We start from the raw sequence: 57671 nt of genomic DNA on the forward strand, positions 1-57671 counted from the left end.
TACCGTCACGGTCACCCTCTGGACCGTCGCCCGCCACACCGTCGTCCCGAGACCGTCACGGTCACCCTCTGGACCGTCGCCCGCCACACCGTCGTCCCGAGACCGTCACGGTCACCCTCTGGACCGTCGCCCGCCACACCGTCGTCACCGCGACCACTTCCCCGCCATGTGCTGGAGGCGATCGGCGCCGGGTCGGCGGGTCGGGGATACGGCGAAGCCGGCGCCGATCTACGTCGCCCGGCCCGGTGAGCGTCCGCGGCGCACCAGGCACATAGTGGCCTTATCCGCCGTGCCGGTCCTGTTCTGACCGGCACGCGCGGCGGGCCGGTGGCGCGTCAGCGGACGACGCCGGCCTCCCAGGCCCAGGCGGCGATCTCGACGCGGTTGCGGGCGCCCAGCTTGGCGAAGATGCTCGCCAGGTGCGTCTTCACCGTCGACAGGGAGATGAACAGCTCCCCGCCCACCTCCTGGTTGGTGCGGCCCCGGGCGATCAGGCGGACGACGTCCATCTCGCGGTCGGTGAGCGGCTCGCGCGGCGGGCGCGTCACGACCGGGATCGGCCGGGCCAGGTGGGACAGCAGCCGCACGGTGATCGACGGCGAGACCAGGGCGTCGCCGTTGGCGGCGGCCCGCACCGCCTCGATGAGCAGCGTGGGGCCGCTGTCCTTCAGCAGGAACCCGCAGGCGCCCGCGCGCAGCGCGCCGTACACGTACTCGTCGAGGTCGAAGGTGGTCACGATGACCACGCGCAGCGGGTCGGGCACCCCCGGGCCGGCCAGGATCCTGGTGACCTCCAGGCCGTCCAGCCGGGGCATCCGGATGTCCAGCAGGCACACCTCCGGACGCAGGCGGCGGGCCTGCTCGACCGCGGCGACGCCGTCGGCCACGGCCGCGACCACCTCGATGTCGGGCTGGGCGTCGAGAATCATCTGGAAGCCGGTGCGCACCAGTTCCTGGTCATCCGCGACGAGTACCCTCACCCGCCCGATTCTGCCAGCAAGCGCGCGCCCGCACGCCACGAAGCGAGAGCGTCCGCACGCTGGGAGGGGCGGGCGCTATCGGCCTTTCGGCCGATGGGCCGTCCGGCGGATCGGGCGGGCGGCCGATCCGCGGGCCGCCGCCCGCGGGAGAGGCTCTGCTCATGCCGTCGCAAATCGTTCTCCACGGGCTCGGCCTGAGGAAGAGTTTCGGGTCCACCGTCGCCCTGGCCGGTGTCGACCTGATGGTCCACCAGGGTGAGGCCGTCGCCATCATGGGGCCGAGCGGCTCCGGGAAGTCCACCCTGCTCCACTGCCTCGCGGGGATCATGAAGCCGGACGCCGGCGAGGTCCACCTGCTCGGCGAGCGCATCGACAACCTGGGGGAGCGCAGGCGCAGCGCGCTGCGGCGCACCCGCTTCGGGTTCGTCTTCCAGTTCGGCCAGCTCCTGCCCGAGCTGCCGGTGGACGAGAACGTCGCGCTGCCGCTCATGCTCGGCGACGTCCCGCGCGCGCAGGCCGTCCGCCAGGCCCGCTCCTGGTTCGGGCCGCTGGGCCTGGCCGGCATGGAAGGGCGCCGCCCGGGCGAGCTGTCCGGCGGGCAGGCCCAGCGGGTCGCCATCGCCCGCGCGCTCGTGACCCGGCCCGCCGTCGTGTTCGCCGACGAGCCCACCGGCGCGCTGGACCAGGCCACCGGGCACGACACGATGCGCCTGCTGGTGGAGGCGACCAGGCACAACGACGCGTCCCTGGTCGTCGTCACCCACGACCCGCACGTGGCCCGCTGGTGCGACCGCGTGGTCGAGGTCAGAGACGGCCACATCCTCCCCACGTCCGGCGTCGGTCTCGCAGGGACGCCGGCCCCGATCCCGTCCATCTCGGACGGCCCGCACACCCAGGTACCCGGCCATACGCCGCCCGTTCCGTACCCGCAGGTGCCGGCCGGTCCGTACAGCCAGGCACCGGGCCAGGCGCCGCCCGGCTCGCATACCCAGGTGCTCGGGCAGATGCCGCCGACTCCGCACACGCAGGTGTTCGGCCAGGTGCCGTCCGCCTCGCACGCTCCCGTCCACGGGGCCGAGGGGAGCGGACGATGAGGAACCTGCTCGACCTCACCTGGCGGCTGCTACGCGGTGGCGGGCGGCGGGGGCTGCTCGGGTCGTCGCTGACGCTGGCGGCGGTGGGCGTGTCCACCGCGCTGCTGCTGTTCGCGGTCGCGATCAACTTCGCCTTCGCCGGACGGGCCGAGCGAGGCGCCTGGCGTAACCCCGAGCCGCCACCCGGTGCTACGGCCGGCGGGCCGCCACGGGCGGTCGAAGCCGTCCGCAGCGAGTTCTCGGGCGATCGGCGGATCACCGTGGTCCACGTGGCGGTCCTGTCGCCGGGCGTCTCCCCGCCTCGCGGCCTCTCCCGCCTGCCCGCGCCCGGCGAGGTCGTGATGTCGCCCGCGCTCGCCGAGCTGGCCCGGGACGACGGCTCGGTGGGCCGCCGATTCCCGCAGAAGAGGGCCGGGACGATCGGGGACGAGGCGTTGGTCCACCCCGGCGAGCTGGTCGCCGTCGTCGGCCACGCGCCCGGCGAGGACATCATGACGGCCAAGTACAAGGGGGACTACCGCCTCGGCGTGTCCGCGACGAAGGTCCCCGACCTCACCGGAAGCCCGTCACCTGACGCGGGTGCCTACCAGGCGCTGGCGGCGGTCGCGAGCGTGCTGATGGTCGTGCCGCTGCTGGTGTTCGGGGGCGCGGCGGCCCGGCTGACGGTGGCGCGCCGGGACCGGCGTCTGGCCGCGCTCCGCCTGGTCGGGGCGACCCCCGGCCAGGTCGTGGCGATGACCGTGGCCGAGGCGGTGATCACGGCGTTCGCGGGGGCGGTGCTGGGGTTGCTGCTGTACACGGTCGCCATCCCGCCGCTCACCCAGGTGCGGATCGCCGGGGGCGCCTGGTTCGCCTCCGACATCTGGCCCGGGCCGCTGCCCATCGCGGCCGTGCTGCTCGCGGTGCCACTGCTGGTCGGGCTGTCGGCCGTGGTGGGCCTGCGGCGGGTCGTGGTCAGCCCGCTCGGCGTGGCCAGGCGCGAGACGCCACCCGCGATGCGGTTCGTGCGCGTGGTGGCCCTGCTGGCGTGCCTGGCGGCGGTGCCGGCCTTCGGCGCCGGGGCGAGCGTGACGGTCGTCGTGGTCGTGCTGAGCCTGTCGTTCCTCGCGGTCAACCTCGTGGGGCCGTGGGTGGTGGCGATGATCGGCCGGATCACGGCCCGCACGGCCAAGCGGCCCGCGCGGTTGCTGGCCGGGCGGCGCCTGGTGGACGACCCCCGTTCCGCCTGGCGCACGGTGAGCGGGGTGGCGCTGACCGGGTTCGTCGCCGGGTTCATCGGGCTGCTCACTCCGAGCGCGTCGATCTCCGTCGAGAACGACCCGGTGACGGCCTGGCTTCTACAGGACATCAGAACGGGCACGCTGATCGTTCTGCTGGTGTCCTTCCTGGTGGCGATCGTCAGCGCGGGCATCACCGCCGCGTCCGCGGTCCTGGACCGTCGTCAGACCTACGCGCTGCTGCGCCTGGCCGGCACCGACCTTTCGGTGCTCGACCGCGCCCGGCGGCTGGAGACGCTGATCCCGCTGACCGTCATGGGCGGCGGCTCCATCGCCACCGGCATGTTCTGCGCGGCTCCGTTCGCCCGTCTGGCGATGAGCGCGACCGGCGGGCTGACCCTGCTGGTCTGCGCCGCCGCCGGCTTCGCGGGCGTCATCGGCGCCGGCGCCCTCAGCCGCCCCCTCCTCCGCTCCGTCACCACCGACCCGGCCCCCCGCCCCGACTAGTGGGTGACCCCACCTGAGTGGTCATCGCGCTACTTCGGTCCGAGCGCGACGGTGAGTCCTTCCTCGGCCGCCAGCACCTCACCGCCGAACTCCCGCCGCGCGGCCGCCACGGAGACGGCCCGATCGTTGCCCGGCCAGAAATGGGTGAGCATCAGTCGTCGGGCACCCACGCGGCCGGCCCATCGGCCGGCCTCCGCAGAGGTCAGCAGATTGCGGGAAGGGCGGTCGGTCTCGCCGACGTGATCGGTGGCCTCGACGATGAACAGATCGGCGTCGCGACCCAGATCGGCGTCGCGACCCAGATCGGCGTCGCGACCCAGGTCGGCGAGCGCGGAGGCCGGGCCGGTGTCACCGGTGTAGGCCAGCGCGACTCCGTCGGCCTCGACACGGATGCCGGCGTTGGGCACATAGTGCGGCAGCGGCAGTCCGGTGAGGGCGAATGGCCCCACCGGGTGGCTGCCAGGCAGCTCCCCATCCGACCGACCGATTCCGGTTATGTCGGGTCGAGTAGAACAAGGTACGGTTCCTCGGGTGGATCACGGTGATGGCGCCGGCGTCCTGCGGACGGCGGCGGAGGTCGAGGCGTTCCTGTCGGACCGGCTGGAGGACTCCTCCCGGGTGACCCTGCGGGCGCTCACCCGGGACGACCAGGACGAGTTCGTCGCGCTCGTCCGGGACAGCGCGGAGCTGCACGGACCCTACATGTCATTGCCGGCCACGCCGGAGGACTACCAGGCGTACCTCGCGAGATTCGACCACGTGACGGCGCAGGGCCTGCTGGTCTGCCTGCGCGACACCGGGACGATCGCCGGCACGGTGTTCCTCAACAGCATCATCCGGGGGCGCTTCCAGAACGCCTCCCTGGCCTACGGGGCCTTCGCCCCGACGGCGGGCAAGGGCTACATGTCCGAGGGCCTACGCCTGGTGCTGCGGTACGCGTTCGAGCGGGCGCGGCTGCACCGGGTGGACGCCCAGATCCAGCCCGGCAACCACGCCTCGATCAACCTGGTGCGGCGGCTCGGCTTCCGCTACGAGGGCATCTCGCCTGAGTTGCTCTTCATCGACGGCACCTGGGCGGACCACGAACGCTGGGCACTCACCAACACCATGTTCGCCCCCGGCCCCTGGCCCACCCACCCGACCCAGCCCACCCGCTGAACCGCCGTCACCGCGGTGGTCCGGCATCAGCGGTCCCGCGTCCGGGAAATGACGTCAACGCGTTGAGGTCGCCGGGGTTCCGCGTCACTGTTGGAGGGTGCACGTCACCGTCCAGTTACCGATCGTGGACCTGCGTCCGCTGTTGCCCGCCGAGACCCGGCGCCGCGAGCCACCGCGCTGGCCGCGTCCCGACCGGGCCTTCCCGGGCCGTTCACCAGAGCACCATCGCTCCGATCATGTGCGAGGCCTGGGCGCGGTACGACCCCGGCTGCGCGGCGGGGTGGCGCCCTGGATCTCCGAGTCGTACTACGTCGACGTCGGCAACCTGGTCCGGCTCACCCGGCAGCGGCACAGTGAGGGGTTCCGCAGGTCGGTGACGGTCACGCCGGTGCTGCGCAACTTCTACGCCGACCGCGTCGTCAACCGGCTGGAGGTGGGGTTCCAGCGACGATGGCTCGACCCCAACGACATTTGGGACGGCCAGGAGAACGCCGTACGGCTGGCCATGTCGGCGCCGGCCTGGCTGCGAGGCGAGCGCGGGGCGCACGTTCCGCTGGTGGCGTTCGGGCCGCGTTTCGCGCGGCACCTGCTCGACAGCACCTCGGCGGTGGCGGAGCCGGAGGAGTGGTGGGTGCGCGCGGGCGCGCCGTCGGTGGTCGTGGAGGACTACTGGTGGCGCCACAAGGCCGTCCACCAGGCCTGGGTGCGCGAGGCGGGGCAGCGGGTGTCGATGTGGCACGTCACCCCCTCCCACGAGCAGGACAGGCCGGACGAGGAACTGCGGCGGATGCGGATGCTGCTGTCGCGGTTGCACTCCGAGTACGCCGCCGTCGAACAGGTGCTGGCGCTGTGCGAGGACGGCAGGCTGGACGTAGGGCGGCCCGAGGTCGAGCGCTACCTGATGCGGGCACTCGATCTGCTGCTGCGGCCCTCGTGGCACGGGTTCGCCGCCGCCGAGATGCTGGCCCAGATGCTCGCCCGCACCCGCGAGGTCTACGCCGACACCGTGCAGACTCTCGACTTCCTCGCCGGCTCCTCGGCCAACCCGGTCATCGCCGCCCGCGTCGAACAATTACGCGTGCTCATGGCCGCCGCCGATTCCGACCGGCCGTTCCACTACTCCTCGGAGGTCAACGTGACCACGTTCGACCGCAACACCTTCAACAACAGCGCGATCAGCACCGGCAGCGGTGACGCCACCGTGAACAACATGGCCGACGACGCGGCCGACCTGCGCGCCCTGGTGGAGGAACTGCTCGACGCCGTCTACGTGCTGCGCGACCAGTTGCCCGAGGAGCAGGCGGTGGCGGTGGAGGACGCGGCCGGCGGTGTGGAGCGCGAACTGGACAAGGAGCCGGGCAAGCGCAGCGAGGGCGGTCTGAAGGCCAGGCTGAAGACGATCTTCGAGATCGCCACCGACGCGGGCGCGGCCGGCACCGCGCTGGTGGGCGTGGTCACCGCCATTCAAGGCATGCTCGGCGGCTGAGGCGGCCTATCGGAAACGCATGCCGGCCGAAGCGAGGCGGCCTCCGGGGGTTGCCGCCCCCGGAGGGTGACGCTTCACCCGGAACGACCCGCGATCCGAGCAGGCTGTGACGCCTGGAAAGGACCTACACACAGTCGAGGCCGTGACTCCCAGGTGGCCATCGGCCCCGGGGCGGCCTGCCCTTCACTCTAATGTCCGGTGACGAGGCCGGCCAGGCGTGCCGGGCCGAAGGATCGCCGTCACTGACGAGCCGACGCTCAAGGAGCGGTTCCGGACGAAGTCGTCGCGGATGCGCGCGCGGTCATGAGGGTGGCGGTCGTGGGTCCGGGGTGGTGAGGTAGGCCCATACTCGGTGGCCGCCGGTGGGGGTGCCCGAGTAGCCGACGCGAGCGGCGAGCGCGGTCACGATCGCCAAACCCCGTCCGTTCTCCTCGTACGAGCCGTGCTGGTCGCCGTCGTCGAACCAGGGACGCCGTCGCCGCCGAGGTCGTATCACCGACAAGACAATGAAAGAGGCTTACAGAAGTAAGGGATTGTAGGCCCCCGATCATCCTCTAAGATGAGAAAGGTTCATTCGCTACCTGTAGTAGCTGTGACCGAGCATTTCGGCTTGATGGAGCGCCGGACCGGATAGGGGCGTCCGCAATTGGCCATTAAGAAATTCCGAACCGAAGATCTGGCCCCTGAGGATCGCTTTCCGTCATGGCTCGAGATGGCGTCGTCGACTCACGTGCCATCTTGGATCCGAAGTGACAGCGGAACCGATTTCCAGGCGTCCGTGAGGGTGTTGGACTGTGCCAGGGTGCAGATATCGGCACTGACTCACCCGACGGTGCGGGCTGAGCGGACCGCGAGGCTCGATCGGCAATGCGATCCCGAGGTCTACCTGTTCCAGCTCATGGTGCGCGGCGGCGGGGGGTGACTCAGAACGGCCGAAACGCTGTCTTCGGTGCGAACCATTTCGTCGTCATCGACTCTTCGCGGCCATACCAAGGGTGGCGATCAGCGAATGACGGCGTGAACGAGGCCGTGGTCGTCCAGGTTTCTCAAGCGTCGCTGGGGCTGCGCTCCACCACCCTCGCACGGCTTGCCGCGGCACCGTTCTCCGCCGAAGAGGGCATCGGCCCCGTGCTGGGCGGCCACCTCATTGAGGTGATCAGAAACGCCGGCGACTACACCAGAGCCGACACCGTGGCCCTCGGCGCCGTCACGGTGGACCTGATCGCGGCGGCCTGCGCCCACCAACTCGACGCGACGGCCTGCCTGTCGCCGCAGACACGGCAGCGGGCTCTGCTCGCCCAGATCCACCGCTTCACCCAGGACCGGCTCCCCGACCCCCACCTGACGGCGGACCTCATCGCGGCCGCCCATCAGATTTCCACACGGCACCTGTACCAACTGTTCCAGGGTGAGGGCATGACCGTCGCAGCCTGGATACGCCACACACGACTGGAACGTTGCCGCCACGACCTGGCCGACCCCGCCCTGCGCGGCCGTCCGATCCACAGCATCGCGACCCGCTGGGGCTTCCTCGACGGCGCACATTTCAGCAGGGTCTTCCGCGCCGCATACGGCATGTCGCCCAACGACTACCGTCATCAAAGCAGCACGACGGGCCCGTGAACGTTCTCTCATCCTGGCCGCTCGGCTCGCGCGGCGTCGTGCCACCTGGACGCACGGCGGCCGGCGGCCGGACCTGAACGTGCAGGACCTCGCGGCCGGGTCCGACTGAATGGACCCGGCCGCACTCGAACCGGCAGCAGCCGCAGCGGCGGTTGACACCGATACCAGATGAGCGCCCGCTGAGGTGGGCTTCAGTTTCGAGGCGGAGCCCAGGCCTGGGTCTCACAGGCCGTCTTCGTACCGATGTTCCCTCCGTTGACCTCGCCGGTGACCACGCTGCACCATGTCTGGTTGCCTGAATGGTTGTTCGCCTTGGCGACGTCCGACATGCTGCTGACGTAGAAGTCGGTCCAGCCGGTGCTGCCGACGTTGGTCCCATTTTCTGTGAGCTTCACGTAGACCGACATCTCGGCAACGGTGCCGGTACAGGAAACGGTTCCCTTCGCCGAGACGCTCGGACTGGAGTAGGTCGGCGCATAGGCGGTGACCTTACAGGTGATATCGCTGGTCGAAGCAGAAGCCGCGCCGGCGACACCGATGGAGCTCGCCACCACCGCTATCCCGATAAGGGCTTTCATTGTGCGCGAAACAGTGCTCATTGGATGACCTTTCCCTTCTTCTTTCGATTTTCTGGCGTGCAGGGCAGTCGTACGGGTGACAGTGGGATGCTGAGTGATGTCACAAAAACCGTGGGCCGCGGCCTTCGAGGAATATCCCGCCGGCAGCCGCTGGTGTCGGTGCCCTTGTTGTATGAGCATGCCGGGAACAGGCCAGGAAGTTATTGGCGATCTCTGTATAACTTTTGTTCATCTGTGCATGGAAGCGGCGCGACGGATCATCGACCTGGTCGGAGGGCCGGGGCGGTGAGGTAGGCCCATACTCGGTGGCCGCCGGTGGGGGTGCCCTGGTAGCCGACGCGGGCGGCGAGCGCGGTCACGATCGCCAGGCCGCGTCCGTTCTCCTCGTACGAGCCGTGCCGGTCGTCGCTGAACCGGGGGACGCCGCCACCGCCGAGGTCGTACACGGTGACCAGGACGCTGACCGCCGATGCCGGAGCGGTGAGAGCCTCGTGGCGGGCGGAGGTCAGCGTGATCTCCACAGTGAAGTGGCCGCCGGGCGGCCCGCTGCGGGTGTGGCGGATCGCGTTGCCCGCCAGCTCGCCGACGATCAACTCGGCGTCGTCGGCGAAGACGGTGCTGCCGAGAAGAAAGCGGACGAACCTCCTGGCCTCGGCCGCCTGATCCGGCCTGGCGGAGAAGGCGCGCCGCCAGATGAGGACCTCGGGGCCGAGCCGCACGGCCTCGGTGATCGGTTCCGACCGTGACGGATGGCCGTCCGCGAGCGGTTCGGGGAGTGCCATCGCAGACGGATGGCCGTCCGCGAGCAGGTCGAGGAGCGTGACCGGATCGGCGGCCACGCGGGCCTCCTCGTCACGGGAATCGAAGGGCGGGTGCACAAGCCAGAACCATGGCCGGTGCCACGCGGCTCGCTGATCCCCGCCTCGCCCGGCCGGACCACTCTCCTGCGACGGGCCGGTGAACTGCCCGGACGAAGATGATCGCCCGGATCGCCGCCTCTCGGGGGCGACGGCCAGCATCACAATCTCCGTCGCTCAAGGTAATCGAATGGGCACGGTGTGTGTAAGATTTCCTCTACCGCGTCGTACCCGGGGAGGCGTTGCGTGATGTCAGGTGAAGCCGTCCACACCTTGCTCGAATGCCGGCGGCGCAGTGAGGCGTTGCGGGCCAAGGGCTACGGTTTCGAGCAGATCGCCGACCTGTTCTCGGTGTACCACGATGTGAGCCCGCTTCGCCTGTACCGGTACGCCCACGGGCGCACCGCCGCCGAGGCCGTGGCGCTGTACAACGACCTCGACCCCGCCGGCACCGCCGCGCTGCGGGAGTCACGGCTGTACGACTTCGAGCACTGGCCCAGGCGCGGCAAGCGGCCGACCGCGCGTACGGTGGCGCTGTTCGCGCAGGTCTACCGGACCGCCGCCCGCCACCTGATCACCGACGAGGTGTACGCCTCCTACAGCGTCCGCGACCGGCAGCTCATCGACCGGACGGACCACCGGCACCTCCCGGCACAGCGGCCTTCTCGCGTCCCGAGCCCGATTCCCTGTCATGTCACCATGAGTCTGGAAGCGGCACGCGACACGGTTCCTGTCCCCACGCCGCAGGACTGCGCCTCGCTGCTGCGTGCCCTCGGAGCCGAGGAGGCCGATGTGAAGCGCCGCGATCTGCTGTTCGAGCTGGCCCTGGCGCTCGGCGGAGCCCCCGCTGTGATCCTGCTCCGCCATCTGTCCCCGCCGGAGAAGGACCGTCTGGCCGCGGCCGTCCGCGCCTCCGCCCGCGTGGACGCCGCGACCGTGGAGGTGATCGAGAAGCTCACCGCCCGATGCCGCCGCCTGGACGACGACTTCGGCCCGCAGACCGTCCTGCCCATCGTCGACGGCCAACGCCGCCTCGTCACCGACCTGCTGAGCCGCACTACTTTGCTCCCGGACCTGCGTGACCGCCTCACCTACGCCTACGCCGAGCTCAGTCAATTCGCCGGTTGGCTCCACCACGACCTGATGGATCACGAAGGCGCACGTCTGCGCTATCAGGAGGGGCTCACCGCCGCCCACGAGATCCGCGACGGCACGATGATCGCCTACCTGCACACCTGCCTCAGTTACGTGGCCGTCTATCGAGGCCAGATAGGGCAGGCGCTCGACCACGTCTACGCCGCCCAAGGTTGGGCGCGGCACAGCCCCAGCAATCTGATGCGCTCAGTTCACGCGATGGAACTCGCCCGAGTGCTGGCTCGCCGTGGCGAGACGAACGAGAGTGAGCGAGCGCTGGCCTATGCGAGCGGCATGGTCGAGCAGCCGAGAACCGAGGCCGACCCCGCCTATCTGTACTGGTGGACGGTCGGCCAAGTGCAGGCCAGCACCGCCGATTGCCAACTCCACTGGGGGCGGCCCGATGAAGCGATCGGGTCCGTCCTTCGCACACTGGCGGCGCCGACGACCCTCAGCCTCGCGCGCGGGCATGCCCTGCTCCACTACGCCGAGGCGCTCACCCGGAAACGGGAGATCCCCGGCGCGGTCGACAAGATCCGTGGCGCGGCGCGGACCACCGTCAGGCACAGCTCGACCCGGCTCGCCGACTCCGTACGACAGGCTCGCGCCCGCCTCCAGCCCTGGGCGGGGAACAAGCACGTCCGCACCCTCGACGAGGAACTCCGCTCCCTCGGCATCCTCGCCACAGCCCAGGGCACGCTCCTGACGTGATCCTGGTGCCTCAGCTCAGGGTGAGGATGTCGTAGTGGTCGAGGCGGTCGACGGTGATGGTCAGTTGGCCCTGGTGGCAGGAGGAGGCGGGGGTCTTCGATCCGGCGAAGTCGGGGGAGATCAGGGAGACCTTTCGCGGGCACTGCGGGAGCCGCGTCTGCACGCTGAGTTGGCTCTGCGGGACGATGCCCAGGGCGTAGTTGTGGTTGACGAGGTGGATGGACCGTGCTCCGGTGCCGCGCTGCTGGAGCAGGCTCGCCGACACGCCTGCCGTCCCGACGGTCACGGCCTGCGCCCCGATGTCGTTGCGCTGGAAGAGCGACCGGTGATCCTTGTAGAACCGGGTGTAGGTCCGGAAGAAGTCGAGCATGCCGTACTGTTCGGCGGTCGGGCTGCCGACCGTGTCCTTCAGGTGGAAGGCCGGGAAGATGCCGTTGGCGTAGGCCTCGGCGCCGAAAATCTTCCAGTAGTCCTGCTTCTCGGCGAGCGGCAGGTTCAGGTAGTTGGTCATCATGTCGTTCGGCCAGTCGATGAAGACGGTCACCGGGACGTCGCCGGCGATCCGGCGGCTCTGGTCCTTCAGGTACCGGTAGTTGGCCTGCAGCGACTTGGCGCCGTTCAGGTGGCCGCCGATGACCGGGACGTAGTCGGCGCCCCGGTAGTCGGGCGTCTGCTCGTCAGGATTCCAGGGATACATCCCGACGCTGTTGAAGTCCACATACGGCAGGAGCCCGTTGGAGGAGATCAGGATCCGGCGGTGCGCCGTCCGCAGCGCGTAGGCGCGCAGCTCGTCCACCATCTGCTTCCAGTAGCGCCGCAGGTAGGTCCCGGTGAACGAGGTGTCCTCGGCGTACATCCGGTTGGCGGTCACCCGCCCCCACTCGCCGGCCAGCGGATTGGCGGAGGCGAGGGGGTCTGCGTTCCAGCCGTTCGCCTTGAGGTAGGTGCGGTAGTTGAAGTTGTGCGTCAGGTCTCCGGCGGGGACGTCGCGCCTTGGAACGTTGCCGTCGGTCATCCCGAAACGGCCCTTCCAGTCGGCGGCCGTGAAAGCGGGGTACTTGTTCAGCAGGTATCGGGTGAAGTCGGCGATGGCGTAGTCGTCGAATCCCTCGTTGCCATTGAAGCCGTACTTCTGCCCGCCGCTGAACCCGGCGTTCACCTCGTCGAAGGTGACCCCGTCCACGCCGCCGTCGACCTGGATCTCGGCCCAGTCCAGCAGGTACCGGCGATATTTCGGGTTGAACAGGTTGCCCCGGCGTGCGGGCTCGGGGAACCCGAACTCGTCGTGGGGGACCGGATCGCCGTTCGCGTCACGCGTCGACATGTCGTCGAACACTTCGGCACTGGGGAAGTCCTGCGGGAAGATGACGCTGGACGTCCCGCTGCCCATGAACGTGATGCCCTTGTCGTGGTAACGCCTGATCTGGCCGAAGTTGTAGTCGGCCGGCTCATCACCGTTGGTGGATCATTTCCCGATGGCCCTGATGTTGACGTCCGGGACCAGCTTGTACACCTGCGGGTCTTCCTGCTCCACGTCGGATTGGCTGAAGGCGAAGACCGTGAAATCGGCCGCCCGGTTCGCAGTCGTGCCGGTGGCGGCGGCCGTGCCGCCGGCCGGGCGTACGGGCTCGTTCGCGGCGGCCGAAGCGGGTTGCCCCTGAGCCAGGAGCGTCAGCCCGAGTGCGCATAGCGACCATTTCACTGCTCCGGAACGCCGTGACATCGTGTTCCTCCTCTGAGCCGCTTCCCGGGCGGGTATCGCTGGAGAATATGCCGGGAGGATCAGCTGAGGAAGTCATCTGCCGCCTATATCGGGAACAGGGTGGTACGCGCGGGTGTTCTGGACCGCCATGACGACGACTTGGACCGCCGCGTTCCGCTCAGCCGTTCTCAGCCCGGGTGAAAGCTTCAGCTTCAAGGAGCCCCGCGGCTTCGCCGGCCAGACCCTCCGGCAGATCCTCCACCTCGACGGCGGGGGAGAGGCGCTTCGCGTGCTGCTCACCAACCGCTTCGGCGACCGGCCGCTCGTGGTGGCCGCCGCCCGGGTGGCCTTACGGAAGTCCGGTGACGAGATCCTTCCCGGCACCGACGCGCCGCTCACGTTCGGCGGCGCCGCCGAACTGACCCTCGCCCCCGGCGCCGAGGTGACCTCCGACACCGTGCCTCTGGCCGTCAGCGCGGGGACCGACCTGGTTGTGAGCCTGTACCTGCCGGAGGAGACCGGCCCGGCGACCTACTCCCACACCCCGCTGGAGACCGGCTACGTGGCCGAGGGCGACGCGGTGTCGGCGTCCTCGCTTCCGGCCGCCGAGGAGGTCGACTCCCGCTTCTTCATCACCGGCGTGGACGTCCTGGCCCCCGAGGGGACCGCCGTGGCCGTGGCCTTCGGGGACTCCTGGTTCGAGGGGGCCGGCACCACCCACGGCGCCAACCGCCGCTTCCCCAACCTCCTCAACGCCCGGCTGGAGCGCGGCTGGGTGGTGAACCAGGGGCTCGGCGGCAACCGCCTGCTGACCGACGAGGTGGGCCTGCACGGGCTCGCGCGCTTCGACCGGGACGTCCTGTCGGTGCCGGGCGCGACCCACGTCCTGCTGCACTTCGGGCTGAACGACATCGGCCTCGGCTCCGCGAACGGCGACCGGCCGCCGTCCGCCGACGATCTCACGGCCGGTTTCGCCGAGCTGGCCCGGCGGGCCCGCGACGCGGGCCTGACCGTCATCGGCGGGACCATGGGACCGTACCTGGGCACGATCTACCCGGGTGTGGACACCCCGGAGGGCCAGGTCGTGCGCAGAGCGGTCAACGACTGGATCCGCACCTCCGGGATCTTCGACGCGGTCGTGGACTACGCGCACGCCGTGGCCGACCCCAGCGAGCCGGACGCCATCCGCCCCGACCTCGACAGCGGCGACCACCTGCACCCCAACGACGCGGGCGCCCAAGCCATGGCCGACGCCGTGGACCTCGCCTTCCTCCGCCTCTGACCCTCGCGTCCGGATCGGCGGGTCCCCGCCGGTCCGGACGATGAAAAGGGATTCATGCCTGTTCCGGCGCCGGCGGGGTGAGCAGGAGGTCGCAGAGGGCTTCGGTGATGGGCATGGCGGTGATCTGCTCGATCAGCAGGAAGCCTCCCCCGGGGTTGACCTCCAGGAAGACGTAGCGGCCCTCGGGGGTCAGGGTCAGGTCGATCGTCCCGAACGACAGCCCGAGGTGCCGCATGAGGCGCAGGCAGCGCCGGTGCACGTCCTCGGGCAGCCGGTGCGGGCGCAGCCGCCGCGTGCTCCTGGGCGAGTGGATCTCGGCGGCGAACAGCCGCGCGCCGGTGACGACCACCCGCAGGGCCAGCCGGCGCAGCACGTGCGCCTGGGCCACCAGCGGGAACGGGCCCGTCCCGTGCGGGTCGGAGAGCGTGATGACCTCGTCCTCTGACGGGTTGCGCTCGGGGATGGCCCACGGCCGGTCGAGCACCCGGGTGACGATCTGCCCCTGGTGGGCGAGGTAGAAGTCGAGCAGTTCGTCGTGGTCGGTGCTGATCAGCGTGGAGGGCAGCTCGAAGCCGAGCCGGCCGGCCACCGAGAGCTGGTAGAGCTTGCGCTGGGCCCGCTGGATCACCGCACGGGACGCCGGGACGGCGGGGCAGGCCAGGGTGTCCCACACGTCCGAGGCGAACCCGTTCTGCTGGACGGCGCTTTCGACGGAACCGGCCCCGGCCGGAGGGCCGGGGCGCCGGAACCAGACGGAGGTGAGCCGGTCGAGGTCGAGGCGCCGGTCTCCGGTGACCAGTGTGCGCCGGGCCGATCCCGACGGGTCGAGGGTCACCGACAGCCGCGCGGAGCCGGGGAACCATTCCGGCACCAGGACCAGTGTGTCGGCTCCCCGTCCGGCGAGGGCGCGGGCGACGTGCCGCGCCTGGGGGTCGCCGTCCTCGGTGAGGACGAGCACCGTACCGCTCATGGCTGCTGTCTCCACACCGTCGCCGCGGCCTTCCTAGGACGCTTCCCACGATGCCGTGGATCACTTGCCCGATGCTTGTCGGCCGGTCCGCCGACTCGCGGATGGCTTGCGGGGAGGCGCGGGCTGAACCATGTAAAGCTAGTAGGAATAGTTGCAAATCTGCGCCCGGACGCTTACCGTTGAAGGTGTGATTCACGGGTGACAAGCCCGGGTGCGGTGAGAGGAGTGGGGCGCACTCTTCGAGAATGGCCACCGTACCCGCGAGCACCGGAGGGGGAGGGCGTACCGGGGCTGGCCGCCCTCCCTCCCGGTGCTCAGACCTGCGCGATCCGGTGCAGGGCCTCGTCGTCGAATCCTTGACGAGGTGGAGGAGGCGTTACCGCGCCCCGGAGAAGCCGACGGGAACCGGCACGCCCCGAGGGAGGATCGCCGCGGGAACGGGCGCATCGAGTGGCCGCTCCCGAAGCGCCCTCGGCAATGGCCGTCGAACCGATTCGAGTACGGGCGCGACCGGACCGGCCTCGCCGCGTACCCGAAGACGGGCGCGGCCATGGTGTCGATGATGGCTACTGTCGGAAAAGCCCGGCGTTTCTCCATCGGCGGTTGGATGTGACGCCAGGTCCAGAGAGCACACATGGCCGCACGGCACCTGTCAAGCCTCCGGTCGGTTCCCTGCACCTGCCTGAGGCGCCAACCGGTACCTCGTCAGCGACGCTCGCCCGCCTCGGAGTGCGCGAGGAATGAAACATTCATGCGCCTTGCGGGTCGGCGGGTGTGATGAGGACGGTCCGCGGCGTCGACGACCCTGGACGAGCCCAAGACATCCCATCTCATGTGTATGAATCATTTCGGCGGAGCGGGATCGAGACAGTAGGTGTCCAGGGTGCCACTCGCGGCCGTTCGGGCTGGTGAGCAGCGAAATGACGCCGGCCGCACCGGAGGCCGGACCGCCGATCCCGGAAAATAGGCATGCCTAAGGTCTTGACGCGCCCGAGGCGATCCAACGTAATTGGTAGCCAAGACCTCGGGTCACACATCCTTCGAGGACTTGTACGGCTGGGCCACATCTCGGCGGGTGTGGAGGCGCCTCACGGCTCCTTCACAACGTGGTCGGCCACGTCGGCTTCCATTGCCGGCTTCGGAGACATCCCATGTCATGCCTCGCGAGGCCATGCCAACCTGGAGAAGCACGTGACCGATCGGAACAAGCTTCGCGGACGAGGCGACCCCCGGAGGGACGCACCGGCTACACCCGGTCGCGCACGGTGGTCGCGGAACACCTGACCCCGGCCACCCTGCCGGGCCGGACGGAGAGTGCCCTGTCCGCCGCCTTCATCGCAGCCGGTGGAGGGGTGCGCCCGTCCGGCCGCGTGGCAGCCAGGTAGGGCCCCGCACACCACAGGTGGAGACCGCCGGGACCGGCGGCTCCCGACCTGTGCGCGCAGGTTCCGGCGCGACGCCTGCCGGATCGCCCGGCAGACCGCGCCGGACGCCGGCCACGCCGCACCCATACCCGCATCCGCACAGGACACGCCGCACCCGCGCCCCACACCCATACCCGCATCCGCACAAAGATCCGCCCGAAGGACCTCCACGCCGCGACGTGCGACCTTCGCCACGATGGCGCCGGCCGACCGCCACCACCACGGCCGTCGCCCTGGTCATCCGCCCACCCCCGCATCCTCGTTAGGAGCGCCCATGCGCGAAGCCGCGCCACACGCGGTACGCAGACTCGTCATGGCCGGGCTCACCGCCGTGACACCGCGCGCCGTTCCCGCCCCGGCCGGCGCCGGCGCATGCCCCGCAGGGCGGGTCGCGTGCTGAAGATGACCGGCATCGGCAAGAGCTTCCTGGGCGTCCGCGTCCTGCGGGACGTGGACCTGGAAGCGGCCGCCGGACAGGTGCACGCCGTAGTGGGGGAGAACGGCGCCGGCAAGTCCACGCTCATGAAGATCCTCGCAGGGGTGCACACCCCGGACGAGGGGACGATCGAGATCGACGGCCGGCGGGTGGCGTTCGGGCATCCGGTCGAGGCGCAGCGGTCCGGGGTGGCGATCATCCATCAGGAGTTCACTCTGCTGCCGGAGCGGACGGTCGCCGAGAACGTGTTCCTGGGCCGGGAACCGGGCCGGTGGGGGCTGGTCGACCGGGCCGCGATGGAGTCGGCGACCGGTGAGCTGCTGCGCTCGCTCGGTGAGGAGTCCTTCGGCCCGCGCGATCTCGTCCGGCGGCTGTCGGTCGCGCAGCAGCAGGTCGTCGAGATCGCCAAGGCGCTGTCGCTGAACGCGCGCATCGTGGTGATGGACGAGCCGACCGCCGCCCTGGCCGACCACGAGGTCGAGTTGCTCTACACCCTGGTGCGGCGGCTCACCGGGCGCGGGATCGCGGTCCTGTACATCTCGCACCGGCTGCGCGAGATCTTCGAGCTCGCGGACCGCATCACGGTGCTCAAGGACGGCGTCCGGGTCACCACCGCCGCCGCGTCCACGCTGACCACCGCCGCGCTGGTCGGTCTGATGGTCGGACGGGAGCTGGACTCCTATTTCCCGCCCCGGGCCGCGCAGCCGCCCGGGGAGGTGGTGCTGCGCGTGCGCGGCGGCGGCAACGCCAAGCTGCGCGGCATCGACCTCGACCTTCGGGCGGGCGAGATCGTCGGGCTGGGCGGACTGCAGGGCTCGGGCCGCACCGAACTCGCCAAGGCGCTGTTCGGCGCCGAGCCCTTCACCACCGGCGAGATGAGCCCATGCCGTCCCCGGACGCCCCGCGAGGGCATCGCGGCCGGAATCGGCCTGGTCACCGAGGACCGCAAGGCCGAGGGGCTGCTCCTGGACCAGCAGGTGCGCGACAACGCCCTGCTGGTCGCCCGGGCCACCGGGCGGCGCCCGGAGGGAGTGGACCGTTTGCTGGAGCGCGTGGGGCTCCGACCACCCCGGCCCGCGCAGGAGGTCCGGTTGCTGTCCGGAGGAAACCAGCAGAAGGTCGTGCTGGCCAAGTGGATGGCGGTCGCGCCGCGCGTTCTGCTGTTCGACGAACCCACCCGTGGCGTCGACGTCGGAGCCAAGGCCGCCATCCACGACCTGATGCGCGAACTGGCACGCGGTGGCATGGCGATCCTCATGATCTCCTCCGAGCTTCCCGAGCTCATCGGCATGAGCGACCGCATCGTGGTGCTCCGCGAAGGCCGCGTCACCGGTGTGCTGCCGGCCGGCCCGTCAGAGGAGGACGTCATGCGCCTGGCGGCCGCGTCATGACCGAGCACGTCAAACCGCGGCGGGTCTCCGCTCGCGTGGCCCATCTCGGGTGGATGTCGGCCGATCGGCCCGCGCGCGCGGTGTACCTGGCCCTGGTCCTGCTCATCGCGCTGGGCTGGGTGCTGTTCGAACTGGACGGCGGCGGGTTCCTGGGCCTTGAGAACGTCGTCGGGATCCAGCAGCGGTCGGCGGCGCTGGGAATCGTCGCCGTGGGGCAGACAGTCGCGATCCTGACCGGAAGCCTGGACCTGTCGGTGGCCTACCTGATCAGCCTGACCTCCCTGGTGGCGGCCGAGATCATGGCAGGCGGGGACGCCGGGGTGGTGCCCGCGGTCGCCGCGGCGCTCGCGGTGAGCGCGACGGTCGGGCTGGTGAACGGACTGGTGGTCACCCGGCTCAAGGTGCACCCCTTCATCGCCACACTCGGGGTCGCGCTGATCATCAGAGGAGTGCTGGACTGGCGGTACGACGGGCCGGCCGGGAGCGTGCCGCCCTCCTTCCAGCATCTCGGGTACGACCGCATCGGCCCGCTGCCGGTGTCGGCGCTGCTGTGGGCCGCCGTGGCGGCGGCGGTGTGGTTCCTGCTGAGCAGGACGCGCCTGGGCCACCGGATCTACGCCGTCGGCGGGGACGCCGAGGTCGCGCGGCTCTCGGGCGTGCGGACCGGGCGGGTCGTGGTCGTCGCCCACGTGCTGTGCTCGCTCTGCGCCGGGATCGCCGGGCTGCTGCTCGCCTCCAGGCTCGGGGCGGGCGCTCCGACGGTGGGCACCGACGGCGGTTACGACCTGGAGTCGATCGCCGCGGTCGTGCTCGGCGGGACGGCGCTGGCCGGTGGCCGCGGCGGGGTGGCCGGCACCGTCGGCGGAGTCCTGCTCCTCGCCGTCCTCGACAGCGTCTTCAACCAGCTTGAGATCAACTCCTTCGCCAAGGACGTCGTGCGCGGCGTGGTCCTGGTGGCCGCCCTGGCGATCTACGCGCGCGGGAGGCGTACGGCATGAGGCGAGCGCTGCCGATCTTCGTCGTGCTGGCCGGGCTGCTGGTGGCCATCGCGGTCATCAACCCGTACTTCCTGGAGCCGCCCGCCTTCCTCGCCTTCGTCAAGCGCGCCGCGCCGCTGGTGATCCTCGCGGCCGGGCAGTACTTCGTGATCGTGTCCGGCGAGTACGACCTGTCCGTCGGCTCGCTGGTCACCGCCGAGGTGGTGATCGCCGCCCGGCTCATCGACGGCTCGGCGGAGGCGACCTGGCCCGTGCTGGCCCTGCTGATCGCCCTGGGGCTGCTGGCCGGGCTGGTCAACGGAGTCGTCACCACCCTGCTGCGGGTGCCGTCGTTCATCACCACCCTCGGCATGCTGCTGATCCTGTCCGGGGCCGTCTTCCTGTGGACGGGCGGAGCGCCCCGCGGCGCCCTGTCCTCGCAGTTCCGCGAACTCGGCCGCGGGAGCCTCGGCCCGGTGCCCTGGTCGGTGCTGATCCTCGTGGTGGCCGGGGCCGTGGCGATGCTGGTCATGCGCGCCGACTTCGGCCGCACGCTGGTCGCGGCCGGCGACAACGACCGGGCCGCGGCCCTGTCCGGTGTCCGGGTCGCGCGGGTCCGCACGGTGGCGTTCATGATCTCCGGGCTCTCCGCGGCGGTCGCGGCGATCCTGCTCGGCGGTTTCGCCGGCGTCTCCGCGCAGGTCGGCGCCGGTCTCGAATTCCAGGCCATCACCGCGGTGGTGCTCGGCGGCGTGGCCCTCGGTGGCGGCCGCGGCTCCGTGGTCGCCGCGATGGCGGGCGCCTTCACCCTGGAGGCGCTGTTCACCCTGCTCAATCTGTACGGCATCTCGGGGGCACTGGAGCCGGCCGTGCAGGGGGTCATCATCATCGCCGCGGTGGCGCTGGGAGCCGTGAGCCTCCCGCGCAGAAGAGCCGCGGCGACCTGACCCGATACCGATCGAAAGGAACGACCTTGCGATATTCCTCGCGGCAAGCCCTCGCCGGCGTGGCGCTGGCCGGACTGGTGGCGTCGATGGCCGCCTGCACCACCGACAGGCCCACCGCCTCCGCCGCGCCGACGACGGCCGCGGCCTCGGCGGCGCCGTCGTCCGGCTCGAACACCGGAGAGCAGTCGAAGTTCTTCGTGCAGGGCGACTACGACGCCCAGATGGCGATGAGGTCGGCCCAGCCGGCCGGCCCGGACGGCAAGCCGTGGGAGCAGAGCATCGACCCCCAGTTGGTCGACACCGCCGAGCACAAGAAGGACGGGCCCTATCACCTGTGCTTCTCCAACGCCGCGGTCAACAACCCGTGGCGGCAGGTCGGGTTGAAGACCATGCAGGCGGAGGTGGGCCTGCACAAGGAGATCAAGAAGTTCACCATGCTCGACGCCGAGGGCAAGGACGACAAACAGATCTCCGACATCGCCGAGCTGCAGGGCAAGGGCTGCGACGCGCTGATCATCTCCCCGAACACCACCGCGACGCTGACCCCCGCGGTCTCCGGGGCGTGTCCGAAGCTGCCCGTGATCGTGTTCGACCGGGGAGTGCAGACCGACTGCCCGGTCACCTTCATCAAGCCGATCGGCGGCTACGCCTTCGGCGCCGAGGCCGCCGAGTTCCTCGTCGGCAAGGTGCCCGCCGGCGGGAAGATCCTCGCCCTGCGCATCCTTCCCGGTGTGGACGTCCTGGAGACCCGCTGGTCGGCGGCGAAGATCGCCTTCGACAAGAGCGACCTCGACGTCGTCGGGGTGGAGTTCACCGACGGCGACGCCGCCAAGACCAAGAGCATCGTCGGCGACTACATCCAGCGGCACGGCAAGATCGACGGCGTCTGGATGGACGCGGGCGCCACCGCCGTCGCGGCGGTCGAGGCCTTCGAGGACGCGGGGCAGCCCGTGCCGCCGATCAACGGCGAGGACCAGGAGGACTTCCTGCAGAAGTGGAGCGACGCGAAGCTGACCGCGATCGCCCCGACCTACCCGACCTACCAGTGGCGAACTCCGGTGATCGCCGCGCTCAAGATCCTCAAGGGCGAGCAGGTGCCGAAGGTGTGGAACCTGCCCCAGCCGACGGTCACCCAGGAGAACCTCGCCACCTACCTCAAGCCGGGCATGCCGCCGCTGCACTACGCGCTGTGCGGCTGCGAGGACCTGCCCGGCTACCCCGAGAAGTGGGGTGGCAAGCCTTGATCGGCGTCAACACCTGGGTATGGGTCTCGCCGCTCACCGACGACTCCTTGGCCGCCCTGGCGCCGCGCATCGCGGAGTGGGGGTTCGACGTCATCGAGCTGCCGGTCGAGCGGCCGGGCGAATGGGACCCCCGCAGGGCGGCGGACCTGCTGGCCGAGCTCGGGCTGGGCGCGTCGGTCGTGCTCACGATGCCTATAGGGCGCGAACTGGTCAGTGCGCCGAGCTGGACCATCGGGGAGACCCAGGACTATCTGCGGCACTGCGTGGACGTCGCGGTGGCCGTGGGCGCGCCCGCGGTGAGCGGGCCCGCCTACGCCTCCGTCGGCCGGGTCTGGCCGATGAGCCCGGACGAGCGCCGCGCCGTCTACGCCGAACTCGGGGAGAATCTCAAGCCCGTGCTCGCCCACGCGGGCGAGTGCGGGGTCCGGATCGGCGTCGAACCGCTCAACCGGTACGAGACCAGCCTGCTGAACACCGTCGAGCAGGCCCTCGAAGCCCTCCCGGACGACTGCGGCCTCGCCCTGGACACCTACCACATGAACATCGAGGAGAAGGACCCGGCGCGGGCGGTACGGCTGGCAGGCGACCGGATCGCGCACATCCAGGTGTGCGGGACCGACCGCGGCGCCCCGGGCGCCGACCACTTCGACTGGCCCGGCTTCGCCGCCGCCGTTCGCGACGCGGGCTACGCCGGTCCGCTGGTGATCGAGTCCTTCACCGCCGACAACACGACCATCGCCACCGCCGCGTCCATCTGGCGCCCGCTCGCCCCGACCCAGGACGCCCTCGCCACCGAGGGACTGTCCTTCCTGCGCACCCTCTGGAGGTGACCACCCCCGTCATCGAAATCCCGCTCCTCCTCCGCGGCGCCGGCCGAGAGCCGGCGTCGTCCGTCCCCTGGAGATCCCGAATGCGAAGACCACGCCTGCTCCTCATCCTGACCGCCGTGCTGCTGATGCTGCCGTTCGGCGCGGTGCCGGCGGCCAACGCGGCGGCGCCCCTGTACAGGGTGCTGCTGTTCAGCAAGACGGCGTCCGGCGCCTACCGGCACGACTCGATCAGCGCCGGCATCACGATGTTCCAGCAACTCGCCGCCGCCAACAACTTCCAGCTCGACCGGAGCGAAGACTCCAGCGTCTTCAACACGACCAACCTGAACAACTACGACGCGGTCATCATGCTCCAGACCTCCGGCATGGTCTGGGACAACGATTCGCAGCGCGCGGCCGCGCAGGCGTACGTGCGCAGTGGCCACGGCATCGTCGCGATCCACAACGCCGTCGACCAGAACATCGAGTCGCAGTTCCCCTGGTGGGACCAGGTCGTGCTGGGCGGCGCCCACATGACCCAGCACTCCTCCATCGTGCAGGGCACGGCCAAGGTCGCCGACAAGGTGCACCCGTCGACCGTGGGGCTGCCGGACCGGTGGACGCGCACCGAAGAGTGGTACAACTTCGACAAGAACATGCGCGGCAGCGTCCACGTGCTGGTCACCGCGGACGAGACGACCTACGACGCCGGTGCGAACAAGATGGGCGCCGACCACCCCATCTCCTGGTGTCACAACCCTGAGGGCGGCCGGGTGTGGGCCACCGCGATGGGCCACAACGCCTCCTCCTACTCCGAGACGTTGTTCAAGCAGCACCTGCTCGGCGGGGTCAAGTGGGCGGCGGGCTACGAACCCGGCGACTGCGGCGGCACGGTCTCGACCCGGTTCCAGAAGGTCACCCTGGACGGCGCGCCCGACCAGCCCATGGAGCTGGACGTGGCCGCCGACGGCACGCTCTACTACATCTCCCGGTCGGGCAAGGTCAACATGATCGCCCCCGGCGGCTCCCCCCGCACGATCGGCACCCTGTCGGTGTACGACGGCGGCGAGGACGGCGGCATCGGCCTGGCGCTCGACCCGAACTTCGCCACCAACCGCTGGGTCTACCTCAACTACTCGCCCAGCAACGGCGGCGAGGTGAACCGGGTGTCCCGGTTCACGATCAACGGCACCACGCTCGACCTGTCCAGCGAGAAGAAGATCATCGAGGTTCCCGCGTACCGCAACGTCGACGAGCCCGGCCACACCGGCGGCTACATGGCGTTCGGCCCGAACGGCAACCTCTACATCGCACCCGGGGACGACACCAACCCCAACGGCTCCAGCGGGTACGCCCCGATCGACGAGCGGTCCGGGCGCGAGCACTACGACGCCCAGCGGTCCGCGGCCAACACCAACGACCTGCGCGGCAAGATCCTGCGCATCCACCCCGAGTCCGACGGCACCTACACCGTCCCGAGCGGCAACCTCTTCGCGCCCGGGACCGCCAAGACGCGTCCCGAGATCTACGCGATGGGCTTCCGCAACGCGTTCCGCTTCTCGGTCGACAAGGAGACCGGCTGGATCTCGGCGGCCGACTACGGTCCCGACGCCGGGTCCGCGAACTCCAACCGGGGTCCCGAGGGCACCGTCGAGTGGAACCTGATCAAGGAGCCGGGCAACTACGGCTGGCCCTACTGCGTCGGCAACAACATCCCGTTCAACGACTTCAACTTCTCCACCAACACCTCCGGCTCGAAGTTCAACTGCTCGGCGCCGGTCAACAACTCGCCCAACAACACCGGGCTGACCAACCTGCCCGCGGCCAAGTCCGCCACCATCTGGTACAACTACCACGCCTCCGCGGAGTTCCCCGAGATCAACTGCTGCGGCGGCGCGGCCCCGATGGGCGGCCCGTTCTACCACTACGACGCGAGCAGCTCCTCCGACCGCAAGTTCCCGGAGTACTTCGACAAGACGCCGTTCTTCTACGAGTGGAGCCGCAACTTCGTCAAGGAACTGCGGCTGGACTCCTCAGGCAACCTGCTGAAGATCAACTCCTTCGTCCCGCAGCTCTCCCTGCACGCGCCGGTCGACATGAAGTTCGGCCCGGACGGGGCCCTGTACTACGCCGACTGGGGCAACGGCTTCGGCCACACCAACACCGACGACGGCATCTACCGGATCGACTACATCGGCGGCGGAGGCGGCAACCGCTCCCCGATCGCCAAGGCCGGCGCCACGCCGGACACCGGCAGCGCGCCGCTGACCGTCGCGTTCTCCTCCGCCGGCTCGTCGGACCCGGATGGCGACGCGATCACCTACGCCTGGGACTTCGGGGACGGCGCGACCTCCACCAGCGCGAACCCGTCCCACACCTACAGCTCCAACGGCACCTACACCGCCAGGCTGACCGTACGGGACTCCGGCGGGAAGACCGGCACCATCACCTTGACCATCGGGGTGGGCAACACCCGTCCCACGGTCGCCTTCAGCGCTCCGCCGGACGGCGGGTTCATCAACTTCGGTGACACCGTCAACTACAACGTGACCGTCACCGATCCCGAGGACGGCACCATCGACTGCTCGAAGGTGACGGTGATCCCCGCGCTCGGGCACGACACGCACAGCCACGACACCGGCCAGGTCACCGGTTGCTCCGGAACGATCACGACCACCGCGTCCGGGCACGACGAGGCCGCCAACGTCTACTACGTGCTGCTGGCCGAGTACACCGACAAGAGCGGCCTGAAGGGCAGCACAGGGATCACGCTGCAGCCCAAGCACAAGCAGGCCGAGTTCTTCACCGGCTCGTCGGGCGTCCAGGTCGTGGACCAGAGCGGAGCCGAGGGCGGCAGGCGCGTCGGCGAGATCTCGGGCGGCGACTGGGTCTCCTACACGCCGATGAACCTGTCCGGGATCGACTCGGTGTCCTTCCGCGTCTCGGCGGCGTCCAACACGGGCGGATCGATCGAGTTGCGCGCCGACTCGCCGACCGGGACGCTCGTCGCCTCCAGCTCGGTGCCGAGCACCGGCGGCTCGAACACCTACCAGTCCCTGACGGCGGCGACGGTCACCGACCCCGGTGGCACCCATAACTACTACCTGGTGTTCCGGGCGCCGACGGCGAACGCCTACGACCTCGACTCGATCACCTTCAACGGCAAGGGCGTCGGCCAGGGCGGCGGCAACACCGGTGGCCCGCAGAGCGGGCGCAACTACACGCTGACCGCCGGGCACAGCGGCAAGGTCGCCGACGTCAGAGGACAGTCGACCGCCGACGGCGCCGCCGTCATCCAGTGGACGGCCGGCGGAGGCACCAACCAGCAGTGGAAGGTGACCGACGCGGGAAGCGGGACCTACACCCTGGCCGCCGTGCACAGCAGTAAGTGCATGCAGGTCGCGAGCGCCTCCACCGCCGACGGCGCCCTGGTCCAGCAGTCGGCATGCTCGGGCGCCGCCAACCAGAGATGGCGCCTGGAATCCGTCGGGACGAACGTTTACCGGGTGATCTCGGCGAACGGCGGCAAGTGCCTGGACGTTCCCAACGCCTCCACGGCGAACGACGTCCAGCTCGTCCAGTGGACCTGTAACAGCGGCACCAACCAGCAGTGGAGGTTCACCCAGCTCAACTGACCCGACCCCCGGCGCCCGTCCCGCGGGCGCCGGGGCCTTCCCCAAGCCGCCTCGGCGGGATCGGGGTGGCGCGGCTCGTGCTCGCCGCCCCGGTGCCGCGCCGCCGCCTGATCAGCCGAGCACGAGGTCGCGGACGGTGCGCAGGGTCGGCTCGTCGCGGGGGCCCATGGCCAGCAGGGTGGTCACCGGGCTCGCGCGCCACGGCGCGAGGCGCTCGCGGATGCGGCCGGGCGGGCCGACCAGGGAGATGCCGTCGGCCAGTTCGTCGGGGATGGCGCGGAAGGCCTCGTCCTTGCGCCCGGCCAGGTACAACTCCTGGATCTTGTGGGCGGCGTCGGCGAAGCCCATGCGGCCGACGATGTCGGCGTGGAAGTTGCGCGCCTTGGCGCCCATGCCCCCGATGTACAGCGTGAGCATCATCTTCACTCCGTCCAGGGCGGCCTGGACGTCATCGGTGATCATGACGTAGACCATCGCGGCGACGTCGAAACCCGGTCGCGCGGCGGCCAGTGACGGGCCGTACATGCTCTCGATCTTCTCGGGGAAGGTGAACAGTGGCAGCCAGCCGTCGGTGATCTCCGCGGCCAGCGCGACGTTCTTCGGCCCCTCCGCGCCGAGGTAGATCGGGATCTCCCGCCGAAGCGGGTGGGTGATCGACTTCAGCGGCTTGCCGAGCCCGGCGCCGCCGGGGTAGGGGAGCGGATAGTGCGGGCCGTCGCTCGTGACCGGCTCCTCGCGGCGCCACACCTTGCGCATGATGTCGACGTACTCGCGGGTGCGGGCGAGCGGCTTGGGGAACGGGGCGCCGTACCAGCCCTCCACCACCTGCGGCCCCGAGGCCCCGATGCCGAGCAGCAGCCGGCCTCCGGTGAGGTGGTCGAGCGTCATGGCGGTCATGGCCGTGGTGACCGGGGCGCGCGCCGACATCTGCGCCACGCTCGTGCCGAGCTTGATCGTGCTGGTGCGCGCGCCGTACCAGGCCAGCGGGGTGAACACGTCCGACCCGTACGCCTCGGCGGTCCACACCGAGTCGTACCCGAGCCGCTCGGCCGTCTGGACGACCTCGGTGGCGTCGTCGGCGTCCCGCTGCCAGTAGCCCAGGTTCAACCCCAGCCTCAGCTCACCGCTCATGCCCATCCTCCAAGGTCCGCCCGCGCAATTAGAACACGTTCTATCCACAGGGTCGAGGGCTGCCCGCGGGGCCGGGGTGCGCCGAGTGCGGAACCCTACGCGGGTGGGGCCGGCTCGCCTGGCCGGACCTGCTGGACGGCGTGGTGCAGCGCGCTGACCAAGGCGGTGGTCGCCGGCGGGTCCGGCGGGTCGCCATAGGTGGCCAGGTAGACGTGCCGCCGGAAGTCGCGAAGGGCGCTGGCCTCGATTCCGGGCGCGCGGTGAGTGCGCAGTGCCAGCCCCGGCATGGTGGTCACGCCCATGCCCGCGGCGACCAGTGCCTGCTGGACGATGATGTCGTCGCTGGTGTAGGCGATGGGCGGGACGAAGCCCGCCCTATCGCAGGCCTCGAGGAACTCGCGGCGGCAGTTCTCGCAGCCCGCGATCCAGGCGGAGTCGCGGTTGCCCGCCAGTGTCTGGCCGGGTTCGAGGCTGAGCAGGTACATCGGGTCGTCGAAGAGGTGCGTGGCGCGGATGTCGTCCGGTGTCGTGTCGTCGTAGCGGAAGACGACCGCGACGTCGACCTGCCCGGCTCGCAGCAGATCGAATGCCACGCGCGGGTGGGCTTCGATCAGGCGCAGTTCGATGCCGGGGTGCTCGCGGCGCAGGGTGCCCGCGGCGTACGGCACCAGCGCGGCGAGCGCCGACTGGAAGCCGGCTACCCGGACCCGTCCGGTGCGCAGGCCCACCATCGCGGACAGTTCCGCGGCGGCGGTGTCGACCCGGCCCACGATCTCGGCGGCGCGGCGGGCCAAGTGCTCGCCCTCGGGGGTGAGCCGGATGCCCCGGCCGACCCGCTGGACGAGCTTGGCGCCGGTCTCGGCCTCCAGCCTGGCCAGATGATGGCTGACGGCGGGCTGGGAGTAGTTCAGGTGCTTGGCGGCCTTGGTGACCGAGCCGTGCGCGGCGATCGCCGCGAGGACCCGTAACCGCAGGATGTCCAGCATGCATAAACAATACGCATGAGTTAGCTCAATCCTTGTCATTAGACGAATCAGTCGGCGCGCGGGACGCTGAGTGGGACGAACCCGCTCTGCGAAGGAGGACGCGGCGATGACGCGCACACTGGCGACGCTCACCGATCTCGTCGTGGCCGTGCGCCAGGCGATCGACGTGCGGGCCGGCTGGACTGACACCGCGGACCTGGTCGCCGATCGGCTCCGGGCGCATCTGCCCGGCCCGGAGGTCCTGACGCCCGATCAGCGTCTCGGCCGGCCCGACCGGGTCGCGGGCCACCTGCTGCACGCCGAGCCCGACGGGGCGTTCTCCATTCTCGGCCTGGTCTGGCGCCCTGGGCAGACCACTCGGATCCACGACCACATCACCTGGTGCGTCGTGGGCGTGCTGTCGGGCATCGAGCACGAGGAACTGTTCGACGAAGCGCTCAACCCCGTTGGCACGCGGGACAACCCGCCCGGCGAGGTCAGCGGCTTCGCACCGCCCGGCGACATCCACCGCATCCGCAACGTCGGCGACGAGATCGCCATCAGCCTGCACATCTACGGCACCGACATCACCCGCGTCGGGTCCAGCGCCCGCCGCTATTACGACTGAGGAGCTCGGACCATGGACCAGCACGCCATCGACGAGGTGCTGAACCGCCCGCTCAGCCAGGAACTGCTGGCCCGCGATCTGGCCAGGCTGGCCTTCATCGCGCTTGACGGGACGCCCCGGTCGATCCCGATCGGCTTCACCTGGAACGGCGTGGAGATCGTCATGTGCACGGCGACGAACGCGCGGAAACTCCCGGCGTTGCGCCGCAATCCCGCGGTCGCGCTGACGGTCGACACCGAGTCGCACCCACCGAAGGTCCTGCTCATCCGCGGCCGGGCGGAGCTGGACGTCGTCGACGGCATCCCGGAGGAGTACCTCCAGTGGAACGGCACTTATGAGATGACGCCAGAGCAAAGGGCCGAGTGGGAGGAAGGCGTGAAGTCGCTCTACCTCGGCATGGTCCGGGTCGTGGTGAAGCCGACCTGGGCCAAACTGATCGACTTCGAGACGACCCTGCCCACCGCCATCGAGGAGCTCATGCAGCAGCAGAAGGAACGCCGGCTCACCTGAACACGCACACGCGCCACCGAACCCGGCGGCCGGCCCGAAAGGAGATGATCGTGGGCCGGCGGACGTCCTAGAAGAGCTCGGGGTAGGCGTGGGCCAGGTGCGCGGTCACGGCGTCGACCGCGGTGGCGGCGTCGCCGGAGACGATGGCGTCGTGGATGCGGCGGTGGTCCTCGCGCAGCACGCGCGTGTCGCCGAGCCGGTCGACCGCTTCGATCGCGTACTTGCGCATCGCCCCGCGCAGCGCGCGCATCACCGCGGCGATGAGCCGGTTGCCCGACGCCTCGGCGATGGCCACGTGGAAGGCGATGTCGTGTCGCACGAAGTCCTCGGCGCTCGCGGCGGCCTCCATGGCCAGCATCGCCTCCCTCAGCGCCTCGGCGGGCTCCGGCAGGGGGGCGGCGCGCGCGGCGTGTTCGGCGGACCAGCGTTCGATCATCAGGCGGGTGTCGATGACCTCGCGCAGCGAGAGGCTGGACAGGCCGAGGCTCAGGCGCAGCAGGTCGGTCAGCGCGCTGTCGGGCCGGGAGGTGAGCACCGCCCCGGCGTCCGGGCCGCGGCCCACCTGCGAGGACACCACCCCCAGCGTCTCCAGGACGCGAATCGCCTCGCGGACCGAGGACCGGCTGACCTGGAGCTGCTCGGCCAGTTGCCGCTCGCCGGGCAGGCGGTCTCCCACCTTGAGGCCGTCGTCGGCGATGCGCCGTTCGACCTGGAGGAGCACCTCCTCGAACGCGCGCGTGCGTCGCGTGCCGTCCGCCACGTGACCGTCCCTCTCGCCTGGAGTATGGTCTGACCATACTCGGTCCCAGGGGCGTCCACCGGCGCGTTCGTTCCGGGTAGGTCCGGAGCGTCTTGAGGAAAGGCCGCGATGCGGGTCGCACTGTTCATCACGTGTGTCAACGACACGCTCTTCCCGGACACCGGCAAGGCGGTCGTGACGCTGCTGCGCCGCCTCGGTTGCGAGGTGGAGTTCCCCGAAGCCCAGACGTGCTGCGGTCAGATGCACGCCAACACCGGCTACCGGGACGAGGGCGTCCGGCTGGCCCGGCACTTCCTGGACGTCTTCGCCGGATACGACGCCGTGGTGACGCCGTCGGGGTCGTGCGCCGCCATGGTGCGCGAGCAGTACCCGAAGCTGGCGGCGGGCATGGGCGCCACGCGGCCGGCGGCGTTCGCGAGCGCCCACGCGGGGCGTTCGCCGTTCGCGCGGGCGGTTGCCGAGACGGCGCCCAAGGTGCACGACCTGTCGGAGTTCCTGGTGGACGTGCTCGGCGTCACCGACGTCGGCGCCTATTTCCCGCACCGGGTGACCTACCACCCGACGTGCCACTCGCTGCGCGGGCTGCGCGTCGGCGACCGCCCCGCCACCCTGCTGCGCAACGTCCGGGGCCTTGAGCTGGTCCCGCTGCCGGGGGCCGAGGAGTGCTGCGGGTTCGGCGGCACCTTCGCGGTCAAGAACGCCGCCGTCTCCTCGGCCATGTGCGCCGACAAGGTGGCCAACGTCATGACCACCGGCGCCGAGGTGCTCTGCGCGGCCGACAACTCCTGCCTGATGCACATCGGCGGCACGCTGAACCGCCAGCGCTCCGGCGTCCGGGTCATGCACCTGGCGGAGATCCTCGCGAGCACCGAGGCCGAGCGGTGAGGCGGCCCCTGTCCGCCCGCGAGGGAGCCTCGTCCGGACGCGGAGCGGTCCTGTCCGCCCGCGAAGGAGCCCCGTGCTTCCACACCTGTGAAGGAGACACGCGATGAGTGGCCCCGGGCAGGGCACCTTTCTCGGGATGCCCTCCTTCCCCCGCAACGCCGAGAAGGCGCTGGCGGACTCCCAGCTCCGGTTCAACCTGCGCAAGGCCACCCACACCATCCGGGCCAGGCGCGGCGCGGTGGTGTCGGAGCTGCCCGACTGGCACGAACTGCGCGAGGCCGGGCGCGCCATCAAGGACGACGTGCTCCGCAACCTCGACCGCTACCTGGTCCAGGCCGAGGAGGCCGTCGTCAAGGCGGGCGGCCACGTCCACTGGGCGTCGGACGCCGCCGAGGCCGACCGCATCGTCACAGACCTGATCAAGGCCACCGGCGAGACGCGGGTCATGAAGGTCAAGTCCATGGCGACGCAGGAGATCGGCCTCAACGAGGCCCTGGAACGCGAGGGCATCACCGCCTACGAGACCGACCTGGCCGAGCTCATCGTCCAGCTCGGCGACGACCTGCCCTCGCACATCCTGGTGCCGGCCATCCACCGCAACCGCTCGGAGATCCGCGAGATCTTCCTCGAGCACATGGGGGAGTGGGGCCGTCCCGCCCCCGAAGGGCTGGGCGACGAGCCGGCGACGCTCGCCGACGCCGCCCGGCTGCATCTGCGCGAGCGCTTCCTGTCCACCAAGGTCGGCGTCTCGGGCGCCAACTTCCTGATCGCGGAGACCGGCACGCTCGTCGTGCTGGAGTCGGAGGGCAACGGCCGCATGTGCCTGACCCTGCCGCGGACCCTGATCAGCGTGGTCGGCATCGAGAAGGTTCTGCCCACCTGGCGCGACCTGGAGGTGTTCCTGCAGCTTCTGCCGCGCAGCTCCACGGGGGAGCGCATGAACCCCTACACCTCCATGTGGACCGGCGCCGCGGAGGGCCAGGAGTTCCATCTGGTGCTGCTGGACAACGGCCGCACCGACGTCCTGGCCGACGAGGTCGGGCGCCAGGCACTGCGCTGCATCCGCTGCTCGGCCTGCCTGAACGTCTGCCCGGTCTACGAGCGGGTCGGCGGCCACGCGTACGGCTCGGTCTACCCGGGGCCGATCGGGGCCATCCTCACCCCGCAGCTTCGCGGCATGGCCTCCGAGCTGGACGCCTCGCTGCCGTACGCCTCCAGCCTGTGCGGGGCGTGCTACGACGTGTGCCCGGTGGCCATCGACATCCCCGAGGTGCTGGTCCACCTGCGGGCCAAGGCTCCGCACGCCCCGGCCGAGCGGGCCGGGCTGGCGGCCGCCGGTTGGGTGCTGGACAAGCCCGTGCGGCTGCGGAGCGCCCAGCGGCTGGCCACCCGCCTTCGCGGGCTGGTGCCCAAGACGCACCTGCCGGGCCCCGGCGCGGCCTGGACCGCCACCCGGGACGTGCCGTCCGTGCCGCGCGAGTCGTTCCGCGACTGGTGGCGGCGCACGCAGGAGGAGGACGGATGAGCTCGCAGGGAGAAATGGTCGTGGCGTGCGTCCGCGAGGTGGGCCGATGAGCTCGCACGGAGAGATGATCGTGGCGTGCGTCCGCGAGGTGGGCCGATGAGCTCGCGCGAGGCCATCTTGGCGCGCATCCGCTCGGCCGTCGCCGGCGCGCCGCCGGTGGAGGTGACGCGCGGTTACCGTCCTTCCCGGGATGAGCCGGGCGACGTCGAACTGTTCGCAGAACGGGTCCGCGACTACCGGGCGACCGTGCACGTCGTCCCCGCCGGCCAGGTGGCGGCCACGGTCGCGGACGCGCTGGCCGGCCGGGGCGCGCGCCGCGTGGTCGTCCCCGGTGGCTTGCCCGAGGAGTGGCTGGGCGCGTTGCCGGCCGGCGTGGAACGGCTGGGCGACGTCCCGCCGCCGTCCGCCGCCGAGCTGGACGCGGCGGACGGCGTGGTCACCGGCTGCGCGGCCGCCATCGCCGAGACCGGAACGATCATCCTGGACGCGGGCCCCGGCCAGGGACGCAGGGCCCTCACCCTGGTGCCCGACTACCACCTGTGCGTCGTGCGCGCCGGGCAGATCGTGCCCGGCGTTCCCGAGGCGGTCGCACGCCTGGACGCGGCACGGCCGATGACCTGGATCAGCGGCCCGTCGGCGACCAGCGACATCGAGCTCAACCGCGTCGAGGGGGTGCACGGCCCCCGCACGCTGGAGGTGATCATCGTCCTCTGACGTCCGTCTCGTCCGCCCCGGTACGGCCTCGCGCGCCGTGCCGGGGTTCGTTGTTCTCTACGTTCGGTGAAGCACTTGAATGGGAGTTGAGTGCTTGCTAGCGTGTTGAGTACAGGAAAGGGGGATGAGCGCATGAACGCCGGTGATGATCAGGGTGCGGGCACTCACACGGGCTCCGACATGGACATGAGCGCGGGCGAGGCGCTCGCACAGATCGGTCGCGTGCGCAGGAGCGTCGGACGGTCCGCCGCCGCGATGGGGTGGCTCTACCTCGTCTGGGGGGTCGCGGCGCTGCTGTACTGGCCGGCGATGTTCTTCGCCTCGTCGCCCATTCCGCGGGTCGCCGGCATCGCGTGGCTGGCGATGACCGCGCTGTCCTTCGTCTACGCCTACAGCCTCGGCGTCTACGGCCACTCCCGCCTGCACTCGCGGGTGGCCCTCGTCTGGGTGGCCGTCATGATCGGCGTGGCGCTGTTCGGGTACTACGTCATGCCCGAGCGGCCCTCCGGCTGGTGGGTGGCCGCGGGTCTCGCCGCCGCGGTCGCCGCCGCCGTCCCCGTGCTGTACGCCGCCTGGCGCCTGCGTCCCTGGGACGGCGCCAGGTGACCGAGAGCGGAGCCCACCCCCGCCACGACCTGGACCAGCTCATCCACACGCCGGTCCGCCTGTCGATCATGGCGGCGCTGGCCGCCGCGGACAACGTGGAGTTCCGGTTCCTGCGCGACACCATCGAGGTCAGCGACTCCCTGCTGTCCAAGCACATGCTGACCCTCGAAGAGGCCGGCTACGTCAAGGTCGAGAAGGCCTTCATCAGCAAGAAGCCCGGCACCTGGCTCTCGCTCACCCCCCGGGGGCGCGAGGCCTTCCGCGAGTACGTCTCGGTGCTCGAGAAGATCATGAAGGGATCCCCCCATGCTTGAGGTGGAAGGGCTCGAAAAGCGCTACGGGGACACCGTCGCGCTCGACGGCGTGAGCCTGACCGTTCGCCCCGGCGAGATGTTCGGCTTCGTCGGCGCCAACGGAGCCGGCAAGACGACCACCATGCGCATCGTGATGGGCGTGCTCGGCGCCGACGCCGGGCGGGTGCGCTGGAACGGCGCGCCCGTCGGCCACGACACCCGCCGCAGGTTCGGCTACATGCCCGAAGAACGCGGGCTGTACGCCAAGATGCGGGTGGCCGAGCAGGTCGAGTACTTCGGCCGGCTCAGCGGCATGGCCGCGCCGGACGCCCGCCGCTCCGCCGACGCCCTCATCGAGCGGCTGGGCCTGGCCGGGCGGCGCGGCGACGACGTCGACAGCCTGTCCCTGGGCAACCAGCAGCGCGTCCAGCTCGCCGTCGCGCTCATCCACGATCCCGAGGTGCTCGTCCTGGACGAGCCGTTCTCCGGCCTGGACCCGATCGCCGTCGACGCGCTGGCCGGGGTGCTCGCCGAGCGCGCCGCCGCCGGGGTGCCGGTCGTCTTCTCCAGCCACCAGCTCGACCTGGTCGAACGGCTCTGCGACTCGGTCGGCATCATCAAGGCCGGCCGCATGGTCGCGGTGGGCACCGTCGCCGAGTTGCGCGCACGGGAGTCGCGCAAGCGCCTGCGTATCGTCGTGGCGGGCGCCGAGGCCGGCTGGGCCGACCGGCTGCCCGGGGAGATCGTCGCCAAGACCGACCGTTCGCCGCTCGCGGCGGCCGAGGAGCACGGGCGCTACGACGAGGTGATCCTCGTCCCGACCGACGACCAGGAGGCGCTGCGGCTGGCCACGCGGGCCGGCCGGGTCCAGCACTTCGGCTGGCAGGAGCCCGGCCTGGCCGACATCTTCCGCGAGGTGGTCGCGTGAACCTCCTCGCCCCGGCCGACCTCCTTCCGGGAGGCGGTCGTGTTAACCCCTTCGCCCTGGCCGGCATCCCTCGTGAGGTGGTCGCGTGAACCCCGTCATCCTGGTCGCCCGCCGTGAGATCGCCGTGCGCGGCCGCACCAAGGGATACCGCTACGGCCTGCTCGTCACCGCCGTGCTGGTCGCCGTGCTCGCCATGCTCCCCAAGCTGTTCGGCGGCGCGGACGACCACGCCGTCGGGCTCGCAGGCGCGCGGGCCGACCGGCTGCAGGCCGCGCTCAGCGCCCAGGCGGCGCAGGACGCCGACCTGTCCATCAAGGTCACGCGCTACGCCGACGAGGCGGCGGCCCGCGCGGCCGTCGCCGCGGGCGACGTCGAGGCGGCGATCGTGGACAACACCTCCGTGATCTCCAAGACCGTCCTGGGCACCGGACTCTCGGTCCTGCTCGACACCGCCCACCGCATGGTCACCACGGAACAGAACCTCGCCTCGGCGGGCCTGGACCCGGCGAAGGTCGCCCATGCCCAGCAGGTGCCCGTCATGTCGAGGGTCACGCTGAACGGCAGCGGCGAGGACGCCACCGTCCGGATGGTGATCGCATTGACCATCGTCGTCGTCCTGTTCATGCTGCTCCTCCAGATCTGCACCTGGGTCGCGATGGGCGTCGTGGAGGAGAAGGGCAGCCGCATCGTCGAGATCCTGCTGACGCTGGTACGGCCATGGCAGTTGCTGGCCGGGAAGGTCATCGGCCTCGGCGTGCTCGGGCTGGCCCAGCTGGTCGTCATCGCCGCCGTCGGGCTCGCCGCCGCGCAGATCTCCGGCGCGGTGCCCCACCTGCCCGACGGCACCTACGGGGTGGTGGCCGGCGTGGTCGTGTGGTTCCTGCTCGGTTACGCCTTCTACGCGGCGATGTTCGCCGCGATCGCCTCGCTGGTGTCGCGGCAGGAGGAGCTGAACGGCGTTCTGAGCCCGGCGACGATGCTCATGACGGCCTCCTACCTGGTCGGGTTCTTCGTGGGCCAGTCGCCCGACAGCACGCTGGCGCGGGTGCTGTCCATCGTCCCGCCGTTCTCCTCGATGCTCATGCCGGTGCGCTCCACCGTCGTGCGGGTGCCGGTGTGGGAGACCGCCCTGGCCATGGGCCTGATGGTGGCCGCGGTGGCCGCCGTGCTGTACGCCGGCGGGCGGGTCTACCAGCGGGCGGTGCTGCGCACGGGCACCCGGGTGCGGTGGAGCGAGGTGCTGCGCCGCCCCTCCTGAACCTCCCGCGGCCTCCGCGCGGCTTCCTCGGACGGCTCCTGGACCACCGCGGCTCTCGCGGACGGCCTTGAACTTCTGTGGCCTCCGCGGACGGCGCCCGGCGTGCGCGTCCGCTGGGACCGGTGTGACGGGAGACGACGTGGTCCCCGCCGAACCGGCGCATCACACCGGTACACCCGGGCCCGCCAAGTTGCGGACACCCCCCCTTGTGCGATGAGCTGATGTGTCCGCACAAGGGGGATGAAGATTGACCGGCTTCGATCAGCACCTGACGATCACCACCCGGCGGTTGCTCCTGCGGCCCTTCGGCCCACGGGACGCCGACCGGGTGCGCGCCATCCTCGAGTCGGGTGCGCGGTTCCTGCCGCCGGGCGTGCCCGGCCATCCGTCCGGCGTGCCGCAGTGGCTCTCGTACGGCGTGCACGAGCTGTGGCGCTCCGGCCAGGGCATCCACCTGGCCATGGTCGCCGAGGGCACGGTCGTCGGCGCCATCAGCCTGTTCAAGACCGTCTGGGGCGCCGGGACGGCCGAGGTCGGGTACGGTGTCCATCCCTTGCACCGTGGCCGCGGATACGCCCCCGAGGCCGTCAGCGGCCTGACCGAGTGGGCGCTCACCAAGGGCGGCCTGCGCCGCGTCGAGCTTCGCGCCAACCTGGACAACACCGCCTCCCTGCGCGTCGCCGAGAAGTCCGGATTCACCCGTGAGGGGCTGCTGCGCGGCGCGGGCTACGAGGACGACGGCCCGCACGACCTGGTCGTGTTCGGGCTGCTCGCCCGCGACCTGGCGATGGGCCCGCCCACGATGAACGGCCGGGGCTTCGGGACGGGTGTGCGCCTGGAGAGCGAGCGGCTCATCCTGCGCCCGTTCACCGGGACCGACGCCAAGGACGTCTTCGAGGCCGTCGACGGCGACCCCGAGATCAACCGCTGGATGCCCTGGGCCGCGGGATACGACCTGCAGAGGGCCTACGAATGGTGCACCAGGTTCGCCCACGTGGACTCCGTGAACGGCGTGCAGTTCGCCATCGAGTCGAAGGCCGGCGGCCGCCTGGCCGGGTCCGCCGGCATCCAGCGGGCCGACTGGGAACGCGGCGACGTCGAGGTGGGCTACTGGATCTCGCCGTGGGCGCGCCGCCAGGGCATCGCCTGCGAGGCGACGCGCGCCGTCAGCACGTTCCTGATGATGCGCGGCTTCCACCGGGTCACGCTGCTGGTCGCCATCGGCAACGTGGCCAGCCAGGCCGTGGCCCGCAAGGCCGGCTTCACCGAGGAGGGTGTCCTGCGCGGGGCGCTGCCCATCTCCGGCGGCATATCCGACGCGGTCCTGTTCAGCCTGCTCAAGGGCGAGACCGTCTGACGGGACCGTTCGATGCGTCCTCCGGCCGCGCCTGGACGTCCAAGTACCTAGTGAGGTCGGCGAATCACGCGCTGTGACGATAGGGAGGCCTCTCCAGGGTACGTAAGGCCCGCGGGCCGGATGACCATGAACGGAAGGTCTGGGTTCGCCCAAAAGGTGAGCAAAGGCATGTCCAAGCGTTGACAGATTCAGATATCCTCGCGACCCGACCAGAAAACCGCAGGTCAAAGGATCGGAGATCCATATGAAGCCGCCGCTTCTGCTCATAGGGCACGGCGCCCACGATGACACGGGCGCGGCAGAGTTCGGCCGTTTCGTCCACCGACTGCGGTGCCGTCTGGACCAGGTCGCCGCGGACGTGTCCGGCGGCTTCGTGGCCAAGGGCCGGCCGTCGCTGAACGACTCCGTGGCCTCTCTCCTCGCCCGCGGACACCACCGCCTCGTGACCGTCCCGCTCGCCCTCGGTGACAATGGTGACATTCCCGCCGAGATCGCTCGAGCGCAGGTCATGCACCCCACCCTCAGCTGCGACCTCGCCCGCCCGCTCGACGCCTCACCCCAGGTGCTGGGCCTGATGGCCGAGCGGCTCGCGGACGCGCTCGCCGAGATGCCCCGGCTCGCCTCCGTCACCGTGGGGGACGAGCACGGCGAGGCGGCCTGGGAGCCGATCTCCCCTGCCGAGACCGCCGTGGTGCTGGTGGGGCACGGGTCACCGGACACCGCCGCCAACGCCGAGGTCCACCGCGTGTCCCGCCTGTTCTGGGAGACCCACGCCGCCGACCTGCTGACCGTCGAGACCGCGTACGTCTCCGACGCCCCGCCGTCGGTCGCGCAGGGCATCGAACGCTGCCGCCGCCTGGGCGCCAAGCGGGTCGTCGTGCTTCCCTACCTGCTGTTCGCCGGCGGTGTCCTCGAACGCATCTGGGCGGAGGCGCTGGCCTACGCCGCCGGGCACATCGACCTCGACGTGCGCTGCGCCGAGGTGATCGGCGACTGCGAGGGCCTGGCCGACCTGATCATCGACAGATACGAACAAGCCCTCCGCGCCGCCTCCCCATGGCCGAGCCACCAGAACGCCACCCCCTTCGCCCTGCGCACCCCCTTCGAGGTGGACGCCGCCGCCTTCGCCCCGGACGCCCCCTTCGACGCGGACAGTGCCGCTTTCGACGCGGACGCCCCCTTCGACGCGGACACCCTCTTCGAGGCGGACACCGCCTTCGAATCGGACACCGCCTTCGAGGCGACCACCGCCTTCACGGCGACCACCGCCGCTTTCGGCGCGGACACCGCCGCCTTCGGCGCGGTCGAAGGGGAGCTTCCGGCGTTCACCGATCCCGTCGAAGCCGTCCTAGACCCCGACGAGCCTCTGTCCCTGGAAGGACTGGACTCCCTCCCGGCCCCCGAGATCCTCGAAGACCCGACCGCCCCCGTCCTGCGAGGCGCCCCCGTCCTGCGAGGCGCCCCCGTCCTGCGAGGCGCCGACGTCCTGCGCGAAGACGACCTGCTACGGGGAGACGACCCGCTACGGGGAGACGGCGTGCTGGGCGGAGACGAACCCCCCGTCCGCCGCCTGACCCGCGACCAGGCCACCCTCGCCGAAGGGCTCGTGTAGCCCGTCCTGCGGCTTCCCGGGCGGGCAGGTACGGTCGTTCTCCCAAGTCGCCGCTGCCCGTGCCTCGGCCTTGCCGCCCTACGCCCGGCCGTCAACCCTAATCGCGAGTGCCCTGACTCAGGCTCTCCCACCTGTGTCGGCTTTTCCTCCGGCGCCGGGCCGGCGAGAGGGAGGGCGGCGAATCCGGCGCCGCTCGCGGCGGGAACCCGGTGACCTTTCATGGCCGGGGGCCGGCCGGGACCCCGGATGGCGGGCTCGGGGGGCGCTGCGCGAGACTTCTTCGGCGCGGATGGTCGTTCGCGAGGTTTCCTCCGCGTACTCCCTGGCGGCGAAGTGGTCCGGCCGCCAGGCCCCCCGGCGGAAGGACTGGTGTGATCGTGCACGACGGCCCCCTGGCACGCACTCTGGCGGTGATCAGGCCCGCCGACACCGAGGCGATGGACCTGGCGCGAGCCCATCAGGACCGCCTGACCAAGCCCCGCGGAGCGCTCGGAGCGCTGGAGGACGTCGCCGTACGCCTCGCCGGCGTCGCGGGGGCCTGCCCGCCCCCGCTCCCGGCTCCCGCCGCCCTGGCGATCTTCGCCGGTGACCACGGCGTGCACGCCCAGGGGATCACCCCCTGGCCGCAGGAGGTCACCACCCAGATGGTGGCGAATTTCCTCGCGGGGGGTGCGGTGGCCAACGCCTTCGCGGCCCAGGCCGGCGCGTCGGTGACCGTGGTGGACGTCGGAGTCGCGGCGGACCTGCCGGAGGCCCCTGGCCTGGTCTCCCGCAAGGTCGCCTACGGCACCGCCGATCTGTCGCAGGGCCCGGCCATGACCCTCGACCAGGCCGTCGCGGCACTCGAAGCGGGCATCGCCGTCGCGGTCGACCTGATCGACGCGGGCGCGGCCTGTCTGATCACCGGCGACATGGGCATCGCCAACACCACGGCCTCGGCCGCGCTCATCTGCGCCTTCACCGGACACGACCCCGCGCTGGCCACGGGAAGGGGCACGGGCGTCGACGACACGACCCTCGAGCGCAAGATCGCCGTCGTCCGCCGCGCCCTGGAGATCAACGGCCTTTCCGCGCCGCCGGCGTCAGCGGCGTCCCCGGCCGTGTCCGAAGGCGTTTCGGAGGCGCTGCGCACGTTGGCGGCGGTCGGTGGGTTGGAGCACGCCGCCCTGGCCGGGTTCATCCTCGCCTCCGCCGCGGCCCGCGTCCCCGTCATCCTGGATGGGGTGATCGCCGGGTCGTCGGCCCTGGTCGCCGCCGCGCTGTCCCCGCACGCCATCGACTACTGCGTGGCGGGCCATCGCTCGGCCGAGCCCGGGCACGGGCTCGCGCTCGACCATCTCGGCCTCCGAGCGCTGGTCGACCTGGAGCTCCGTCTGGGCGAGGGCACCGGCGCGCTGCTCGCTTACCCGCTGGTCGGCTCGGCGGTCCGCGTCATGCACGAGGTCGCGACCTTCGACTCCGCCGGCGTGACCGACAAGGACACCCGGCCCACGCCCCCATGAGCGGGAAGGAACGCCCACCTCAGGACCGGAGAAGCGACGCCTGCGTCTGGGACCCCTGACGGACGCGGACGCGCGCCCGAAGCCGTGGACGCTGATCGAACGTCGGATGGCCCCATATCGGTGGTGTGAGGCGCCGGCTTCGGCGGCGTTCCGGGAAAGCCGGCTAGCAGGGGAATTTTGCCGACAATGCGGTTAAATGGTGACGTTCTGCTGTCAGGTGTGATTGGACCACGATGCGTTACGGCCCGATGTTCGGACCCGACATCACCTTCCTCGGCGTGGAGCGCTGCGACCTCGGCGATCCGGCGAGCTTCGAGGGAGCGGACGTCGTGATCGTCGGGGCGCCCTTCGACGGCGGCACCAGCAACCGCCCCGGCGCCCGGTTCGGCCCGATGGCCCTGCGGCAGGCGTGCTACCTGCCCCACGACGGATCGCGTCCGAGCCTCGCTCTCCGCGTGGACCCCCTGAAGGACCTCAAGGTCCTGGACGCCGGCGACGTCGAGTGCTTCTCGGGCGACATCGAGACCTCCATCCGCAACATCGAGGAGGCCGTCCACACGATCTCCGCCTCTGGGGCCGTTCCGCTGATCCTCGGCGGCGACCACACCGTCGCCCTTCCGGACGCGCGCGGCGTCGCGCGCCACCACGGGTACGGCCGGGTCTCCATGATCCACTTCGACGCGCACGCGGACACCGGCGACGTCGAGTTCGGCAACCTCTACGGGCACGGCCAGCCGATGCGGCGCCTCATCGAGTCCGAGGCGATCCGCGGCGACAGGTTCCTGCAGATCGGGCTGCGCGGCTACTGGCCCGGCCCCGACACGCTCGACTGGATGGCCCAGCAGCGCATGCGCTCCTACGAGATGACCGAGATCGTGGAGCGCGGGCTCACCGAGTGCCTGACCGAGGCGTTCGCCATCGCCACCGACGAGTGCGACGGGGTGTTCCTCTCGGTGGACATCGACGTGTGCGACCCCGGGCACGCGCCGGGCACCGGCACTCCCGAGCCCGGCGGCCTGTCCTCCCGCCAGCTCCTCGACGCCGTCCGCCGCACCTGCTACGAGCTGCCGGTGGTCGGCATCGACGTCGTCGAGGTGTCCCCGCCGTACGACCACGCGGACATCACCGCCTACCTCGGCAACCGGGTGATCCTGGAGGCGCTGTCGGCCATCGCGCGCAGGCGCGAGACGGCCGCGGGAGGCGAGCCCTGGGATCCGCGAAAGCCGCTCCTGGAAGGCAGGCGAGCCGTGCCTCCCGCGGCGGCGGGCCTGTAGGTTTACCTCACGGACAACGGGTTTTGCCTCTTCCCGGGAAAGGGAACACCGTCCCATGTCGTCGCCCTACCTGCTCGGTCTACGTCTCAACGGCAGGCGCGTGCTCGTCGTCGGCGGCGGGCGCGTGGCCCAGCGCAGGGTGCCCACTCTGCTCCAGGCCGGCGCGTCGGTCACCCTGGTGTCCCCGAGCGTGACGCCCGCGCTCGACGACCTCATCGCCGACGGCCTGGTCGCCTGGGAGCGCCGCCCGTACCAGGTCGGCGACTGCGACGGGGCCTGGCTCGTCCAGGCGTGCACCGACGAGCGGTCGGTCAACGCGGCGATCGCCGCCGAGGCCGAGGCCAAGCACATCTGGTGCGTACGCGCCGACGACCGCGACGCCTCCGCCGCCTGGACGCCCGCGAGCGGACGCGTGGACGAGATCAGCGTCGCGATCACCGCCGGAGGCGACCCGCGCCGCGCGGCGGGCATCAGGGACGCCGTGGTCGACGCTCTGCGCGACGGCACGGTGGACGCGCGCCGCGACCGCACCAAGCCCGTCGGTGTCGCTCTGGTCGGCGGGGGCCCCGGAGACCCCGGCTTGATCACCGTGCGCGGGCGCCAGTTGCTGGCCCAGGCGGACGTGGTCATCGCCGACCGGCTCGCGCCCCGATCGGTGCTGGACGAGCTCGCGCCCGACGTCGAGCTCATCGACGCGGCCAAGATCCCCTACGGTCGCTATCTCGCGCAGGAGAAGATCAACGAGCTGCTGGTCGAGCACGCCAGGAAGGGCCGGTTCGTCGTCCGGCTGAAGGGCGGCGACCCGTTCGTCTTCGGCCGCGGCGGCGAGGAGGCCCTGGCCTGTGCGCGGGCCGGCATCCCCGTCATCGTGGTCCCCGGCGTCACCAGCGCGGTGGCCGTTCCCGCCGCCGCAGGCGTCCCGGTGACCCACCGGGGAGTGAGCCAGGAGTTCCACGTCATCTCCGTCCACGTCGCGCCCGACGATCCGAGATCAACTGTTGACTGGGCAGGACTGGCGAGATCACAGGGAACCCTGGTACTTCTGATGGCTGTTGAACGAATAGCCATGATCGCTGACACCCTGCTACGCGAGGGACGTTCGCCGGAAACCCCCGTAATGGTCGTACAGGACGGTACTCTTCCGACCCAGCGAGCTCTTTATGCCGACCTCTCCACGGTGGCGGAGCGAGTGATCGCCGCTGGGACGCGGCCGCCGGCGATCGTGGTCGTCGGTGACGTCGTCAAGGTCGGCCAGGAGATCGAGATGGTTCGAGCGGAGCGGGTTCCGTGAAATCGGCTGCGAGGAAGACCGAGCGGGCCGATGAACACACCGAGCAGTCGGGTGAAACGGTGATCGAGGGCAAGGATTCCCCCGAGGCCCCGGAGGAGCGGACGATAACGTTCCAGGCGATCCGGGGCGATGACGACGGCCCGGCCGCCGCCGCGCCCGCCGCCGCCGCGCCCGCCGACGCTCCGGCGTCCACCGCCGCCGAGTCGGCCGCCGCCGGTTCCGTCGACGCGGAGTCCACCGACATCGAGTCCGCCGACGCTTCCGCCTCTGAGGACTCCTCCGGCCGTCCCGCCGCCGCCCTCGCCCCCTCGACCGTCGACGCGGATGACCCGACGGCGGCCACCGCCGACGTCCAGGACCCTGTGCACGCCGGCGACGTCCCGGGCGCCGAGGACGTCCAGACCCCGGACGCCGAGGGTGCCGACGGCGCCGATGATGCCGGGGACGTTCGGAATCTCGACGATGTCGAAGGCGCCGACAACGCGGCGGCCGTCCAGAACGCCGACGAAGCCGACAATGCCAACAACGCCGGCGAAGGCGACGGCGCCGAGCCCGCCGATGGCCCCGGCGACCTCGGGAACGACGACTCCGGCGACCCTGGTAACGACGACCTCGGGAACGCCGAAGCCCTCCGGAATCACGAGGACGCAGAGGACGCCGAGGGTTCAGAAACCGCCGAGGGCCCAGGCGCCGCCGAGGATGCGGAAAGCGCCGAGGGCGCAGGCGGCGTAGCGGGCGTTGGGGGCGCGGCGGACGACGCCGGAGGCCTTCAGCCCGTTGAGGACATCTGGCACGCCCGCGTGACGCCGGCCGGCGATGACGCCGCCACCGACGTTCCGGAGGCGGCGCCCACGTCCGACCCGGCCGCGGGCAGCCTGTTCCAGCCCGCACGCTCGGCGGCGACCGCCGAAGCCCGTTCGGTCTGGGAGGCCCACGCGGACGCCTCCTCCGTCCCCGCGACCCTCGCACAGCCCGAGTCCCCCACAGGCTGGGCGGATCATCCAGAAGCGGACCCAGGCCCGGACGCCCAGCACGATCCGTACAACCGCGTGCGCGAGGTGGCGCTGCCCAAGCCCGTCTCGCGGGCGCTGACGGCGGCGCTCGCCGGGCTGCGTGACGCCGTGAGCGGGGTCCGGCTCGGCCTGGAGGTCCCCGGTGTCGAGGAGGCCCGCAAGGCGCAGGCCGAGATCCTCGCCCAGATCAAGAACTACGTCATCCCCCGGGTGCACATGAGCACCGCGCCGGCGCTCATCGCCGTCGCCGGGTCCACCGGGGCGGGCAAGTCCACGCTGGTGAACACCCTGGCCGCGGCCAAGGTCAGCGCGACGGGCGTGCGCCGTCCCACCACCGGGACGCCCGTCCTGGTCTGCCACCCCGACGACGGGGAGTGGTTCGCGAAGGGTGACGTGCTCAGCGGCCTGGTCCGTCTCGACCGGCCGGCGCCCGGCAGCGGGCTGGACAGCCTCGTGCTGGCCACGAGCGAGCGGCTGCCCCCCGCGACGGCGCTGCTCGACACCCCCGACATCGACTCGGTGGTGGAGACCCACCACGAGGTGGCGCAGCGGATGATGGACGCCGCCGACCTGTGGATCTTCGTCACGACCGCCACCCGGTACGCCGACGCGCCCGCATGGAACCTGTTACGGCTGGCCAAGGAGCGCGGCGCGCGCATGGCGATCGTGCTGTCCCGGGTCCCGCCGAAGTCCCGGGACGTGATCGACAAGCATTTCGCCCGGATGCTCCAGGAGTACGGCCTCGGCGAGATCGACCGGTTCGTGGTCAACGAGGTCGCCGTCACCGCCGGCCGCCTTCCCGAGGAGGAGGTCGCCGACCTGCGCATGTGGCTCACCGAGCTGTCGGTCGACGACCAGCGCCGCGATCAGGCCGTCCGGGCGACCCTCGAAGGGGTCCTGAACAGCTTCCGCGGCCGCGTGCCCGCACTGGCGCGGCACATGGAGGCCCAGGTCGCCCTCCGGGCCGAGCTGCGGACCGACGTGGACGCCGCGTACATGGGCGCGCTCGCCGAGATCGACGACGCGATGAGCAGCGGCTCGCTGCTGCGCGGAGAGGTCCTGGCCCGCTGGCAGGACTTCGCGGGCTCGGGCGACCTGATGAAGACCTTGCACCTGCGCCGTCCCGGCCGCCTGGCCACCAAGACCGCTCAGCAGGCTCCCGCCCGCCTGCACGCCTTCCGTTCGGCGCTCCGCTCCGGGCTCGAGGCGGTGATCGTCTCCGCGGGGCAGCGGGCGGCCGAGGAGGTCATCGCGAGGTGGCGTCAGCGCGACGGCGCCGGCGATCGCCTGGCCGAGACTCCGGGACTCGGCCGGCCGTCCGACGAGTTCGCCCGCCGGGTCGGCCGTACCATCGGGGCCTGGCAGGAGCACGTCATCGGGCTGATCCGCTCCGGCGGGGTGACCAAGCGCACGGTCGCCAAGCTGGTCGCCTTCGACGAGGAGGCGCTGTCGATGGTCTTCATGATGGGCCTGCTCGGCTACGGAAGCTCGGAGGTCGCCGCGGTCTCCGGCACCGGCACCCTTCCCGAGCGGCTGCTGCGCGGCGTGCTCGGCGCCGAGGCGCTGCGCAACATCGGGACGAAGGCGCGCAGCGACCTGCGAGCCCGCATCAGCGTCCTGTTCGACGAGGAGACGTTCCGATACGTGCAGGTGCTCGACGAGGCGGGTATCCCCGACGAGGCCGCGGCCAAGCGGCTCTACCAGGCAACGTACAACCTTGAGGTCGCCCGATGAGTGTCAGCGTTCGTCCGGGGACGACCGATACGCGAAGCGATCTGGCGTACCGGCTCTCCGCCTTGGCGAAGATCGTGGAGCTCGGTCCCGGCAGGGTCGATCCGGCGCTGATCGCCGAGTCCGGCCAGTTGCTGCTGCGCGCCGGCGACCGGCTCAAGCTGTCCGGCGAGCACACCGTCGTCGCCCTCGCGGGAGGGACCGGAAGCGGCAAGTCCTCGCTCTTCAACCGCATCTCCGGGCTCGAACTGTCCCCGACGGGGGTGCGCCGCCCGACGACCGCGCGCACGCACGCCTGCGTGTGGGGCCTGGACGGGGCGGGGCCGCTGCTCGACTGGCTGCAGGTGCAGTGGCGCCACCGGTTCGCCCGCGCGAGCGCCCTCGACCGGGGAGAGAGCCAGCTCCACGGGCTGATCCTGCTCGACCTGCCCGACCACGACTCCATCCGGGCGATCACCGACCACGAGGCCGACCGGCTGATCCAGGTCGCCGACCTGATCGTGTGGGTGCTCGACCCGCAGAAGTACGCCGACGCGGCCACGCACACCAAGTACGTCGCCGAGCTGGCGGGGCACGAGGCGGTCACCGTGTTCGCGCTCAACCAGGCCGACCGGCTGGCGCCCGAGGAGCTCGCCGAGTGCGTCGTCGACCTGTCGGACCTGCTGAAGCGCGAGGGCGTGCAGCATCCGCGCATCGTGCCCACCTCGGCGACCACCGGCAGGGGAGTGAACAGCCTCAAGAGCGTGCTCGCCGAGTCCGTCGCCCAGCGGCGGGCCGCCGTCCAGCGCCTGGAGGCCGACCTCAACCGCCTTATGGGCAAGCTCGCCAAGGTCATGCCCGCCCCTGAGGCCCTGGCGGTGCAGCCCACCGTGGACCTCGCCCGGCAGGAGGGGCTCACCGACGCCCTCTGCGACGCCGTCGGCGTCCCGGCCGTCGGCGAGGCTCTGGAGAACGTCTACGGCGTGCGCTCCATCGACTGGGTCGGCTGGCCCTATGCGCGCTGGGCCGCGCGGCTGCGCCCCGACCCGCTGAACAGCCTGCGTCTGGGCAATCTGCGCGACGAGGTCAGGGCCGTGACCGCGGCCTCGGTGAGCGCCCAGCCCGCCGAGGTGGAGAACGCCGTCCAGGCCCTCGCCGACGGCCTGAGCTCCGGCATGCCCGAGGCGTGGCGCAACGGCGTCCGGGATGCCGCCCGGTCTCAACTCGGCAAGCTGCCGGAGGTCCTGTCCGGCGAGCTCGCCGAGATCGCGCCGAGCCTCGACCGCGTGCCTCGCTGGTGGTGGCTGCTGAAGATCTGGCAGTACCTGCTGGTCGTGCTGTTCGTCGCCGGCGTCGGCTGGGCGGGGGCCATTCTCCTGTACGGCGTCTTCAAGATCGGCCGAGCGCCGGCCGAGCTGCTCGGCGATGTGACGACGCTGCCGTGGCTCGGGCTCATGATCGTCAGCGTGCTGGGGCTGGGCCTGTTCTCGGCGATCGCGAGCCGTAACTTCGTGGTCCTCGGGGCCGGCAACGAACGCGAGCAACTCGAACGCGAGATGCGCCGCCGCATCTCGGCCGTCTCCAAGCGGATGGTCGTCCAGCCGGTGGAACAGGAACTGCGCCGCTACAACGAATTCTTCGCCGCCCTGACCTCGGCCCGCCGCTGAGCCATCGGTCGCTGAGCCACCCCTCCGCCCGCCGCTGAGCCATCCCGCCGCTGAGTCACCCCTTCGCCTGCCTGCCGCTGAGTCATCCCCACCCGCGCCGCCGGGCCATCCCTCTTCGGAGACCAAGCCCTGAGCGGCGCCGACGGCAGGCGGACCATGGCGCCGCGGACCGTGCGTGGGCATCCTCATGGCGTCGCGATGTGAACAGATGAAGCGGTGAGGCAGGCGCCCTCGACGCGCTGATCGTGGTGTTGTGTCTGCTTTCTGCGGCACGGATCCGGCCGCTGTGGTGGTCTGGCCTGCGCCTTCGCGGTTCTCCACAGGCGCGCGTGCGGCGCGGCGTCCTATCCACAGAATGCAGTTCGGCAATCATGGAGGGTGACGGGCCGGGCCAGACTGGCTCCCATGTCGGCGGAGACGGTCCGCCGGTCCGCCACGGGAGGCACGATGAACGACACCTACATCACGTTGGTCGGTAACGTCACCGCCGACCCCCGCCGGGTCAACTTCAACGACGGCACCCGCGTCACGTCGCTGCGTCTGGCCTCAACGCGGCGCGTGTTCGACAGATCTTCCCAGACATGGCATGACGGCGAGACCACCTTCTATTCCGTGCGGTGTTATCGGACGCTCGCAGAGAACGTCGCCCAGTCCATCAAGCTGGGCCAGCCGATCGTCGTCCACGGTCGGCTGCGCATCCGCTCCTATGAGCGTGACGGCGAGCGCCGGTTCGTCGCCGAGGTCGAGGCCACCTCCGTCGGCCATGACCTGCGACGTGGGGTGAGCACCTTCGAAAGACCGCAGCGGGGGCCCGCCGCCCCCGCGTTCGACGAGGTGACACGGGAACCGTTCGCGGACACCACCCGCGACTGGGAGCTCATCGGGGCCGCGAGCCCGGCCGCTACGGATGGCCAAGGGGGCCGATTGAGAAGCGTCGACTCCATAACGGACGAGCAGAGGGCCGGCGAGTCCGGCCATACGGGCAACGCCGCCGCCCCCTTGACGGGCGCCCATGCTCCGGCCCTCGCCGACCCGATGGACACGGTGGGCGAGCAATGCGCGACCGGCGACGACATGCCCTTGGCCACCCCCGACCCCACCGACCGTCTAGCAGCGTGAACCATGAGTCCGCCCAAGAGCACCCGGCGAACCGACGCCCGCAGCCGGCTGCCCACCGCAGAAGCGGCGAGGGAACGGTGCCTCTGGGGTGGGCTCTGCTCCGCAGGTACATGTGGTTCGCGTGAGCCTCCGGCAGGACGGGGTGAAGGAGGCATCTGGGCGCTACATGAGTGTTGCGTCGGGCAGGGTCAGCATGTGTGTTTGTGCCGATGGGGCTATACGGCCTGGCGGTTGGTCAGGTCCAGATGATGCCTCGCGCCATGGCTGTTCCTTTCGTGCATGGGCCGCTCGATGGGGAGCGGGCGCAGCGGGCCAACCGGCTGTGTCGGCCGCAGTGCTCAACGTAGCGGTTCCCATCGCGGGCCGCACACTGCGCGACTATTGTGTTACACATCGTGAGACGTAGAGTCGAGGCAACGAACCCGTCCGGATGGAAGTGAGCGTTGGGGGATGTCATGACGTCCGGTGAACTCTCGGTCGAGCCACGCGGCGGCATGCTTTCGCTAGCCGACCGATGGCCGCTGCTGGCGCAGCCAGCCGTTCTGGTCGTCTATCTTTGCGGCACCGTGGGCCTCGCCTTCGGGGTGGCGGCCTATCTCGCGGCCTCCACCGAGTTCCGCTGGTCCGAAATGCTGACCTTCCTCGCGTTGATGGCGTGTGGGGCGATCTGCATCGAGGCGACCCGTCGTCTCGGCATGCCCGCGGGTGTGTCTCGTGACCTGCTCTCGGCCTGGTGGCTGCCCGTCGCATTACTGCTGCCACCGGTCTACGCGGTCCTCGCGCCGCTGCCGCTGCAGTTCCTGTTGCAGATACGCGTCCGGGCGACCGTGCTGTACCGGCGGGTGTTCAGCGCGGCCGCCATCGGTCTCGCGGCCGGCGCGGCGTCGGTGATCTTCCATGCCCTGGTGCCGAGCGGCAAGGGCGAAGCGCTCGGGTCGAGCGGGCCGCTGGCGATCGCGGTGGGGTGCGCTGCGCTGTTCACCGTGCTCAACACCGCCTTGATCGCCATCGCGCTTCACATGTTCGATCCGGACACCCGCTGGCGCGACGTGCTGTGGGATCGCGAGCGCGTACTGCTCGACGTCGTGGAGCTGTGCCTTGGGGTGCTGGTCGCCATCGCGTGCGGGCTGAGCGTGGTCCTGCTGGTGCTCACCCTTCCGCCCGTGGTCCTGTTGCAACGCAGCCTGCTCCACGCCCAGCTCAAGGCCGCGGCCCGTACGGACGCCAAGACCGGTCTGCTCAACGCGACGGCCTGGCAGCGGGAGGCCGACACCGAGATCGTCCGGGCGCGGCGCACAGGGGAGACGCTGGCGCTGCTGATCGTCGACATCGACTATTTCAAACGGGTCAACGACACCTATGGCCACCTGGTGGGCGACCAGGTCCTCGCGGGCGTCGCCACGGCCCTGCGCAGCCAGCTCCGCGACTATGACGTGGTCGGGCGGTTCGGCGGTGAAGAGTTCGTCGTGCTGCTCCCGCGTGCCGACGTCGCCGAGGCGCGAAGGGTGGCCGAGCGCCTGCGGTCACGTGTCGGCCGCATGGCCATCCCCGTCGAGGACACGATGATCTCGGTGACGGTGTCCGCGGGGGTGGCCATCATGACCCTGCACGGCGACGATCTGATCGAGCTGCTCGCCGCCGCCGATCTGGCCCTCTACCGGGCGAAAGAGCTCGGCCGCGACCGCATCTGCCTCCCCGTCGCGCCCGAGCCCCCACCCCACGCCCGAGCCGAGAACACCGACGGCGGTATCGCCTGAGCATGGCTCATCGCGTCCATCCCATGGCCGACGATGATGCCGATGGCGGTATCGCTTGAGCATGGTTCACCGGAGCCATCCCATGCCGGACGACGACACTGATGGCGGTAGCACGTGTGGGTGGCGGCCTGCTGGGGGATGGGCTCGTGGTCGGGGGTGGTGGGTGGGCGTGAGGGGACAACTCCGATGGCGGAATCCCCTACTCTTAGGAGCATGCCCGAGTACATCTATACGATGCAGCGTGTCCGCAAGGCGCACGGCGACAAGGTCATCCTTGATGACGTCACGCTGCATTTCCTGCCCGGAGCCAAGATTGGTGTGCTGGGCCCCAATGGCACTGGTAAGTCCACGCTGCTGAAGATGATGGCCGGCATCGAGCAGCCGTCCAACGGCGACGCCCGGCTGATGCCCGGCTTCACCGTCGGCATGCTGCAGCAGGAGCCGCCGCTGAACGAGTCCAAGACCGTTCTGGGCAACGTCCAGGAGGGCGTCGCCGAGACGCTCGCCATGCGCGCCCGGTTCGAAGAGATCGCCGAGCTCATGGCGACGGACTACAGCGACGAGCTGCTCGACGAGATGGGCAAGCTGCAGGAGGCGCTGGACCACCGCAACGGGTGGGATGTCGACAGCCAGCTCGAGCAGGCGATGGACGCCCTCCGCTGCCCCCCGCCGGACGCCGAGGTCACCAAGCTGTCCGGTGGCGAGCGCCGCCGCGTCGCCCTCTGCAAGCTGCTGCTCGAGCAGCCCGACCTGCTGCTGCTCGACGAGCCCACCAACCACCTCGACGCCGAGAGCGTCCAGTGGCTGGAGCAGCACCTGGAGAAGTATCCCGGCACCGTCCTGGCCGTCACCCACGACCGGTACTTCCTGGACAACGTGGCGACGTGGATTCTCGAGCTCGACCGGGGCCGTTGCTATCCGTACGAGGGCAACTACTCGACCTACCTCGAGCAGAAGGCCGCCCGGCTGAAGGTCGAGGGCCAGAAGGACGTCAAGCGCAAGAAGCGCCTGGAGGAGGAGCTCCAGTGGGTGCGCTCCAACGCCAAGGCTCGGCAGACCAAGAGCCGGGCGCGTCTGCAGCGGTACGAAGAGATGGCCGCCGAGGCCGACAAGTACCGCAAGCTCGACTTCGAAGAGATCCAGATCCCGCCGGGCCCGCGCCTGGGCACCACGGTCATCCGGGCGACCGGCCTCACCAAGGGCTTCGGCGACCGGCTCCTCATGGAGGATCTGTCGTTCGACCTGCCGCGCAACGGCATCGTCGGCATCATCGGCCCGAACGGCGTCGGTAAGACGACCCTGTTCCGCATGATCATGCAGGCTGAGAAGCCCGACAACGGCGACATCCTGATCGGCGACACCGTCAAGATCTCCTACGTGGACCAGGGGCGCGGCAACATCGAGCCGACCAAGAACGTCTGGCAGGTCGTCTCCGACGGGCTCGACCACATCAAGGTCGGTCACGTCGAGATGCCCTCCCGCGCCTACATCGCCGCCTTCGGGTTCAAGGGCCCCGACCAGCAGAAGCCCGCGGGCATCCTGTCCGGTGGCGAGCGCAACCGTCTGAACCTGGCGCTCACCCTCAAGCAGGGCGGCAACGTGCTGCTGCTGGACGAGCCGACCAACGACCTCGACACCGAGACGCTGTCCAGCCTGGAGAACGCCCTGCTCGAGTTCCCGGGCTGCGCGGTGATCACCTCGCACGACCGGTGGTTCCTCGACCGCACCGCGACGCACATCCTCGCGTGGGAGGGCGGCTCGAACTGGTTCTGGTTCGAGGGCAACTACGCCGACTACGAGAAGAACAAGATCGAGCGGCTCGGCGCAGACGCGGCCCGTCCGCACCGCGTCACCTACCGCAAGCTCACCCGCGACTGACACCCCACGCCTGACGGTCAACGCAGGACAGGTGTGGACCGACGGTCCGCGGCTGAGTCCGTAGGCGAGCAGGCGGCATCGCCACCCCGGTCGCGGACCGGGGTGGCGTTTCCTTGTACCCCGCCGTTGGAGCACCGGCCGCGGGCCGTCCTGGATTTGGCCGGCGTCTCCAGACTCGCCGACCATCGACCGGCTCTCCCCGCTGCTCGACCGTTGGGCTCTGGTTCTCACCCCAGCCGGTCCACCCGCCTCGGCGCCGCCCGGAGCGACGGGCGCTTCAACCAGGGAGCCGACCCCAAGTCGTCCCGGGCGCTTGGGACGTCGCCGTGGGTGCCGGTCAGCCGGTTTGTCCGGTCTCGGGAGCGGCGATCGGAGCCAGGGGCCGACCTGTGGCTCTGTAGAGGAGTCGCGGCAGCGCGCTGCGAACCTGGCGTTATTCATGAGCGGCCGTGGGCCCGAACCACTGTCTGATCGCCGCTGCGAGCTCATCCATGCGGGCCCAGGCCACGTGGGCGCTGTCGCGTCTCATCGACGAACGCAGATCTGCGTAAGATGGCGTCCAACAGCGACGACGGAGCCGAGTAGCACCTCGATCACCGGAGTCGGAGAGAGCCGCCGGCAGCTGCGAAGGCGGACTCCGGCCGGGGCGCGAAGACCCTCCCGAGCTGCGGGGAAGAACGACCTTCGCGTCTAGTAGAGTCCCGCCGAATCGCCCACGTCACGGGTTTGCAGAGGCCACGCCGCACGACGGCGTGGTGAAGGTGTGGTGGTACCGCGAGGATCCCGCTCGCCCACGCCTCTCAGGGGACGCGTTGCGACCAGAGGAGGCCACCACCATGCAACGCATCCTGTCCACCCAGCTGTCCGCACACGTCGGTGAGACCGTACGCATCGCGGGCTGGATACATCGTCGCCGGCTGCTGAAGTCGGTCGCTTTCCTGATTCTGCGCGACGCCGCCGGCCTGACTCAGATCGTCGTGTCCGAGAAGGCCGCCCGCGCTCGGCTTGAGACCCTGCCGGAAGAGACGACGGTCGCCGTCGTGGGCACGGTCACCGTCGAGCCGTCCGCTCCGGGCGGAGTGGAGATCACTTCGCCGGTGATCGAGGCATTGACCGACCCGGCCGAGCCGGCTCCGTTCGACCTCTACCGGCCCGAGCTGCGCGCGAGCCTGCCGACGATGCTGGACTACGCGCCGGTCGCGCTGCGCCACCCGAAGCTCGCCGCCGTCCACCGCATCAGTGCGGCCGCGGTCGGCGGCTTCCGCACGGCGCTCGAAGCGATGTCGTTCGTCGAGATCCACACCCCGAAGATCGTGGGCGCGGCCACCGAGAGCGGCGCCAACGTCTTCGAGCTCGACTACTTCGGCCGTCCGGCGTACCTGGCGCAGTCCCCTCAGCTCTACAAGCAGATGATGGTCGGCGTCCTGGAGCGGGTCTACGAGGTCGGACCGGTCTTCCGCGCCGAGCCGAGCGACACCGCCCGCCACCTGGCTTCCTATACCTCTCTCGACGCCGAGATGGGCTTCGTGGAAGACCACCGTGACGTCATCGCCGCGTGCCATGCGACGGTCGGGGGCATGCTGGCCGGCATCCGGGCATCGGCCGGCGCCTCACTTGAGCTTCTCGACATCACCATGCCCGCGCTGACGGACGAACCCGTGGTGGTGCACTTCGCCGACGTACTGGAGATGATCAGCAGAGCGACCGGCGAGGACGTGACCGGCGAGCCCGACCTCGCGCCCGCGCACGAGCGGTGGATCGGCGAGTGGGCCTTGCGCGAGCATGGCTCGGATTTCGTGTTCGTCGAGGGCTACCCGACCGCGCATCGCGCGTTCTACACCCATCCGGACCCGGCTCGTCCCGGCTACTCGCGCGCGATCGATCTGATCTTCCGTGGCCTGGAGCTGGTCAGCGGGGGCCAACGGATGCACCGGTACGCCGACTACGTGCGAGCGCTGACCGCGCGCGGCGAGACCGACCTGTCGGCGTACTCGGGCTACCTCGACGCGATGCGCTACGGCATGCCACCACACGGCGGCTTCGCATTCGGGCTCGAACGGTTCATGGCACGCCTGCTCGACGTGCCGAACGTCCGCCAGGTCGCGCTGTTCCCCCGTGACCTGCACCGGCTCGCTCCATGAGCGACCCCGGGTGAGCGAACGCCGGGTGAACGAGGCCGGGTGGATGACGCCGGGTGGATGACGCCGGGTGAGTGAGGCCGGGGTGGGAATCGTTCCACCGGGTGGGGGTGGGGTGAACCGGGGGCGGGCGGTGGGTGGAGATCTGTAGCACTCGGCCGGGGTGTGGTGTGGTTCCGCCGTACTGTGGTGGAGTTATCTCCTCCCCGGTGGCACACACCGGCCAGTCGTCCTGCCTGGGTTGGATTCTTTACCACCCAGGTGGACGCGCTTACCTCCGAGACGGTCTGATGCCGTCCCCGGTCTCCCTCGGTTCAGGCGGAGCGGAGCCACACGGCGGTGTCGGGGGGCAGGGAAGCCCCGTCGCCGTTGCCGCTGGACACCAGGATCTCCCGGTGCGGCGGCAGGGGGACGGCCTCCTCGCCGCAGTTGATGGCGCAGATCAGCTCGCCCCGCGTGAACATGAGCGCGTCGCCGGGAGCCTCCAGCCAGGCGATGGCGTCGGGCAGCGTGCCCCGCAGCGACCGGCGCAGCTCAAGGACGCGGCGGTAGAACGCCAGCGTGGAGGCGGGGTCGCCGGCCTGGCGCTCGGCGGTGAGAGCCGCCCATGAGGCCGGCTGGGGCAGCCACGGGCCGGCGCCGCCGGGTGAAAATCCGTACGGCTGCGCGTCGCCGGACCACGGGATCGGCACCCGGCAGCCGTCCCGGCCGAGCAGCTCGCCCTTGGAACGGGCGAAGATCGGGTCCTGGCGCGACTCCGGAGGAAGATCCTTCACCTCTGGGAGGCCGAGTTCCTCCCCTTGGTACAGATACGCCGACCCGGGCAGGGCGAGCATGGCGAGCAGAGCGGCACGCCCGCGGGCGAGGCCGGCCGCGGGGTCCAGCGAGCCCTCGCCGTAACGGGTGATGTGGCGCACCACGTCGTGGTTGGACAGCACCCAGGTGGGCGCGGTGACGGCGGCCAGCGTGTCGTCGATGATCTTCCGGAAGGCGGTGGCCGACCAGGGGGCCTCAAGCCAGGCGAAGTTGAAGCTCTGGTGCAGCTCGTCGGGCCGGACGTAGAGCGCGAGGTCCTCGGCGGTGTCGGTCCACACCTCGCCGACGGCGGCGCGGTCGCCGGGGTAGGAGTCGAGCACCTTGCGCCACTCGCGGTACACCTCGTGCACCTCGGGCTGGCTCCAGATGGGCGAACGCGACTGGAACCCCTCCTCCGAGGGCGGCACGTCGGCCAGGTCCGCGTCCTTGTACAGGCCCATCGCCACGTCGATGCGGAACCCGTCCACGCCCCGGTCGAGCCAGAACCGCAGGATGTCCAGGAACTCCTCGTGAACCGCGGGGTTGCGCCAGTTGAAGTCGGGCTGCTCGGGAGCGAACAGGTGGAGGTACCACTGCCCGTCGGGCAGGCGGGTCCACGCCGGCCCGCTGAACACCGATGTCCAGTTGTTGGGCGGCGCGTCGCCGTCGCGGAAGATGTAGCGGTCGCGCTCGGGGCTGCCCGGCGGGGAGGCCAGCGCGGCCTGGAACCACGGGTGGGCGGAGGAGCTGTGGTTCGGCACCACGTCGACGATGAGCCGCAGGCCGTGGGCATGCGCGTCGGCGACCAGCGCGTCGAAGTCGGCCAGCGTGCCGAACAGCGGGTCGACGCCTCGGTAGTCGGCCACGTCGTACCCGCCGTCGGCCATGGGAGAAGGCTGGAAGGGAGTCAGCCAGATCGCGTCCACGCCGAGTTCCGCGAGGTAGGGCAGGCGGGAACGGATCCCCTGGATGTCGCCGACGCCGTCTCCCGAGGCGTCGGCGAAGCTGCGAACGTAGATCTCGTAAACGACGGCATCACGCCACCAAGGGGAGTTCTTCACACGTCCTTGGCTGCCCCCCGAGGCGGCCACTTATGCGTTCACGAGGCTGTGGGCCGCGTACTGCAGGTAGGTCCAGAGCTTGGCGGAGAGGTCGTCGGGCAGTTCGAGGGAGTCCACGGCGTCGCGCATGTGCCGCAGCCACGCGTCGCGCTCGGGCTCGCCGATCACGAACGGGGCGTGCCGCATGCGCAGCCGCGGGTGCCCGCGCTGCTCGCCGTAGGTGGTGGGGCCGCCCCAATATTGGACGAGGAACATGCGAAGCCGCTCCTCGGCCCCGGTGAGGTCTTCCTCGGGGTAGAGGGGGCGCAGCAGCGGATCGTCCTTCACGCCCTGGTAGAAGCGGTGCACGAGGCGCTCGAAGGCCTCTGAGCCGCCCACGGCGTCGTAGAAGGACATGGACTCGGCAGGGGTAGCGGACACGCCTTCCAGCCTACTCAGACCCCGGCGAGGGTGATGCCCGCGCGGTCGAGCGCCCACTTGACGCGCATGCGCAGCTCGCGCGCCACCTCGGCCTGGTGGGCGGGAACCGTCTTGACGGTGATCCTGAAGATCATCGCCTTGTCGGAGATCTGCTCGAGGCCGTACACCTCGGGTTCCTCGACGATCGCCGAGTCACGGAAGGCGGGGTCGGCCCAGACCTCCTCGGCGACGTTCTTGAGCAGGTCGCGGATGGCGGCGATGTCGGCGTCGTAGGCCACCGGGACGTCGACGAGGGCGCGCGACCAGCCCTGGGACTCGTTGCCGATGCGGTTGATCGTGCCGTTGCGGACGTACCAGACGCGCCCGTCGGCGTCCCGCAGGCGGGTGATGCGCAGGGTCACGGCCTCGACGGTGCCGACGGCCGTGCCGGTGTCGATCATGTCGCCGACGCCGTACTGGTCTTCCATCAGCATGAACATGCCGGCGATGAAGTCCTTGACCAGCTCCTGCGCGCCGAAGCCGACGGCGACGCCGAGGATGCCCACGCTGGTGAGGATGGGGGTGAGGTTGAGACCGAACCGTCCGAGGATCATCATCGCGGCGGTGCCGAAGACGATCACGGAGATGAGGCTGCGCAGCACGGAGCCGAGGGTCTCGGCCCGCTGGCGGCGGCGCTCGGTGAGCAGGGCCGCGGCGCCGTCCACGCTCGTGC

At 70.7% G+C, this 57671-nt stretch carries 47 protein-coding genes (1 of these 47 only partly in view); 33 read left to right on the top strand and 14 right to left on the bottom strand.

All coding sequences use genetic code 11. The features are described 5' to 3' along the window. Positions 1 to 335: 335 nt before the first annotated feature. Positions 336 to 980: a response regulator gene (locus ACWEN6_RS28805; protein ID WP_452574551.1), complete on the bottom strand. Its 645-nt coding sequence runs from the start codon at positions 978 to 980 to the stop codon at positions 336 to 338. Positions 981 to 1141: 161 nt separating this feature from the next. Between ACWEN6_RS28805 and ACWEN6_RS28810 the strand changes: the two genes are divergently transcribed. Beyond that, positions 1142 to 2074, top strand: a complete 933-nt coding sequence (locus tag ACWEN6_RS28810) for an ATP-binding cassette domain-containing protein (protein ID WP_452574553.1) — start codon at positions 1142 to 1144, stop codon at positions 2072 to 2074. Further along, the gene (locus ACWEN6_RS28815) at positions 2071 to 3798 is read left to right on the top strand and encodes an FtsX-like permease family protein (RefSeq protein ID WP_452574555.1); all 1728 of its coding nucleotides are present in this window, start codon (positions 2071 to 2073) and stop codon (positions 3796 to 3798) included. Before ACWEN6_RS28810 ends, ACWEN6_RS28815 begins: the two co-directional genes overlap by 4 nt. A gap of 29 nt (positions 3799 to 3827) precedes the next feature. Here the strand turns inward: ACWEN6_RS28815 and ACWEN6_RS28820 are convergent, their stop codons facing one another. After that, entirely contained in the window at positions 3828 to 4247 is a 420-nt protein-coding gene (locus tag ACWEN6_RS28820; RefSeq protein ID WP_452574557.1) for an MBL fold metallo-hydrolase, read from the bottom strand. Positions 4248 to 4329: 82 nt separating this feature from the next. Between ACWEN6_RS28820 and ACWEN6_RS28825 the strand changes: the two genes are divergently transcribed. Further along, entirely contained in the window at positions 4330 to 4956 is a 627-nt protein-coding gene (locus ACWEN6_RS28825) for a GNAT family N-acetyltransferase (protein ID WP_452574559.1), read from the top strand. 97 nt (positions 4957 to 5053) lie between these two features. Beyond that, complete coding sequence (locus ACWEN6_RS28830; RefSeq protein ID WP_452574561.1) at positions 5054 to 6442, top strand: hypothetical protein; 1389 nt, start codon at positions 5054 to 5056, stop codon at positions 6440 to 6442. 301 nt (positions 6443 to 6743) lie between these two features. Here ACWEN6_RS28830 and ACWEN6_RS28835 read toward each other — a convergent pair whose 3' ends face one another. After that, complete coding sequence (locus ACWEN6_RS28835; protein WP_452574563.1) at positions 6744 to 6938, bottom strand: hypothetical protein; 195 nt, start codon at positions 6936 to 6938, stop codon at positions 6744 to 6746. Between the two features lie 422 nt (positions 6939 to 7360). On the opposite strand from ACWEN6_RS28835, the gene ACWEN6_RS28840 reads away from it, so the two are divergent. Then, entirely contained in the window at positions 7361 to 8065 is a 705-nt protein-coding gene (locus tag ACWEN6_RS28840) for a helix-turn-helix domain-containing protein (protein ID WP_452574565.1), read from the top strand. 191 nt (positions 8066 to 8256) lie between these two features. Here the strand turns inward: ACWEN6_RS28840 and ACWEN6_RS28845 are convergent, their stop codons facing one another. Then, positions 8257 to 8823, bottom strand: a complete 567-nt coding sequence (locus ACWEN6_RS28845; protein ID WP_452574567.1) for a hypothetical protein — start codon at positions 8821 to 8823, stop codon at positions 8257 to 8259. A 77-nt stretch (positions 8824 to 8900) separates the two neighbouring features. Continuing rightward, positions 8901 to 9482 (bottom strand): ATP-binding protein, encoded by a 582-nt coding sequence (locus tag ACWEN6_RS28850; protein ID WP_452574569.1) that lies wholly within the window; start codon positions 9480 to 9482, stop codon positions 8901 to 8903. 264 nt (positions 9483 to 9746) lie between these two features. Between ACWEN6_RS28850 and ACWEN6_RS28855 the strand changes: the two genes are divergently transcribed. Further along, a complete protein-coding gene (locus ACWEN6_RS28855; protein WP_452574571.1) occupies positions 9747 to 11345 on the top strand; it encodes a hypothetical protein in 1599 nt (532 codons plus the stop codon). 10 nt (positions 11346 to 11355) lie between these two features. Here the strand turns inward: ACWEN6_RS28855 and ACWEN6_RS28860 are convergent, their stop codons facing one another. Together ACWEN6_RS28860 and ACWEN6_RS28865 are read right to left on the bottom strand one after the other, a co-directional pair. Then, complete coding sequence (locus tag ACWEN6_RS28860) at positions 11356 to 12735, bottom strand: hypothetical protein (RefSeq protein ID WP_452574573.1); 1380 nt, start codon at positions 12733 to 12735, stop codon at positions 11356 to 11358. A gap of 75 nt (positions 12736 to 12810) precedes the next feature. Then, the gene (locus ACWEN6_RS28865) at positions 12811 to 13068 is read right to left on the bottom strand and encodes a hypothetical protein (protein ID WP_452574575.1); all 258 of its coding nucleotides are present in this window, start codon (positions 13066 to 13068) and stop codon (positions 12811 to 12813) included. Positions 13069 to 13195: 127 nt separating this feature from the next. Here ACWEN6_RS28865 and ACWEN6_RS28870 point away from each other — a divergent pair, with 127 nt between their 5' ends. After that, positions 13196 to 14329 (top strand): SGNH/GDSL hydrolase family protein, encoded by a 1134-nt coding sequence (locus tag ACWEN6_RS28870; RefSeq protein WP_452574577.1) that lies wholly within the window; start codon positions 13196 to 13198, stop codon positions 14327 to 14329. A 52-nt stretch (positions 14330 to 14381) separates the two neighbouring features. Here the strand turns inward: ACWEN6_RS28870 and ACWEN6_RS28875 are convergent, their stop codons facing one another. Beyond that, a complete protein-coding gene (locus ACWEN6_RS28875) occupies positions 14382 to 15299 on the bottom strand; it encodes an MvdC/MvdD family ATP grasp protein (protein WP_452574579.1) in 918 nt (305 codons plus the stop codon). Between the two features lie 1826 nt (positions 15300 to 17125). Here ACWEN6_RS28875 and ACWEN6_RS28880 point away from each other — a divergent pair. The 6 genes from ACWEN6_RS28880 (at position 17126) to ACWEN6_RS28905 (ending at position 26162) form a co-directional block, all read left to right on the top strand. Beyond that, positions 17126 to 18550, top strand: coding sequence for a sugar ABC transporter ATP-binding protein (locus tag ACWEN6_RS28880; protein ID WP_452574720.1), 1425 nt, complete (start codon positions 17126 to 17128; stop codon positions 18548 to 18550). Further along, positions 18547 to 19548 carry an ABC transporter permease gene (locus ACWEN6_RS28885; protein ID WP_452574581.1) on the top strand — a complete coding sequence of 334 codons (1002 nt, stop codon included), beginning with the start codon at positions 18547 to 18549 and terminating at the stop codon, positions 19546 to 19548. Before ACWEN6_RS28880 ends, ACWEN6_RS28885 begins: the two co-directional genes overlap by 4 nt. After that, positions 19545 to 20474, top strand: a complete 930-nt coding sequence (locus tag ACWEN6_RS28890; protein ID WP_452574583.1) for an ABC transporter permease — start codon at positions 19545 to 19547, stop codon at positions 20472 to 20474. The genes ACWEN6_RS28885 and ACWEN6_RS28890 overlap by 4 nt, the downstream gene beginning before the upstream one ends. 86 nt (positions 20475 to 20560) lie before the next feature. Continuing rightward, the gene (locus ACWEN6_RS28895; protein ID WP_452574722.1) at positions 20561 to 21718 is read left to right on the top strand and encodes a substrate-binding domain-containing protein; all 1158 of its coding nucleotides are present in this window, start codon (positions 20561 to 20563) and stop codon (positions 21716 to 21718) included. Then, a complete protein-coding gene (locus ACWEN6_RS28900) occupies positions 21715 to 22548 on the top strand; it encodes a sugar phosphate isomerase/epimerase family protein (RefSeq protein ID WP_354850495.1) in 834 nt (277 codons plus the stop codon). The genes ACWEN6_RS28895 and ACWEN6_RS28900 overlap by 4 nt, the downstream gene beginning before the upstream one ends. Positions 22549 to 22628: 80 nt before the next feature. Continuing rightward, complete coding sequence (locus tag ACWEN6_RS28905; protein WP_452574585.1) at positions 22629 to 26162, top strand: ThuA domain-containing protein; 3534 nt, start codon at positions 22629 to 22631, stop codon at positions 26160 to 26162. 111 nt (positions 26163 to 26273) lie between these two features. Here ACWEN6_RS28905 and ACWEN6_RS28910 read toward each other — a convergent pair whose 3' ends face one another. Together ACWEN6_RS28910 and ACWEN6_RS28915 are read right to left on the bottom strand one after the other, a co-directional pair. After that, positions 26274 to 27293, bottom strand: coding sequence for an LLM class F420-dependent oxidoreductase (locus ACWEN6_RS28910; RefSeq protein ID WP_452574587.1), 1020 nt, complete (start codon positions 27291 to 27293; stop codon positions 26274 to 26276). 95 nt (positions 27294 to 27388) lie between these two features. Then, on the bottom strand, positions 27389 to 28279 hold the full coding sequence (locus tag ACWEN6_RS28915) for a LysR family transcriptional regulator (RefSeq protein ID WP_452574589.1): 891 nt from the start codon (positions 28277 to 28279) through the stop codon (positions 27389 to 27391). 106 nt (positions 28280 to 28385) lie between these two features. On the opposite strand from ACWEN6_RS28915, the gene ACWEN6_RS28920 reads away from it, so the two are divergent. Then, entirely contained in the window at positions 28386 to 28886 is a 501-nt protein-coding gene (locus ACWEN6_RS28920) for a cysteine dioxygenase (protein ID WP_452574590.1), read from the top strand. 12 nt (positions 28887 to 28898) lie between these two features. Beyond that, the gene (locus ACWEN6_RS28925; RefSeq protein ID WP_452574592.1) at positions 28899 to 29396 is read left to right on the top strand and encodes a pyridoxamine 5'-phosphate oxidase family protein; all 498 of its coding nucleotides are present in this window, start codon (positions 28899 to 28901) and stop codon (positions 29394 to 29396) included. A gap of 67 nt (positions 29397 to 29463) precedes the next feature. On the opposite strand, the gene ACWEN6_RS28930 is transcribed toward ACWEN6_RS28925, so the two are convergent. After that, positions 29464 to 30156 (bottom strand): FadR/GntR family transcriptional regulator, encoded by a 693-nt coding sequence (locus tag ACWEN6_RS28930; protein ID WP_452574594.1) that lies wholly within the window; start codon positions 30154 to 30156, stop codon positions 29464 to 29466. Positions 30157 to 30264: 108 nt separating this feature from the next. Between ACWEN6_RS28930 and ACWEN6_RS28935 the strand changes: the two genes are divergently transcribed. The 18 genes from ACWEN6_RS28935 (at position 30265) to aspS (ending at position 54686) form a co-directional block, all read left to right on the top strand. Continuing rightward, positions 30265 to 31041, top strand: a complete 777-nt coding sequence (locus tag ACWEN6_RS28935; RefSeq protein ID WP_452574596.1) for a (Fe-S)-binding protein — start codon at positions 30265 to 30267, stop codon at positions 31039 to 31041. Between the two features lie 103 nt (positions 31042 to 31144). After that, complete coding sequence (locus tag ACWEN6_RS28940; protein WP_452574598.1) at positions 31145 to 32566, top strand: lactate utilization protein B; 1422 nt, start codon at positions 31145 to 31147, stop codon at positions 32564 to 32566. A 96-nt stretch (positions 32567 to 32662) separates the two neighbouring features. Further along, on the top strand, positions 32663 to 33280 hold the full coding sequence (locus ACWEN6_RS28945; RefSeq protein WP_452574600.1) for a LutC/YkgG family protein: 618 nt from the start codon (positions 32663 to 32665) through the stop codon (positions 33278 to 33280). Between the two features lie 132 nt (positions 33281 to 33412). Beyond that, positions 33413 to 33886 carry a hypothetical protein gene (locus tag ACWEN6_RS28950; protein ID WP_452574602.1) on the top strand — a complete coding sequence of 158 codons (474 nt, stop codon included), beginning with the start codon at positions 33413 to 33415 and terminating at the stop codon, positions 33884 to 33886. Beyond that, complete coding sequence (locus ACWEN6_RS28955; protein WP_354850531.1) at positions 33883 to 34200, top strand: winged helix-turn-helix domain-containing protein; 318 nt, start codon at positions 33883 to 33885, stop codon at positions 34198 to 34200. Before ACWEN6_RS28950 ends, ACWEN6_RS28955 begins: the two co-directional genes overlap by 4 nt. Then, on the top strand, positions 34193 to 35107 hold the full coding sequence (locus ACWEN6_RS28960; RefSeq protein ID WP_452574604.1) for an ABC transporter ATP-binding protein: 915 nt from the start codon (positions 34193 to 34195) through the stop codon (positions 35105 to 35107). The genes ACWEN6_RS28955 and ACWEN6_RS28960 overlap by 8 nt, the downstream gene beginning before the upstream one ends. Before the next feature lie 85 nt (positions 35108 to 35192). Then, positions 35193 to 36365 (top strand): ABC transporter permease, encoded by a 1173-nt coding sequence (locus tag ACWEN6_RS28965; RefSeq protein WP_452574606.1) that lies wholly within the window; start codon positions 35193 to 35195, stop codon positions 36363 to 36365. A gap of 247 nt (positions 36366 to 36612) precedes the next feature. Further along, positions 36613 to 37722 (top strand): GNAT family N-acetyltransferase, encoded by a 1110-nt coding sequence (locus ACWEN6_RS28970; protein ID WP_452574608.1) that lies wholly within the window; start codon positions 36613 to 36615, stop codon positions 37720 to 37722. A 244-nt stretch (positions 37723 to 37966) separates the two neighbouring features. Then, positions 37967 to 39334, top strand: a complete 1368-nt coding sequence (locus ACWEN6_RS28975) for a sirohydrochlorin chelatase (RefSeq protein ID WP_452574610.1) — start codon at positions 37967 to 37969, stop codon at positions 39332 to 39334. Positions 39335 to 39705: 371 nt separating this feature from the next. Beyond that, complete coding sequence (cobT, locus tag ACWEN6_RS28980; RefSeq protein WP_452574612.1) at positions 39706 to 40836, top strand: nicotinate-nucleotide--dimethylbenzimidazole phosphoribosyltransferase; 1131 nt, start codon at positions 39706 to 39708, stop codon at positions 40834 to 40836. A gap of 248 nt (positions 40837 to 41084) precedes the next feature. After that, on the top strand, positions 41085 to 42110 hold the full coding sequence (speB, locus tag ACWEN6_RS28985) for an agmatinase (protein ID WP_452574614.1): 1026 nt from the start codon (positions 41085 to 41087) through the stop codon (positions 42108 to 42110). Positions 42111 to 42165: 55 nt separating this feature from the next. Further along, positions 42166 to 43401 carry a uroporphyrinogen-III C-methyltransferase gene (cobA, locus tag ACWEN6_RS28990; RefSeq protein WP_452574616.1) on the top strand — a complete coding sequence of 412 codons (1236 nt, stop codon included), beginning with the start codon at positions 42166 to 42168 and terminating at the stop codon, positions 43399 to 43401. Beyond that, the gene (locus ACWEN6_RS28995) at positions 43398 to 46148 is read left to right on the top strand and encodes an AAA family ATPase (RefSeq protein WP_452574618.1); all 2751 of its coding nucleotides are present in this window, start codon (positions 43398 to 43400) and stop codon (positions 46146 to 46148) included. The genes cobA and ACWEN6_RS28995 overlap by 4 nt, the downstream gene beginning before the upstream one ends. Next, entirely contained in the window at positions 46145 to 47791 is a 1647-nt protein-coding gene (locus ACWEN6_RS29000; RefSeq protein WP_452574620.1) for a GTP-binding protein, read from the top strand. Before ACWEN6_RS28995 ends, ACWEN6_RS29000 begins: the two co-directional genes overlap by 4 nt. Before the next feature lie 447 nt (positions 47792 to 48238). Then, positions 48239 to 48910 carry a single-stranded DNA-binding protein gene (locus tag ACWEN6_RS29005; protein WP_452574622.1) on the top strand — a complete coding sequence of 224 codons (672 nt, stop codon included), beginning with the start codon at positions 48239 to 48241 and terminating at the stop codon, positions 48908 to 48910. A 443-nt stretch (positions 48911 to 49353) separates the two neighbouring features. Beyond that, positions 49354 to 50667, top strand: a complete 1314-nt coding sequence (locus tag ACWEN6_RS29010) for a GGDEF domain-containing protein (RefSeq protein WP_452574624.1) — start codon at positions 49354 to 49356, stop codon at positions 50665 to 50667. Between the two features lie 213 nt (positions 50668 to 50880). Beyond that, positions 50881 to 52545, top strand: a complete 1665-nt coding sequence (gene ettA / locus ACWEN6_RS29015; RefSeq protein ID WP_452574626.1) for an energy-dependent translational throttle protein EttA — start codon at positions 50881 to 50883, stop codon at positions 52543 to 52545. An 836-nt stretch (positions 52546 to 53381) separates the two neighbouring features. Then, positions 53382 to 54686 (top strand): aspartate--tRNA(Asn) ligase, encoded by a 1305-nt coding sequence (gene aspS, locus ACWEN6_RS29020; protein ID WP_452574628.1) that lies wholly within the window; start codon positions 53382 to 53384, stop codon positions 54684 to 54686. A 311-nt stretch (positions 54687 to 54997) separates the two neighbouring features. On the opposite strand, the gene ACWEN6_RS29025 is transcribed toward aspS, so the two are convergent. The 3 genes in view from ACWEN6_RS29025 to ACWEN6_RS29035 are tightly spaced (at most 30 nt apart) and all read right to left on the bottom strand, a layout consistent with a single transcriptional unit that may run on beyond the window. Then, complete coding sequence (locus tag ACWEN6_RS29025) at positions 54998 to 56539, bottom strand: glycoside hydrolase family 13 protein (protein WP_452574630.1); 1542 nt, start codon at positions 56537 to 56539, stop codon at positions 54998 to 55000. A gap of 30 nt (positions 56540 to 56569) precedes the next feature. Continuing rightward, on the bottom strand, positions 56570 to 56959 hold the full coding sequence (locus ACWEN6_RS29030) for a globin (protein WP_354926931.1): 390 nt from the start codon (positions 56957 to 56959) through the stop codon (positions 56570 to 56572). A 14-nt stretch (positions 56960 to 56973) separates the two neighbouring features. Beyond that, positions 56974 to 57671 carry the 3' portion of a mechanosensitive ion channel family protein gene (locus ACWEN6_RS29035; protein WP_452574632.1) on the bottom strand. Its footprint extends 298 nt past the window's final position, so only the last 698 of its 996 coding nucleotides appear in the window; its start codon lies beyond the right edge, outside the window — the gene reads right to left on this strand; the stop codon is at positions 56974 to 56976.

The sequence above is a fragment of the Sphaerisporangium sp. NPDC004334 genome, from assembly GCF_053602655.1.

What these genes read in the sequence shown, in the direction of transcription:
- ACWEN6_RS28880 (WP_452574720.1), top strand. Translation starts at nt 17,126, where the DNA reads ATGACCGGCATCGGCAAGAGCTTCCTGGGCGTCCGCGTCCTGCGGGAC.
- ACWEN6_RS28870 (WP_452574577.1), top strand. Translation starts at nt 13,196, where the DNA reads ATGACGACGACTTGGACCGCCGCGTTCCGCTCAGCCGTTCTCAGCCCG.
- ACWEN6_RS28920 (WP_452574590.1), top strand. Translation starts at nt 28,386, where the DNA reads ATGACGCGCACACTGGCGACGCTCACCGATCTCGTCGTGGCCGTGCGC.
- ACWEN6_RS28815 (WP_452574555.1), top strand. Translation starts at nt 2,071, where the DNA reads ATGAGGAACCTGCTCGACCTCACCTGGCGGCTGCTACGCGGTGGCGGG.
- ACWEN6_RS28895 (WP_452574722.1), top strand. Translation starts at nt 20,561, where the DNA reads ATGGCCGCCTGCACCACCGACAGGCCCACCGCCTCCGCCGCGCCGACG.
- ACWEN6_RS28845 (WP_452574567.1), bottom strand. Translation starts at nt 8,823, where the DNA reads ATGCTCATACAACAAGGGCACCGACACCAGCGGCTGCCGGCGGGATAT.
- aspS (WP_452574628.1), top strand. Translation starts at nt 53,382, where the DNA reads ATGCAACGCATCCTGTCCACCCAGCTGTCCGCACACGTCGGTGAGACC.
- ACWEN6_RS28945 (WP_452574600.1), top strand. Translation starts at nt 32,663, where the DNA reads ATGAGCTCGCGCGAGGCCATCTTGGCGCGCATCCGCTCGGCCGTCGCC.
- ACWEN6_RS28865 (WP_452574575.1), bottom strand. Translation starts at nt 13,068, where the DNA reads ATGTCACGGCGTTCCGGAGCAGTGAAATGGTCGCTATGCGCACTCGGG.
- ACWEN6_RS28950 (WP_452574602.1), top strand. Translation starts at nt 33,413, where the DNA reads ATGAACGCCGGTGATGATCAGGGTGCGGGCACTCACACGGGCTCCGAC.
- ACWEN6_RS28885 (WP_452574581.1), top strand. Translation starts at nt 18,547, where the DNA reads ATGACCGAGCACGTCAAACCGCGGCGGGTCTCCGCTCGCGTGGCCCAT.
- ACWEN6_RS28910 (WP_452574587.1), bottom strand. Translation starts at nt 27,293, where the DNA reads ATGAGCGGTGAGCTGAGGCTGGGGTTGAACCTGGGCTACTGGCAGCGG.
- cobA (WP_452574616.1), top strand. Translation starts at nt 42,166, where the DNA reads ATGTCGTCGCCCTACCTGCTCGGTCTACGTCTCAACGGCAGGCGCGTG.
- ACWEN6_RS28935 (WP_452574596.1), top strand. Translation starts at nt 30,265, where the DNA reads ATGCGGGTCGCACTGTTCATCACGTGTGTCAACGACACGCTCTTCCCG.
- ACWEN6_RS28925 (WP_452574592.1), top strand. Translation starts at nt 28,899, where the DNA reads ATGGACCAGCACGCCATCGACGAGGTGCTGAACCGCCCGCTCAGCCAG.
- ettA (WP_452574626.1), top strand. Translation starts at nt 50,881, where the DNA reads ATGCCCGAGTACATCTATACGATGCAGCGTGTCCGCAAGGCGCACGGC.
- ACWEN6_RS29005 (WP_452574622.1), top strand. Translation starts at nt 48,239, where the DNA reads ATGAACGACACCTACATCACGTTGGTCGGTAACGTCACCGCCGACCCC.
- ACWEN6_RS28940 (WP_452574598.1), top strand. Translation starts at nt 31,145, where the DNA reads ATGAGTGGCCCCGGGCAGGGCACCTTTCTCGGGATGCCCTCCTTCCCC.
- ACWEN6_RS28975 (WP_452574610.1), top strand. Translation starts at nt 37,967, where the DNA reads ATGAAGCCGCCGCTTCTGCTCATAGGGCACGGCGCCCACGATGACACG.
- ACWEN6_RS28860 (WP_452574573.1), bottom strand. Translation starts at nt 12,735, where the DNA reads ATGGGCAGCGGGACGTCCAGCGTCATCTTCCCGCAGGACTTCCCCAGT.
- ACWEN6_RS28875 (WP_452574579.1), bottom strand. Translation starts at nt 15,299, where the DNA reads ATGAGCGGTACGGTGCTCGTCCTCACCGAGGACGGCGACCCCCAGGCG.
- ACWEN6_RS28810 (WP_452574553.1), top strand. Translation starts at nt 1,142, where the DNA reads ATGCCGTCGCAAATCGTTCTCCACGGGCTCGGCCTGAGGAAGAGTTTC.
- ACWEN6_RS28960 (WP_452574604.1), top strand. Translation starts at nt 34,193, where the DNA reads ATGCTTGAGGTGGAAGGGCTCGAAAAGCGCTACGGGGACACCGTCGCG.
- speB (WP_452574614.1), top strand. Translation starts at nt 41,085, where the DNA reads ATGTTCGGACCCGACATCACCTTCCTCGGCGTGGAGCGCTGCGACCTC.
- ACWEN6_RS28890 (WP_452574583.1), top strand. Translation starts at nt 19,545, where the DNA reads ATGAGGCGAGCGCTGCCGATCTTCGTCGTGCTGGCCGGGCTGCTGGTG.
- ACWEN6_RS28905 (WP_452574585.1), top strand. Translation starts at nt 22,629, where the DNA reads ATGCGAAGACCACGCCTGCTCCTCATCCTGACCGCCGTGCTGCTGATG.
- ACWEN6_RS29000 (WP_452574620.1), top strand. Translation starts at nt 46,145, where the DNA reads ATGAGTGTCAGCGTTCGTCCGGGGACGACCGATACGCGAAGCGATCTG.
- ACWEN6_RS28915 (WP_452574589.1), bottom strand. Translation starts at nt 28,279, where the DNA reads ATGCTGGACATCCTGCGGTTACGGGTCCTCGCGGCGATCGCCGCGCAC.